This is a genomic window from Oribacterium sinus, from assembly GCF_014202695.1.
GTDB lineage: Bacteria > Bacillota > Clostridia > Lachnospirales > Lachnospiraceae > Oribacterium > Oribacterium sinus.
Window position 1 is genome coordinate 57,672 of sequence record NZ_JACHHH010000011.1, and the last position, 50,596, is coordinate 108,267.

A 50,596-nucleotide genomic window follows, 5' to 3' on the forward strand; every position below is an offset into this window, starting at 1 on the left:
CAGAAAACCGCTTTAGATTCTCTTGCTTTCCTCGCAAAAGGCACGAATCTTCTCCGCCATTTCCTTGGTGAAATCTTCCTTTTGGAATCTATAGCTCCAGTTACAGCCTAGAACGGAGGGCTTATTCACTCTGGCTTCCTTCCCCTTGTGACAATAATCCTGATAGGGGATAATCGCGGTATTGGACTTGGAATTTAAAGTCAGTTTAATGAAAAAGTCCACATAATCCATAGCCAGGAGCTCTTCCACAGTTTTTCCCACATAGTCTGCCGCCATCTGTCGATCCGCATCTTCAATTTCCAAGAACCAGTCCTTTAAGACCTGATTATCATGGGTTCCCGTATAGCAAACCGTATTTTCCGTCCAAGTATTGGGCCGATAATCTCCACTTTCTCTGGAGTCAAAGGCAAATTCCAGAAGCTTCATCCCGGGGAAACCGCTGTCTTCTACCAGTTTTTTTACAGACTCTGTGACATAGCCCAAGTCTTCCGCAATCACCGCCTGCTCTCCCAAAGCTTTCCTTAAGGCATGGAACAGATCCATTCCCGGCCCCTTTTCCCAGTGGCCCCTTTTCGCATTTTCATCCCCGTAAGGAATAGAATAATACTCATCAAATCCCCGGAAATGGTCCACTCTTACCACATCATAAAGAGTAAAGCAGTGCTTCATTCTGGAAATCCACCAGGCATAGCCTGTTTCCTTATGCTTTTCCCAGTCATAGAGAGGATTTCCCCAAAGCTGTCCATTTTCCGCAAAGGCATCGGGAGGGCACCCTGCCACCGCCTTGGGTCTTCCCCCTTCCAGTTGGAACAGGGAGGGGTTGTCCAGCACATCAGAGGAATCCAGAGAAACATAGATGGGAATATCTCCAATCAGCTGAATCCCAAGGCTATTCACATAGGCCTTTAAGCTAAGCCACTGCTTTTGGAAAAAGTACTGGCAGGCTTCGTGAAACTCCTTAGGATAGGGAAGCTTTCCTTCCATAAAACGGGCATAGGAAGAAAGCCAGAAGGAATTCTTCTCACAAAAGTCCTGAAATGCCTTCTTTTCTTCCTGTCCTGCCGGAGTATTCAGCTTTTCGAAAAAGCGGTCCATAGCTTTCTTCAGTACAGGATAACGCTTTTCGTAAAGCATACCGTAGTCAATTTGACTTTCGGATGCCTCCAAAAGCTCTGCACAATCCCCTTCTGAAAGATAGCCCTCCTCCTGTAACTGCTCCAAGTCAATAAAATAGGGGTTTCCGGCGAAGGTAGAGAAGCTTTGGTAGGGGGAATCTCCATAGCCCGTGGGGCCTAAGGGAAGAATCTGCCAATAGCTCTGCCCCGCCTCTTTTAAAAAGTCTGCAAAGGCTCTGGCCTCCTTGGAAAAAGAACCGATACCGTATTTTCCCGGCAAGGAAAATATAGGCATCAAAAGCCCCGCTCTTCTTCTGTCTAAAATTTTCTTCTCCATCCTACTCTCCTATTCTCATTGAATGAAATATCTCGCTTTCGGTTTTTTCTGCGATTTGAAATTTTTTTCTTCGCCCAAAAAAGCTTTACGCTATTATCATCTCTTATTCAAAATCGTCATTTTTCGCAATTGTATCACAGTAAATGCAACGATACTGTCTTTTTTGTCCCTGAATTCGCTTAAAGATGTGCGGCAATTCCTGCTCTGTAGAGGTAATGCAACGGGGATTCTTGCAATGCAAAACATTCTTTAAGGTGTCCGGTAAAGACAGAGTAGCCTTGTTCACCCGTTTTCCATCCTGGATATAGTTTACCGTAATGCCCGGTCCGATATAGCCTAAGACATTTAGATCCAAGTCAATGTTTTCCGCAATCTTTACTATATCTTTCTGTCCCATCTTCTGAGAATGGCAGTTTTGAATCAAAGCCACCGGGCTCTTTACACTGTCCAGTCCCAGATATTTGTATACCAGCATACTTTTTCCGGCCTTAATATGATCCAGTACAATTCCGTTTTCGATTCCGTCAATCTTCATCTTTTATCCTTTCTCTATGCTAAATTCTCTTTCCATACAAAATGGCTTAATGATTTTCAATACCTTCTGATAAAACTCTTCGGCATGCTTTTCCAGAAACTTCTCACTTATAGTCTTGCTTCAAGTTATGCTTTAAGCTGTTGTTCAGGCTATCATTTTTGGATCCAAATTTTTTTACTGATCCAATCCTAATAGATACAGAATCAATGCCATACGCATCTGCTTTCCACAGAGAGTCTGGTAGAAATACTTGGCTCTTTCATCCTGATCAATCGCCACGGAAATCTCATTTACACGGGGAAGGGGGTGAAGAATCGCCATATCCTCCTTGGCATTTTCCAGCTTTTCCTTGGTCAGGATGTAAATGTCCTTCAAACGAAGATAATCTTCCTCGTTAAAGAAACGCTCCTTCTGCACTCTGGTCATGTAAAGAATATCCAGCTCAGGAATGGAGCCCTCTAAGTCAGTGGTTTGAATGAATTCCGCTCCTTCTTCCTTCAGCTTTTCAATTTCGTACTCCGGCAGCTGCAACTCCTCCGGAGAAATCAGAATATAGCGATTATTGGGGTAACGGAGCATGGCGTCAATCAGGGAATGTACGGTACGACCAAATTTCAAGTCTCCACAAAGACCGATGGTTAAACCGGAAAGCTCTCCTTTACATCTTCGAATGGTTAAAAGGTCAGCCAAGGTCTGGGTGGGGTGAAAATGTCCGCCGTCTCCCGCATTGATAAAGGGTACGGAGGTATGATTAGCCGCCACCACCGGCGCTCCCTCCTTGGGATGCCGCATGGTAATAATGTCCGCATAGTTGGATACGGTCTCAATGGTATCCGCCACACTTTCGCCTTTGGCTGCAGAGGAACTGCTGGCTCCGGCAAAGCCCAGAACGGATCCGCCTAATTCCAACATAGCCGCCTCAAAGGAAAGTCTGGTTCTTGTGGAAGGCTCGAAAAAGAGAGTCGCCAGCTTCTTATGCTTACATCTTTCCCAGTACTCTTCTTTGTTTTTCTCAATCTTATCCGCCAGATCCATCAAATGATCCAGCTCTTCAATGCTCAAATCCAAGATGTTAATGATACTACGATTTTCCTTTGCCATTTTCTTTCCTTTCCTATTTTTGCCTACAAACCATTGCGAAATCCACTTTTTCTATCTTCTCTGCCTCATCTTCTCTGCCTCATGTCTTCCTTGAGCCTAACTCCAACATCGAAGACTAGCTCTATGCCTGTCTCCAGGACTCATCGGAGGGGTTATCTCTGAAGCGAAGCAGCTTTTCCTGCTCTTCTTTCTCAATGTAGCCCTGCTCCACCGCCACAGGAAGAAGGGCGTCCAGGTCGCAAAGGGAGTGGTTTACTACCTTGGCTTCTGCCAGTCTGTCTTTTCCCTTCTGCATGCCATAGGTGAAAATGCTGACAATCCCCAGAACTTCCGCTCCATTTTCCTGTAAAACCTTTACGCAGTCCAGTACGGAGCCTCCGGTGGAAATCAAATCCTCTACCACCACAACCTTGTCTCCCTTACTAAGCTTTCCTTCCACCTGATTCTGTCTTCCGTGATCCTTTGCGGAGCCACGAACATAACCCATGGGAAGGCCAAGAATCTCTGCGGTAATAGCCGCATGGGCGATTCCTGCGGTAGATGTTCCGAAAAGTGCCTCCGCCTGGGGAAACTCTTCCTTTACAAGCTCAGCCAAGCCCTCTTCAATCTGTCTTCTCACCTTAGGGAAAGACAGGGTCAGACGATTGTCACAGTAAATCGGGGAATGAATCCCTGATGCCCAGGTAAAAGGATCCTTCGGCCGTAAAAATACCGCCTGAATGGATAAAAGTCCCTTTGCAATCTCTTCTTTTCTTCCCATAATATCTCCTTTTCTATCTTATACGCTTTTCTATAATTTATTACGATGGTATCACTAAACCGTCGGACGTTTCTCGATTAGCTCTCACGAAGCTTTGCACATTCCGGTGCTTAGGCATCACAAAACTGACGTACTGCCTCCCGATAAGCTTCCACCGGATTCTCCGCCTTGGTAATGGGCCGTCCCATGACAATATAGTCGGAGCCAACCTTCTTGGCCTCCTCCGGTGTCATGACACGCTTTTGGTCTCCCACCTCTCCTCCGGCAAAACGCACTCCGGGGGTAACCGTTAAGAAGTCTGCACCGATTCTTTCATGGATTTCCTTGGCTTCATGGGGGGAGCAAACCACGCCGTGAAGCCCTGCTGCCTTGGCATTTTCCCCGTAATGAAGTACCACTTCCTTCACGGTTTTCGGAATCAAAAGTTCCTCCTCCATCATCCTCTGGTCGGTGGAGGTAAGCTGGGTTACGGCAATCAGGATGGGTAAATGCTCTCCCCCGGAAAGCCCTTCCAATCCCGCCTTCATCATTTGGATGCCTCCGGAAGCATGCACGTTGGTCATATCCACGCCTAAAGCTTTCAGGGAAGCCATGCCTCCCTTTACAGTGTTGGGAATGTCATGAAGCTTTAAATCCAGGAAGATAGAATGTCCCCGCTTTTTTATCTGCCGCACAATCTCCGGTCCCTCGCTATAGAACAGTTCCATTCCTACCTTTACATAGGGCTTCCGCTCTTCCTCCTGAAAGAGGTCTAAAAAGTCCAGTGCCTCCTTTCCTGTCGGAAAGTCTAAAGCTACAATCACATCTTTTCCCATGATATATCCTTTCTGCTGGCATGTGCAAATTCCACTATATGTCTTATTTCCTGTCAAAATCTCGAATTCACCCTGACTGAGCGGGAATTCTATTCCAATTCCTTCTCTTTTCAGCCTTAATCAATAATCCCGATAATCTCCTGTAAAGAGGAAATCCCCAGTTCTTCGCAAAGAATGGGAAGATTCTCCAAAATATCCCGGCAAATGTAAGGGTGTACCAGATTCTCCGCCCCGATTTCCACCGCACTGGCTCCCGCCATCATCATTTCTATTACATCCTCGGCAGAGGCGATGCCTCCCATTCCGATAATGGGAATCTGCACAGCCTTTCGTACCTGATACACCATTCTAAGGGCAATAGGAAAGACCCCGGGGCCGGAGTAACCTCCCACCTTATTGGCTAAAACCGGTCTTCTTCTTTTTATATCAATCCGCATTCCCAAAAGAGTGTTGATTAGGGAAATGCCGTCGGCTCCTGCTGCTTCCGCCGCCTTTGCCATTTCCGTTATATCCGTTACATTGGGGCTTAGTTTCATATAGACAGGCTTCTTGGTTTTTTCCTTTACCCGCTTACAAACCTCCGCCACATTTTTGGCATCGGTTCCAAATGCCATACCGCCGTTATGCACATTGGGACAGGAGATATTTACCTCTAAAAGCCCTACATTTTCCACCTTGTCCATCTCCTCCGCAAGGATAGAAAACTCATCGAAGGAAAAGCCCGAAATGTTTGCTACCAAGGGCTTATGGAAAATCTTCTTTAAGGCAGGGAGTTCTTCTTCCACTACCACCTTGACCCCTGGATTTTGCAGGCCAACGGAGTTCAACATCCCCATGGGGCACTCTGCAATACGAGGCAGGGCATTTCCTTCTCTTGGCTCCACCGTAGTTCCCTTAAAGGAGATGGAGCCCAAAATATTTAAGTCATAGAGCGGCGCAAAGTCCTGTCCGAAGCCGTAACAGCCGGAGGCAGGAATCAAAGGGTTGTCCAAGTCCAATGAAGAGAGTTTTGTTCTTAAATCCACCATTTTTTCCACTCCTTACCATACAATCTCATCATAGGAAAATACCGGTCCGTCCTTGCAAATCCGCTTCATGCCGGTCTTCATTTTCCTGCTGCAACCCATACAAGCGCCAAAACCGCAACCCATTCTTTCCTCAAAGCTGAACTGCCCGTCCTTTACCCCTTGGTACACAGCCTTTAACATAGGCTCAGGACCACAGCAAAGAGCATAGTCATGCTGCCCCAAAATGCTTGTTACAAATCCCTTGGCACCGTAGGAGCCGTCTTCTGTGGTGATGTTAATAGGAACGGAAAGGGCACGAAACTCCTCCTCAAAAAAAACATCTTCCTTGGTTCTAAAGCCTAAAGCCACATAGGGATGCTTTTTCTCCTGCACCAGTTTTTTACAAAGATAGTAAAGGGGAGGCACGCCTACTCCGCCTCCGCAAAGCACCGGATGGTCCGGAACCTTGCGAAGATCATAGCCATTTCCTAAACCGGTTAGGAGGGAAAGATATTCCCCCTCTTCTTTATAAGAAAGAAGCTCTGTGCCCTGTCCCAGTACCTTGTAAATCAAAGTAAGCTGATCTCCCTCCACATCACAAACCGAAATGGGGCGGCGAAGATATTTTCCCGGAATCTCCACTTCCACAAACTGCCCGGGTCTCTGAATTGCCGAGCAATCCCCGTCCATTTTCATAAGATATACATCCTTAGCCAGGGGACGATTCTCTAAAATCTTAAACTCCCGTTCTTTCATCTTCCCTCTTCACTCCTTTACTCCCAAAACCTTGACTCAAGTTTTTCAATATTGAAAGGCTCCCGGTACTTTACCCCGGTCTTTCAAAACAAAGGTATACTTCCTGCATATCCTTCTTCTATACAAAAAACCGGATAAATCAAGAAGAATACTTTCAAAATAAGCACTTAATCCTCTAAGAAGCCTTTTTCTCTATCATAAATCTCTTTTCCCTCATAAAAGGTCTTCACTACCTCACCCTGAACCTCCATACCGGAAAAGAGAGTGCTCCTTCCCATGGAGTAAAACTTTGTGGGATCTACCCGATAGACTTTCTCACAGTCTAAAATGGCAAGATCCGCCTCTTCTCCCTCTGCAATATACTTAGGACCACAAATAGGGAAAAGCTCTCTTGGCTTGGTACACATGATTTCTAAAAGTCGGTATAAAGAAATTGCGCCGTAAGCCTTTTTCCCGCTATCTTTGAAAAGCTCTTCCGTACCGCACTTTGCCTTTCTAAGATCCACCCGCTCCGGATCCTGATCCAAAGGATTTCGAAGCACCATGTTATGTAGCATGGAGGCAAATGCTGTCTCCAAACCCACAATGCCGAAGGAAGAGCCGTCTAAGCCCTTGGACTTCTCCTCCGCACTATGGGGAGCATGGTCTGTAATCAGGCAGTCCAACACACCATCCTGAATGCCTTTAATCAATGCCGCCCTATCCTCCATACTGCGGATAGGAGGATTCATCTTCCAGGAGCCGTCCTCCTGTAAATCCTCATCGGTAAACATCAGATAATGGGGACCTGTCTCTCCGGATACGGGCAGTCCCTTTTCCTTAGCCTTCTGGATTAGCGCCACGGATTCCTTGGTGGAAACATGACAAACATGGTACTGGGCACCGCTTTCTTCTGCCAGATGAATATCTCTCTCCACCTGCTTCCACTCTGAAGCACTGTTGATGCCGATATAGCCGCGAGCCTCTGCAAACATGCCATCATGGATACAACCGCCGGATTTCAGTTCCCTTTCATCCTCACAATGGGCAATCACCGCTTTCCCCACCGCCTTCGCCTGCACCATGGCTTCCAGCATCAACCAGTCATCCTGCATGCCCTTTCCGTCATCGGTAAAACCGATGACATAGGGAGCCAACTCCGCAATATCGGATAACTCTCCTCTTCCGCTTTGATTTTTCGTTAAGCTTCCATAAGGATACACGGCAATGCAGGCATCCTCGTGAATTTTATCCATTTCCAAAGTCAAATTCTCTATATTTGAAGGAGGAGGATTTAAGTTCGGCATAGCGCAAACCGCCGTGTAGCCTCCATGGGCAGCCGCCTTGCATCCGCTCTTGATGGTCTCTTTATAAGAAAAACCGGGCTCCCGCAGATGTACATGTACATCCACGAAGCCCGGAACTATTAATTTTCCATCCACGTCATAAACAGTGGCACCTTCTTCGTCCATTTTAGAGAATTGAAGAAATAGTTTTCTCTCAGAAATCAAAAGATCAGCCTTTACGATTCCTTCCTTTTTGTAAACAAAGCCATTGCGAAGAACGATTTTATTCACCCTATCCTCCTTTTTCCTATCTCTACGTCCGACAGAGTATAGCAAAATTCCGAAGGTCTTGCAAGGGGAGATTCCGAGTTCCCGGTCTTCCCCTTAAAGGGCTAACAGCTTCTTATCTTCAACAAGTTAAGTAGACTTCTACTCGTCCCAGCCTTCCTTCGGCATAAGAAAAGCCAGCATGGTCTTCTCTTCTCCTTCTCCCAAAACAATGTCATCCAAATGGGTCTGTCTCGGGAAATCCATAGACTCCTCAGACTCCACCAACAGCCAGTTCACACCGGCATAGCGAGCATCCTCCAAGGCCTCTTCCTTTGTTTTTCCCTCGCCGTAGCAATCCTCCAAGTCAATTACGTCCACTCTGTAGCCATCTTCTTTCTTCCGAATTACTGCAGGATAATAATATGTCATTCTAACCTCTTTCTATACTGGTGGGGCGTCTCTCCCATAATGCTCTTGAAAATCTTGATAAAATTCCCCTGATTGTGGAAGCCGGTGGCTTTGGCCACATCCAAAACCTTATCCTCTCCCTTGGAAAGTAACTCCACCGCCTTTTCTACTCTGTAACGATTTATATATTCCAGTGGGGAAATCCCCACATTGTTTCCAAAAAAACGGGTAAAATACTGCTCATTTAACTGACAAAGATTTGCTAAATCCCGAATATAAATTTTCTCCGCATAATGCTCACGAATATATTCAATACTGTTTTTAATAAACAGTACCTGCTTTTCCTCTTCCACCAAACGCCTTTCCGAAATCATCCCCATACCTTCCATAATGGCAAAGAGCTGCAACAAGCCCCCCTTAACCATCATGTGGTCCGCCAGTCTCTCCAGACGATAGGAATTGCTGGAGGAAACAGAACTTTCTTTCTTCCCGTGCTGGTGAAACAACTTGTAAATTTCCGAAAAGCCCTGTACCATCTCCAAAAATCCCAAATGAGACAGGCTGATTTCTTTAGGAAAAAAGTGTTCTTCTTTTCTTAATTCCCTGAAAAATCCCTGCTCCAAAATATCCTCCTCCGAAAAGCAGAAGTCCTCTAAGCAAAAACACAGGGAATGCTCCACCGCCTTCTCTGAAGTAGCATACAAGCGATGGACACAGCCCTTGGGAATCAAAAACAAACATTCCTCTTCGATATTGATTTCTTTCAAATTGAGATAGAGCTGAAAGCTGCCTTCCTGAAAATAAATCAGCTCATAATAGTCATGCCAATCCGCCTCAACTTTAAGGCTTTCTTCTTTAGTGCTGACACTGGTATAGAGCCTTGGCAGCGGATACTCCCTGGGAATGGAGCTGTGTTTTTTTGTTCTTTGCATAGCACCTCTCCTCTTTTGGAATATCGCAGTTTGCAAGCCGGTAGAATAAAAAAATAAGCAGTTACATTCTACCATAGGGGAAAACTTTCCGCCATAGAAAAGCAGAGTTCTCCATAGGTAAAAAACGAATTCTATAAGCCAAACTCGGACAGCAAGCTTTCTAAATATAACTTGTCCCCTGCAGCTTTTTTGATGTCCTCCACCCTGCCCTTCTCGGCAAGAATTCCCATAAGAAGAGCCATCCTTTGTTTTCCACTCTCAACGCCCTTTTCCATGCCTTCTTCAATACCTTCCCGAAATGCTTTTTGTCTGTACTGCTCTAACACTAAATTCATTTTTTGCTCTCCTTTCTTATCCAAACGCCTTGATTTCAGCAAAGCTACTCTTTTCGATAAAATTTTAGATTGCATTTCCTCAGGGTTCTCTCGATGAAAGTCTTTGGCGAGATTTCCTAAGGCATTATCCTGTTTGCAATCTGTATTAAAATATAGGATATGGGAGCCATCCTGAAAACCAGCTCCTATTTCCTCTATCTTCCTTTCAATATGATAAAGCTGTTTCTTTGCTTTGAAAATATCCTTATCTGTAATGAATATAATATAGCTTTCGGGTAAATGCGTAAAGTCCTCCCCTTTTCCCAGATAATGAATATCCAATAGCGCGGCATGATATCTGGCTCTTTTAGGTCCGGCATCTTGGGACGAATTTTGAATTTCTATATTATACAAATTCCCCTGATCATCTTCACAAAAGCAATCCAGGAGCAAAGAATGACCGTACAAATTAGGAAGATCTTTTTGTACATACTGCTTTTTCACTTTTAAACTCTTTTTATTCATTAGAACTTGTAAAACATATTCCGTGCAAGACTTTTCCTCAAATACAAGTCTCATGAAAATATCATCCATTAAGGTGAAGGATTCTATGGTTTTGCGTTTTTCCAAGTCCTCCATATCTTTCTTGTCTGTATGATGAAAGTTTGAATTTTTAGCTGATTGAGTCATAAAGGGAAACTCCTTTCTGTGATAGATTTTCAGAAGTTGAAAAGAATAAAAAGTAAATGATTTTAGATAAATAAATCGTTTAATATAAGATTATCAGAATAAAAATAAGATGGATAAAATGATGAGAAAAGCTTCTTTCCCTATTATAAAACAAGTATGATAAAATACCTATTATCCACATTCGGATATTATCCATTAACGGATATGAGAGCTGCAATCCAAGCTCGATTTATTCAATAAATCCTTAACTTTTTATATATTCAAGGAGACCATTATGCCCATCGGAAAAATCAGTTTATGTGCTACCCCCATCGGCAATCTGGAGGACATCAGCTTTCGAGTGCTTCGCACCCTGAAAGAAGCGGACCTTATCGCCGCTGAGGATACCAGAAACTCCATCAAGCTTTTAAATCATTTTGAGATTAAAACTCCCATGACCGCCTACCATGAGTTTAATAAGGTGGAAAAGGCAAGGGAACTAATTGCACAATGCTTGGAGGGAAAACATATTGCCCTAATTACCGATGCGGGAACCCCCTGTATCTCCGACCCGGGAGAAGAACTGGTAAAACAGGCAGTTGAGCAAGGAATCCCTGTAGAAAGTCTTCCGGGAGCTGCTGCCTTCGTGCTGACCTTAAGCCTTTCCGCCCTCTCTACCAGACGCTTTTGCTTCGAAGCCTTTCTTCCCACAGAAAAGGCCAACAAAAAAGAGCGGCAACGACTACTCTCCCAATTAAAGGACGAGGAACGAACAATCCTTCTCTATGAGGCTCCCCATCATTTGCGAAAAACCTTGGAAGACCTTAGAGAAGCCTTCGGGGAAAATAGAAAAATTACCCTAGCAAGAGAGCTAACCAAAAAGTATGAAGAACTTCTTTATCTTGACTTAGACCGAGCAATAGAGAGATATCAGGAAGAAGAACCCAGAGGAGAATTTGCTCTTGCTATAGAAGGAAAGTCTTTAGAAAAGAAAAAGGAAGAGGCTAAGGCCCAATGGGAAGAGCTGTCCATGGAAGAACACTTGCAGGAATACCTGGATAAGGGACTGTCAGAAAAGGAAGCTATGAAAATGGTGGCGAAGGATAGGGGCATCGGAAAAAGAGAGGTGTACCAATATTTAAAGGCCGGTGACTAGAATTTCTAAAAATCATCTAAAAAACAGATAGCTCACTGGCAATTTATTCTTTTTCCCTGTAGACTGGGCTGTGCAACATAATGAGACTAGAAAGGAAAGAAAAATGATTAGTGCAAGAAACCATTTTCATGGAATTGTAAAGGAAATTCGTAAGGGTGCCGTAAACGGTATCGTAAAGCTGGAAACTCCCGGAGGAAACCGTGTCAGCTCCACCATCTCTATGGAAGCTATCGAGGATTTAAAGCTTGCCGAAGGCAAGAAGGCTTGTATCTTCGTAAAGGCTACCGAAGTAATGCTGGCTAACGACAATCTGAAAATCTCCGCAAGAAACCAATGGAAGGGAACTGTTAAGGAGATTAAAGACGGCGCAGTGAACGCCATTGTAAAGCTGGAGATTGAGGAAGGCGTAACCATCACTTCCACCATCTCTTTAGAGGCTGTTAAAGATCTTGGCTTAACAGTAGGTGCCAAGGCCGTTGCCATTGTGAAGTCTACCTCAGTAATGTTGGGAGAAGAATAAAACGAGGCTATAAAAAACGAATATTAAAAACTATTTTTTATGCAGTATAGGTCTGAAAAAGGGGTAGTCTGAGCCCGCCGGTACTTGCGAAAAACAAAGGTACTGCAGTTTTTCGCTTAGTACCGATGTGTGGCGAAGCTAGCGAGAGCGTGCCCCGACTTCAGACCTATACTGCATAGTTAACTTTTCAATATTTTTTATAGTCTCGTTTTATATCATCCAGAGGTAGAGGTAGACAAACAAGGGCATGGTCACAATCGCTACCAGTGTGGTAAAGATATTAATACAGCTGGCATATTCCGCATCCTGCTCATAGATGATAGCAAACTGATTCACACTGGTTCCGCTGGGGGCAATGGCGCTGAGATAAGTCACCAGAAAAATCTCCTTTCCCATGGGAAGAAGACTTGCTATATGGCCAAGCTTAAAAAAGAGCAATAAGCAGATTGGAAAGAAAACCATACGCAAAAAAGTCACAAAAAACAATCTCTTGTTCTGAAAAAATCGAGCAACAGGCATTTTTGCCAAAACCATACCGGTGACCATCATGCTGACCGGGCCAATCATTCCTCCTATATCTTTAATAGCCTGCCCCAAAGGTCTGGGAACAGAAATCCGAAAACTGAAGCAAAGAAAGCCAAAAATGATTGCTAAAATATTGGGATTTTTTAAAAATCCGGAAAGCTTTTTTAAAACAGAAGCTTCTCCAACATTTTCCGTAACCGTATCTGCAAAGTCCCCTTTCTTTCCCTCCTTCTTTAGCTGTCTTTGAAACATGGATATTCCGTGAGTCCAAAGCAGAATATTATATACGCCGATATAAGCGGTAATATAAATCAAATAATCTTCTCCCAAAGCATAGGCCACAATCGGGATAATGATATTACCGCAGTTACTGTAAATCACCGCGGTTTTCTCCACTACAGTCATGGGAAATATCTTATCCAAGAAAAAGATAAAAAGGGTAAAAAAGCCCTGTATTCCCAGCGCCAATATCCCGCAGAGAAAAAAAGCTTTTTGCCGTTCCGGAGTAACCTCTACCGTAAAGGCATGGAAAAGCACACAGGGAGAAATCAAATACAAACATAGCTTGGACAGGGTTTGGCTGTCTTCCTTCTTTAAAATATCTTTTTTTACCAAAGCAAAGCCCGCAAAGAGCATCAAAAACAAGGCGATGATTTTTTCAATTAATGCCAATCCCATTCCGTCTACCTTCCTTCGCTATCTATCTTTTTTTATCGCTTTTCTTTTCTATTGTTTTTCTTCTATCTTTCTATCTTTTCTCTATCTTTTTTTCTATCTTTTTTTTCTATCTTTTTTTCTATCTTTTTTTCATCCTAGTCTGTCTCTTTACATTTTGATTTTTTTCTCTTCCACCATAAAACCCAAGCTTTCGAACGTCAAGTATAAAAAAAGTGTATCCGTGGAATCCTATCGATAATACAGGATTCCTCGAATACACGTTTTACTTTGCGCTATTTCCTTTCAGCCATTTACTTTCAGCTATCTTTTTTACATCTTTCGCTTTAAGCTTTTTTCTTTACGTTTTTGCTTTAAATAAAATGCTTCTCAGAATACTCTCTTCTTTTCTACGCTCTTACTCTTCTTCTCTTTCTCTCCATCTTCTTTCTTTCCCATAAGCTATAGGCACAAAGAAGCAAAAGGCTGGAGCCGAAGAGTCCGAAATTCAGAACCATAGTGGACATATCTCCGGTTGCTATCGCTCTTCCGTATTTGTCCACCCTTCCCTTTCGGATAGCAGCCAAATACTCTCCGATGATTTGTAATTCTTCCAAATCCTCCTGAGAGAGGTCACGGTTTTGTCCAAGAACTGCACCCAGTCTCTGGGCTAAATCGTCTCTACTGTAACCGCTTCCGATTTCTCCCTTTTTCTTTTTCTTCGGATTCAATCGAACAATACGATTCTTTAAGACTTGACTGTTTCCGCCTGAAGGAATGGGGATCCCGTATTTTTCGATATAACGACGAACCTCCCCCGGAAGGATATCCACCGGTACATAAATGGGATTTCCGTTAGCATCCAAGCCCACAAAGAGGAGCCTCTTTCCCGGATTTCCGGGAATGGGCTTATTGGGGTTTTGATTATAGGGATTTCGAGTATCATTAATAATCGTATCCCCCGGATGGACAGCAGGTTTAAAGCTATGCTTTCCGCCTCCGGCACCACCGATTCCTCCATGGTTCATTTCCTTCTCGTAAAGTAGCCATTGGAACGTAAGCTTTTCCATAAGAGGGATTCCCTCTCCCAAAATACCGTCTTTTCCCAAGTTATGGTAGAGTCCTTGCCTGTCTTTAAGATAAAGCGCCTCTCCTATACTGTAGAGTCCGGCAAACTTCGGTCTTGTGGGGATTCTATGGTTTCTTCCATAAGAGATAATTACCGCGCCCTCATCGGAAGGCTGGAAAACCAGGGCTTCCGTAGGATCCTGATAATTCTCTTCCTTGGTCACATTCAAAAGAGCATAACGCTTTGCACGAGTAAGGTTTTTAAAGCTAAGATTTCCTGACTCGTCATTTTCCTGTATAGAAAGCAAAACATACTTTCTGCCTTCAATAGTGATTTCCGGCTTAGCCTCTCTATCCTTGAAACTGTCTCGGCTAATGATGCTGTCTTCCTCTGAAAACTCTCCCTTCACAAGCTTCTCCATAGCCCAGTCCTTTTCCACATAGAGGGCATAAGTCTGCTTTGTGATGTCCTCTTTTCTTGTTTTAAAGTCTGTAGTATGGAAGGAGAAATCCGCCTTCTTCAGCCCGAACTGCAAATGATAGCCGTCCTCAGCCTTTGTTGCTTTTTCGATGTCGGAAGAGGATACCACTTCCAAACGACTTTCCGTGTCAGTAAGCGAAAGCTTGTAAAAAGCTGTTTTCTCTTCCTCAAAGTCCACATTTTCTTCTTTCGGAAGCCTTTCTCCAAGACTTACCGCCTTCAGATAATACTCTCCCTTAGGAAGACCGTGGAGGCGTAAAGTTCCCTCCTGATAGAGTCTATTCTTCTGCATCAGATATCCCTTTTTGGAAGAATCCAAGTTTTCAGGCTTTCCTAAAAGGGTCTTTACAATACCGTCTGTAATCTCCTCCTCTTTCCCGTTGACTACCAGCTTTCCGCTGAAGGCTTCCGTGCCCGCCGCATCTTTATAGAGCATAAATTCCACTCCCGGAAGGACAGCATTCTCCGATCTGCCGGCTTCTTCATGCTGCACTCTTGTGGAAAGCTGGAAAACGGTTCTCTCTCTGGGAAGTTCCAAAACATTGTCCTTCACAAAGAAAATCTGAGAATCTTCTCCCTTCTTCACCACAAAATTATCCTGGTTGTCAATTTGAAAATGCATGTCCTTCATGGGATGTAAAGACGCAGGAAGGTTTTCCGCCGGCAGGATGCTGTAATCCTCTCCTGCCACCAAATCTCCTGCAACGGTAAAGCCTCCGTTTTCATCGGTGGTATAGGTTTTTTCAGTAACTGCCGTTTCTCCCTTGAAAAGACCTTTTATTTTCACCCTAAGTCCCTTCAGCTTCTCTTCATTTTCCCAAAGCTCACGCTTTTTGTCCTTCTCTTGATAGCTGAGAAGAGGGTCAATGCCGTAGTGGTTGAAACGAACGCCGGTCACTCTATCCACCTGAGTAGTTTCCTTCTCCAGTTCCTTTGCTGAAAAACGGAAAGGTCCGTAGACCTTCTGATCCAGCCGATAGCCTCTTGGCTCCCTGACTTCTTTCACATAATAGTCTTGATACCATTCCAGGTTGGAAAAGCTTAGTCGACCTTCTTCATTACTTTCCTTTACCAAAGGCTTTCCGCTACTGTCCTTTGCAGGGCTTTCTCCCTTCGCATCCAAATAAAGTCCATACTGAGCCCCGGATAATTTCTCTCCGGTATGCTCCGCTTCCTTTACAAGATTTAAGGTTCCCGGAATTCTGGTATTTTTTGCAAATCCCGGTTTTTCCCTGTCGGCTGTCTCCGGAAGTCCTGCCTCTGTTTCCAAAACGCTTTCCAGAGAACGGGCAAGTACCGCTTTTCCATCCTCCTTCGGGCGAACCGCAAAGAAGTACTTTTTCTTCTCCTGTCCAGATTGCTCCGTTTCGATGCTGTAGCCTGTAGGCGCCTTGGTCTCCACAAAATAGTAGAGTCCGATGGGCAGCCCCTGAGAAAGAGGCTTATTTTCATAAGAAAGATTCGGCTTATTGCCCCCATCCTTCGTAGACAGCTTTCCGGATTCATCTGTCGTAAAATCTCCCAGATATAGGTCATTTTCCGGCTTTCTCAGTACAAGATCCGAGTACAAGACGGCAATTTTTCCTCCCTGCTCCAAAGCCTCCGCCTTGTCCGCCTTTCCGCTGTCCTTTACCTGATAGAGGGCAAATGTAGCCTTCTCCAAAGCCTTTTCATCGATTCTGTCAATCTTTGTTAAGCTTCCTTCTGCAAGAATTCGCTTTGCCTTCACCATCAGGCTTCTATCCGCCCGTTTTTCCAGTGTAATGCCGTGGCTTTCCACCGCATCGATGCTCTTTCCGTCCTTAGACAGACTAAAAAGCGCATAGTCCGTTGTTGCATTTTTTTGATAAAGAATGGACTGAGCCGTTCTTTCCAAACGGTAGTACTCTCCGGCCACCGGCTTCTCCAGGATTTTTTCCGTATTTTCCCCATTATCCCAGGAAAATGCAGGACTTTCTTCCTTTTTACTTCCATCTCTATTGGCAAGATAAAGCTTGTAAGAGGAATAAGCCACCGGGAAGAAGTTTTGATCCTCTTCCGAAATCAAGATTCGGGTAGGATTATCCTTCAAAATCAGCTTTGCGCCGTCAGAGCTATAAAATCCTGCCTCCGAAGAAGCATTGGCCGGCTGCTTCAATTCCAGATTTCCGCTATTGGCATTAATCGTAAATGGAATTGCAGGCCCCTTTTCATAGCCTCTTGGAGGAACTTCCTCGCTAAAGCGATACTCCACTCCTGTTTTTAAGACACCCAGTAAACCGCCGTCCTTCTTCATTTCCTCTTCTGTAAGAAGAATATAGGACTCGTTTCCTGCGCTGTGCAAGGTATAACGGGAAGAAGCATCCCTACTTTGCAGGAAATCCTCCGTCTTTCCTGTAATACGGAATTTTGCCCCCTTCAGAGCATCTCCCGTCAGAACGTTTCCTTCTCCATCCCTCTTTTCAAAGGAGAAGACTGTGGGGTAATTCCGAAGAACTACTCTTTCCCCGTCCTTTTCTCCCTGATAATTCAGGGTACTGCTGCTTACAGGAGTGCCGTTAGGGGTTTTCTCACGCTCTACATTAAAGACAATACGATCGCTGAGCAGATATCCTGTTTCCGTATCAATTTCTTCCAAAGCATACTGTCCCCAGGGTAGGCCGTTTAACTGAAGGCTTCCTTCATAAGTGAAACCTCCCTGTCCATCCGGTACTGCCACCGCAGGAGCAGTTTCCACCTCAGCGCTTTCTCCAAAGCCGATACCGGCAGGATACTCATATACGCCGGCTTCTCCGTCTACCTTCACCATAGGGAATTCCTTAAAGTAATCCCCCTTCATCTCCGGATCCGGATTAATATAGAACTTAAATTTTGTCTTATAACCGGTCTTATCTCCCTTTCCTTTAGCCACATAGGAAACCTTAGGAAGACGAGGATTTTCTTCCTCGTAAATCTTCTTAATCTCTGCGGAACCGGTTTTATACTCCTCCCTTTCTCTAAAGTTATAGAATGCATCGGAAATTTCTTTTCCTCCGTAAATCGGTTTGATTTCCCGCCTTCCCGCATCCTCCTTATAGGGTCCGAAGACTCTTCTATCCTTTTTATAACCTGTAGGAGCTTCCATCTCCATGACGTAATAGATATTTTCCGTGGGTTGGGTATTGTCGTAAGCCTCACCGGAAAAACGCACCTGTCCTTTGGCATCGGTAACCCCGTAGTCATGGGCCATACCCAAAAGAGCATCCTTACTTGCCGTTTTCAAAAAGGGTAAGTATTTTTCTTCAAAAAGGCCAAACTCCGCTCCTGCCAAGGGAAGACTTACCTTATTGTCTGCAAGGGAATCCTTCTTGTTAATGACATAGCGTACCTTCTTGGAGCCGGTGGAATAGTCAAAGGACTGAGCCTTTACCGACTTTTTCGCGATAGAATCCGGTTCTCCGGAAGCCTTTTTTACATACACCACATTTTCAAAGGGAGGGGTTGTATTCTCAATATCCGCTGTAATATCCGTAGAATAAGCCAGAACATAGGTATCCGTAGTGGAATTTTTCAAAATAACTTCCAACTCTGTTACCAGATCATGCTGATCATCAAAATGACGAAGTCGCTTGGCCTCCCACTCCGTATCCGGCACTAGCGTGGCATTATTGGGATCATTTACATCTCCGTTAATCTCTATAGAATGCTCCTGATGCTTGACTCTATAGAGCTTAATGGACTTCATATCCAGGAATAGGCCCTTGGGAATCTTATCCATCAGAACGGTTCCTCCGGTAATATTTCCACCCAAAGGATTAATCAAAACTTTCCAGTTTATAACGCCCTGATAGCGGGATCCTGCCTTTCCCTGGTCTCCCTCCTTGACCAAGATCTTATTGGGAATCACCTGGGTTTTTCCGGTTCCGGAAGCCGTGGCTTCATGAACAATCGGATTTCCGCCATTTAGGTAGGTGGGAAAGCTGGTAGAGCTGATGGTCGCTCTATTGTTGGCACTGATGATTGCTTCCTGTAAATTAAGCCCTGCTGCATTGGTATTTTCAAAAAGAACATCCTGCCCTTCCTGATTCAGATAAACATAAATATCCATGTACAGGGTATCACTTAAAGGATTTTGTAAGTTCAATTCTACCCTCTTCGCTACATTATCTACCGTCAGCTCACTGCCGGATACAATCTGTTCCGCAGTTCCGCTTCCGATTCTTGCCAGTGTGGGATATTTGCTGTCTGCTGCCGTGGTAATGGTAAAATACTTGGAATCCAATGGCTGCGTCTGCCCGTTGGGTTTCCGGTATTGGAAAATGTTTTGAAGGTCATCCTGTAATACAAAGTTCTTCAAATCCTCCATACGACTGGCATTTGCCGTAATTTGGAAACGGAAATAAGCACGCTTCTGCTCATCATCATAAAAGCTCTGCACCGTCTTTCTCAGCATATCCTGACTCATCATCTGGGGATCCGCCACGGACCTCACCATCTTAAGGGGGTTAGTATCCTCCTTATGGGTGTAGAGAGACAGGGTGGCATTACTACCAAAGTAATGATTTCCATCCTTTCTCGTCATATAGTACAGTGCCTTGGAGTTGTGATTCCAGGACAGCAGTCCAATATCAAAACGCTCTTCCGCCGGAACACCGTTGTTTCGTATTACGGTTAATTCCACATTTCCCCCTGCCGGAGCTCCCGCGCTGGGAATATAAGTCAGATTCAAGGTAGCAATAGGGGTAACCCCGTCGCTTGCCATAATGGTTTCCGTCTGTGTTTGATTTACAAGCTTGTCTCTGCTTGCCTTATCCACAAATAGATTAGAGGCGGAAGCCCCTTCTCCATAGCGCAGATTTAAGCTGTTAAACTCATGGTATTGTCCATTGTTGATCACCAGCTTTAATTTTTCATAATTTTCCTTGGTGGTGGCCTTTACTCTCCAGTTTAAAAGTGCCTTCCTGGAATCCGTTCCTGTTCCCTTGATTTCCAGGAAAATGGACTTAAAAGCAGCAGAAACAATCGGAGTTTGGTTGCTTAACTCATCTGAAATACCTCCCGCGACATCTCCGGTAGGATAGGTAGCTATCACCTGAGCTTGATTGCCGATAGTCGTATCCGTCCCGCTTCCCTGTAAAGGAAAGTCCTCCGCCACAAGCGTATCAAATTCGATACTGTAGGGTTCCTTAAAGCGAGTACCGAAGGCAAGGGTCAGGGTATCTCCACCATTGGGACCTGTGCCCTTATTATAGGTATAGGATACATCGTTAACGTCTCCAAAGCCTCTTCCCGCCAGATTCACATGATTGTTATTGGGCTTTAAAACGGTGGCCTCTCTACCCCCATAGCGAATGGTGATTCCCTTACTCTCATCCAGAGTAAGACCTTTCTTCAAATTATCCAGCACTCTGGCTTGAACAGCTGCCGCTCGGTCATTATTAAAGTCTATTTTCCAACGGACACGATTTCCGCTGACCTGTGTTCCACTCTTAACTAAACTTATCTTCGGAATCGTGGTTAGAGCAGAGGTAGATCTTTTATTCGTATCCTTAGGAAGACGGGCTTCGTTTTTATGACTTAAGCTCACGTTGTTTCTAAGGGTAGTGGCATTTTTATCCTTATACACCTCTCTCCGAATACCGGTAACGATCCGAATCGTCTGGGGAGCACGAATCACTTCTCCTCCCTCCGGAAAGGTATAGCTGTAGGTATTCATACCATTTCCGCCTCCCGCAGCTTCCGTCATATGGAGAGTCATATCCTGACCGGTTAAGGGATCTTTCTTTCCCAGCCAGGTAGCCGATAAAAAGACCTGATGATTGTTTTGAAAGCTGTCGGTAACGGTTAAACCGTTTAAGGCAACACCGGGAGAATTCTCTCCCAGGGTAATATTCCACGCCACCTGTCCCTTGGCAGGCTGGGCATCCGCCACCTTCTTTACCCCGGAAATCACGGATGGCAGGGGTGGAAGAATGATTTTATAATTTTGCTCCGGTAAGGAAATCTCCACCGGATTATCCTTCGTTTCCGTAAGCTTGGAAGAATCCAGACCAAAATCCAAGGTGATGATTCCTCTAATCTCCCCATAAGCAGAAAGCTCAAAATCCTCTAAGAATTCCACTTCCAGCTCCCAATTCTTGCTGGCAGGATTCTCCCGGATTGTAAATTTGTAGAATTTTTTAGCGGGATAGCCGGTATTGTAATAAGTGCCTGCTCCTTTTGCCCGTAAAATAGAAGGGAAGCTGAAGCGAATCTTTTCTCCATTTTTTACGGTAAAACTGTCTCCAGACCTTACAAAACGGATATCCATATGTAAGTTTTCCACTTCATAGGGAGAATAGTTCTCATTTAATTTCCAGCTAACGGTATTGCCCTCCTTAGCGACTTGCTGAAAATCCTTTTGTCCCCCCTTGTTCTTCAGCTGAACATTGATGTTATTTAAAGTAAATTTTACATCATTTAAAATATGCTCTGTAGCATTTACCTCTCCTTTATAAATTCCAATGGTGGAGAAACTATCCAGACTAAACTGAATTCTTTCTTTCTTACTGAAGAAGGCCTTGTTTTCCTTAATCTCCAGATCCTCCACAAGAATATCTTCCTTCTGCAGGTTAGGAATCTCTAAGCTGTTGATTCCCTCCTGCTTTTTTTCCTGCTTAATAGGAAGGTGGGTCACCTGTAGCTTCCCCTCTCCTTCCAAACTATTCTTTAAGGTAAAGTCGATTTTCACCCTTCCCTTTTCCGGCTGAACCTCTTCCCAATCTCCCGTTTTTTCTTCCTTAAGAAAGAAGCCTACATCATAGAGTCTAAGGTCATGGAGTACATAGCTCTCTTCTCCGGTACTTTCCATATTCTCTATGTCTTTTTTCTCTTCGTTTTTAGCTTCCAGTAAAGCCGCCTTATAGGCCTGATACTGCTCTTTTCTTTCCTCTTCTAAAATCGGGCGAACCAAAAACACAACACCCTTAGGCAGACTTTCCGGATATTCCAGCTCGGCATTTACGGTAATCTCCTCATCCTTATATTGAAAATGCTTTTTCTCATTTCTTTCGATGGTAGAGTAAGACAAAGTAGGAAGTGCTTCCACTTCCGTCTCTTCGCCTTCCGCTTCCTTAACACTTTCTTTTACCGAAAGCCCTTCCTGTTCTTTCACTTCCCTGCTTTGAGCCTCAAGAGTTTCCTGAGATTCTCCTGTTTCTCCCGGGGCACTTGCCTCTGTTTCGGAACTTGCTTCTTGGCTTTCCTCCGCTTTAGACTCCTCCCCATTGTCCTCTCCGCTTTCCCGGGTCAATGCAGTGGCCTCCCCGGAAGAAATTCCTTTCTCCCCGGCTTGTTCGTTCAGAACGGCACTATCCCCTACAAGACTTGAGCTTTCTCCTACAGCAGTAAAACTCTGTAAGCCGATAGATACGGCCAAAAATAGTGCTAAAAAGCGCTTCATAATTACTCCCTTCAACAGACATTCCACCGTATTGCTTTCCGTCTTTTCCTTCGGAAAGCCTTCCGCATTACATTTTTACCGAATGTCCTTTCTAAATCGCCTAATTTGGTTCTTAATATTTAATTTTTACACAATATGTCTATCTATTATCGTCATTTTCTTTGAATTTATAACAAAGGGATGGGACTTTCTTTGCTCTAATTTTTACAAGAAAATATATCCTCCCCTGCCTGCAATACTTCTTTAGAACGAAAAAAGCAGAAGGTGAGCGCCTTCTGCTTTTTTCCCGTCTTGTGGACGGACACTTAAGTTGAGTCTATTTATTTCAGGAGATTTCCCTTGTGTCGTGCTTATGGTCAGGAGGACACGAACACAGGGCAGTTATGAAGTTTACAAACCAGGTATTTGCAAATTCACAACAGTTAGTTTTATCTAACTGACGTAATAATACACTTTGAATTCCTAGTTGTCAACAGGAAATTTGATTTTTTTCAAAAAATTTGTTCATCAGGGTATTTCAAGCTTTTTTCCGGATAAAAACTCTGAAATCTGATTTTACAGACTAAGCCCCAATTCCATAGAAAAAAAGCAGCCCGGCAAATCCTGCCAAACTGCTCCTCTTTTCTTCTTAAAAATTCCTATCCGTTCTGTGATGCTTCCTGTGTCTCCAAATACTCTCTTAAAACATCGTTTAAATCTTCCGTCAAATCTTCCACGTTAATGCCATGGAGTTCGCAAGCTTCTTCCAAAGACTCTGCGCTGGATGCGGAACAGGATACACAGCCTAAGCCGTTTTGCATGAGAAACGGTGCAATCAGCTCATTTAAAGCCAGAATATCACCGATTTTCATATCCTTGGTAATTTCGTCCATAGCCTTCCTCCTTCTTTTCTTAAGAATTGGCAGCTACCAGTATATCACATCTGCTTTACTTTGTAAGGGATTTAAACTGTCTGTAGTTTCTCCAATGCAGAATTGGGAATCAAACATTCCATATGCTCCTGATAATAGGCCTCGCTAGCCATATTACCGTGTAATCTCTCTCCGTATTCCAGCAAAAGATTTGCCACGCGATTTAGCGTTTCCATATCTTCATTCTTACTATGTATAGAAAGGTAAAATTCCTTCTTATCCACGTCTTTATAAAGGCTATTGTTTCCTAAATCCATGCCATGAACTGCTTTCGCCGCATCAATCACTCTGTCTAAGCTCTGAAAACGGTATAAGCGAAGCCCTTCTTCTTTCTTTTCCTGCTGTCTAGTCTCCGTCTGAGAAGCATCTAACTCCTCATCACTGTTGTCTTCTGTCTCCTTCAACTGTTTCATCAGTCCGTGAGCGCCTTCAAGAATCTGGGTGGCCAGTTCTGAAATCCAGCCGTTTTGTCCGTTGCTTGCGGTGGAAAACTTCGAAAAACGTGTATCTAATTCTTCCGGATCATCCACCTTAGAAATAATGAGTTGAACCGCACCACCCTGTAAAGGAATAGCCTCTATCATCAAAGGGGTGTTGTCCATTGCAAATCCCACTTCTTCCTTTGCCTTCAACATCATTTCATTAAAGAGCTGCTTAGCAGCCTGCGAGCCATAGGTCATATCCCTTAGATTTATATTTCTTGAAGATAAATCCAAACTGGATAAAGTACATTTGATGGAGTTGTCATCAATTTTCTCGATTTTCATGGCTCCTCCTTCCCCAAAATAAACTTCTTTTACCCTTACTGAAAAAAAGTTTATCGGTGCATTCATCATACTATTTTATCGGTACTTTTGCAATTTGAATTACCCATTTTCAGAAATATTTAAGATGATAACATGTATAAAAATCATTTATAAAATAGTGAAATAAATATTTTTTATTGTATAGAAAAAGTTATAAATATTTTTTTAATTCACTGTATAGATGATTTATAAGCCCAAAATCGGTATTCAGTATACAAGCGTCGAAAGGAATTTCTATCGGAAAACAATCTATAAAAAAACTATTCAGATACAAAATTCTCCTTTCTTTGTAACCTGAAGAGGAAAACTACAGTCTTCCATAATGAGCAAACTTTCTCCGGCAAAGACTTGCCTGAGAGTATTATAGTACATTTTCAGAAAGTAGGTCTTCTATGATAAAAAAGCAATTTGGAATTTTTCTGCTTGGCTTAAGCCTTCTTGCCGTAGCCTGCGGAAATAAAGGGACTTCCCCAAAAAAGGAAAGTACTGCTGCAGTCGCAGAGACTAAGCAAGGCAATGAGGTTTCCGTAGCGGAGACAAAACAAGGCAATGAGATTTCCGTAGCAGAGACTAAACAAGGCAATGACGTCTCCGACAGTCTTACACCTGTAAGTAAGGCAAAGCTCTCCCTAAAATATTCCAATCTGGTGGATCAGGAAAGTAGAGACCGGGTTTCCAATGCTTTAAAAAATGCAGGTCTGAAAGATGAGAAAATCAAAGCATTTTTTGCCGCTGTGGATGAATATAACAATGCTGTCGGGAAGGACAATCTTGTACAAAAGATGACCACCATTGACAAGGCATTTCCAAGCTTGGATACAGATAAGCTGGTGGATGCATGGTTAGATAAAGGGGGATATGTAGGTAGAAACTGTAGAATTACCGCCTACTCTTTGATGGGAGATTTTATCTCTGTAGGAAACCAGACTCCGGGGGATACCACTATGCTCTTTTCGGATTTTGATGCAATTTCCGCAAAAAACATTTTCACCGGAGAAGATAAGAAGAAATTCGATACCCTCTTCTCCTACATTGATGTAACAAATACGAAGGACAGCAAGGTTTTGGCCGAAGAAATTCAAAAATCCTGGAAGGAGAAAGAAATCTCTTTCCAAAACGACAAAATGCATATGATTTCCGTCTTTATGACCATGGATGACGGCAAGAATAAAGTGCAGGAATTCGTCGGGCATGTGGGGGTTCTGGTACAGGACGGCGACAAATATCTCTTTATTGAAAAGCTGGCCTTTGAGCTTCCCTATCAGGTTGATGAATTTTCCAATCTCCAAGAGGTCAATGACTATTTAATGGGCTACTATGATCAGGATGCCGACGGTTTAAGTGCCAAACCCCTGATTTTTGAAGATGACCATGTACTAAAGGAATATCGAGTAGTAGAATAAGATGGAAGCTACAGAAAGATGCATGAGAAATAAGGAGAACCCATGAAAATAAAGAAAACACAAATCAGCTTTTTCCCCGCCCTGCTGCTTTGTGTTTTCTTTTTGCTTACGCTCAGCTTCTGTACCAAGGCTGAAAGCCCCAAAAAGGACTATGGGGTGTTTCTTGGAATTAGCGGAAATACCGGAATAGAGAGAAAGGATAAGGAAGCTCTCCAAAAGCTGAAAAACTACCGCATGGTGGTTCTGGAGCCTTCTAACTTTAGTCCTGAGCAGATTCGGGAAATCAAGGCGGAAGGTACAAAGGTTTACGGCTATCTGAACATCGGTGCCTTGGAAAATTTCCGCCCCTATTATGAAGATTTTAAAAAGGATAGTCTGGCGCCCTATGAAAACTGGGAGGAAGAATACTGGATGGATGTCAGTAATCCACAGTGGCAGGATTTTCTAATCAACAGTTTAGGAAAACAATATGCCGCCATGGGTTTAGACGGTTTTTTTCTGGATAACACAGACATTTACTATCAATATCCCAAAGTGGATATCTATCAAGGGCTGAAAACAATTTTAACAGGGCTGAAGCAATACTCTCTCCCTCTAATTTTAAATGGAGGTGATACTTTCGTACAAAAAAGCATAGAGGATGGTAGCGCTTTAAGCCTCTTTGACGGGGTGAACCAGGAATGCGTCTTCACCAAAATCGATTTTTCCAAGCCCTCCTATCTTTCTCAGGATAAAGAAACTAAAGCTTATTATGAAGAATATTTGGAAAAAGCAAAAACTGCCGGTCTTTCAGTCTATCTCACAGAATATCATGCGAATTCCGAATTAAGCCAAGAGATTGAGCAGTACTGTAAAGAGAATGGCTTTCTTTGGTACAATGCGGAGAGCTTAGAGCTTAGATAGAGCGATTTCTTTTTCTCTATTTCTTTTGTTCTATTTCTTTTGCTCTATTTCTTTCGTTCTATTTCTTTTGCTCTATTTTTTTTGCTGTTTTATGATTTTTCCCCGGTTCCTTCCCTAGTAAGGAGTTTATTTTCCCCTTTTATTTACTTCGTATATAAAAATCTAAGTGCGGATTTCTTTGCCTTTTCTATTTTTTCAAGCTCTATATTTTCTATGGCAGAGCTTGTAATCCATTTTTTCCCAAATATAGTTTGTGCGGATTCCAAGATCAGCCCACAGGCATAGGCATCCTTTTCTTCTAAGATAGCTCTTGCAAATTCTGCTCGTATTTTTTCCTGTAAAACCGCCTTATTCACCCGATGAAAAGACATTTGCATAAGACTTGTGGCAGACCAAGCCCTGCAAAGAGCATCTTCATCGCTATGCATTTGTTTTATGAGAACTTCGATTTCCTTGGATGAGCCCACCCATCCAAGGGCAATAATTAGCTTAGAACGAAGAAAGGCTTCTCCTTCTTTTTCCAAAAGCTCAGTCAAAAAAACTGCCAAGCAATCACAATAGGAAGTATAAAACGTTCTATGCTTTAACTTGGAAAGACATACTGCCATCAAATAGGCAGTAAATGCTCTCTTCCTTTTTTCCTGCTCTTCCATCTTGCGAAGCTTTTCCCATAAAAACTTCAGCCCTTCTTCTCCATGACAATCAAAACTGTTCTCTAAGAAAAGCTGCGTCTCTTCTTCCCAGTCCTTACAGATTAGCTGGTAATGATAAGCTATCTCACCACTATTTCCAAGAGCAGAAATAAAACGAATCCTATCCCCATCAGGGAAACCCTCCGCTTCCAGCTTACGATATTCTTCCCCCAAAGCTTCTTTTGAAAACTCCGGCTTCTGCACCATTGCCTCTACAGCTTCTCTTGCATTTTTATTGAATAAATCCGCCATAAGCTTTTCCCTATTATATCTATCTAGTGCTTCTCTCTTGTTGCATTCACAAACCTTGTATACTGTGGTTGCCATCCCAGAGTAACCGTTCCGATGGGACCGTTTCTTTGCTTGGCAATGATAACCTCCGCCACATTGGGGGTCTCCGAATCCTTGTGGTAATAATCATCACGATATAAGAACATTACAATGTCCGCGTCCTGCTCGATGGCTCCCGACTCTCTTAAGTCGGAAAGCATAGGACGATGATCAGGTCTTTGTTCTACAGCTCTGGACAGCTGAGAAAGGGCAATCACCGGACAATCCATTTCTCTGGCAATGGCCTTTAAGGAGCGGGATATTTCGGAGATTTCCTGCTGTCTGTTTTCCGAAGAACGTTTTCCTCTTTCTCCGCTCATCAGCTGTAAATAGTCAATCATAATCAGAGAAATGCCCTTTTCCAGCTTCATCTTCCGGCATTTGCCCCGAAGTTCGGAAACCGTGATTCCGGGCGTATCATCAATCACCATATTGGCATGGGAAATACGGTCAATTCCCTCAATCAGATTTCCCCAATCCTCATCGGTAAGGTTTCCCTTTCGCAGTTTATCCGCGTCAATGGAGGTTTCCAAAGAGAGCAGACGGTTTACCAGCTGCTCCTTGGACATTTCCAAAGAGAATACCATGGCAGGCTCCCGTTTCTTTACCGCCACATGGTCCAGGATATTGAGTACAAAGGCGGTTTTTCCCATGGAAGGACGAGCGGCAATCAGAATCAAGTCCGATTTTTGCAGCCCGGCGGTTCGATAATCCAGGTCAATAAAGCCGGTAGGCACACCGGTGATGGATTCCTTTTGCTTGGAAGCGGCTTCAATGCGTCGAAGCACATTCATCGCCACCTCATCAATGGGAACAAACTGCCGGTTATTTTTCTGCATCAGCAGCTGGAAAATCCGTTTCTCCGTACTTTCCAGTATGGTCTCCAAATCTTCTTTCCCGCTATAGCAAAGCTCTGCAATCTCCTCATTGGTTTTAATCAAAGCCCGCAGGGTAGACTTTTCCTTTACCATCTCCGCATAGAGACGAACATTTCCCACACTGGGAACGGAAATCGCCAAATTTCTAAGGGTTTCCAGAGAAAAAAACTCCGGCGGAACATCCTTTTTTCTTCGAAGACGCTCTTGAAGACTGACAAAGTCAATGCTCACGCCCTCGGAAGACATTTCCCGCATGGCATCAAACAAAATATGATATTGTCTATTGTAAAAATCCTCCGGTACCAGAATTTCCAAAGCAGTCATCACCGCATCCTGGTCTCGAATCATGGCACCGATGACACTTTCTTCCGCTTCCTTGGCATGGGGAACGGTTCTTAGTACCAGGCGCTCTTCCTGTTCAGCCATTTTTCTTCCCTCTCTACTTTCGGTCTAAAAAACTTCTCTCCTTTTCTTTAGCATTTTTCGAAAAAGAGAGAAGTCTTGAAATTTCTTTAGGCCTGTGGCTGAACGCTTACATGGAGGGTTGCTTCCACATCCTTATGCAGCTTCACCTTGATGTCATAGCCTCCGAAATTCTTCATAGGTACATCCAGCTCCATTTTCTTCTTGTCCACAGTAAGCTTGTGCTGCTTCTTCAGTTCCTCCTGTACTTCCTTAGTGGAAATGGAACCGAAGGCTCTTCCGTCTTTTCCGGCCTTCATGGTAAACACCAGCTTGATAGCCTCCAGCTTTTCCTTTAATTCCTTAGCCTCTGCCAGTCTTTCCTCTGCCAGTTTTTCCGCATTCTGCAGCTGTAACTTCAAGGTATTTAAGTTCTTCGCATCCGCCGGTACACCGGTTTTGGTGGGTAAAATGAAGTTTCTTCCATAACCTTCACTAACCTCTACGATTTCTCCCTTTTTTCCTAATGCTTTTACGTCCTTTAATAAAATTACCTTCATTACTCTACTTCTCCTTCCTCAATCATCTCATCGATGGCCTTTTTGACCTGCACAATGCAGTCTGCCACTTCACCCTCTTTAATCTGGGCTCCTGCCACGGTGCGGTGTCCTCCGCCCCCCAGCTTTTCCATTAAAACCTGCACATTCATCTCATCGATGGAACGGGCAGAAATGAACACTACGTCATTTACCTTGGTTAAGACCACGCTGGCCTTAATTCCCCGAATGTTTAACAGCTCGTTGGCGGTCTTGGCACCAAGTACCGTGGGGCTTTCCGTGCCTTCACAGGAAACACTGCTGATGGCGAAGAAATCCCGGTAAATATCCGCCCGACTGATAGCCTCCGCCTTGGCCTGATAATCGCTGAAATCTTCTCTGAATACCTTTCGGATTCTGGTGATATCCGCGCCGCAACGTCTCAGATAAGCCGCCGCCTCAAAGGTTCTTACACCGGTCTGGTTGGTAAACTCTCTGGTATCAATCACGATACCGCCATACATACAGTCCGCCTCAATAGGCTTTGCCTTGATGCCGTCCCGAATATACTGCATCATTTCCGCAATCAACTCGGAAGCGGAGGAGGCATAGGGCTCGCAATAGCTTAATACCGCCCCTTGAATCGTTTCGGAGCTTTGTCTATGATGGTCAAAAACCACCTTGGTCTTCACCATGGTAAGAAGTTCCGGTTCATCAATAATGGAAGGTCTGTCACAGTCTACCACCACCAACATGGTGTTGTTATCCACCAAATCCTTCGCAGTTTCTCCGTCAATAAACATATCCTTCGGATAATCTTCATTTTCCAGAAAACGCTCTTTTAAGGGTAAAATGGTGGAGGTTACCCCGTTCTGAACAATATAGGCTCTCTTATCCAAGGCGGTAACCATACGATACACACCCACGGAGGAACCCAGACAGTCCATATCACTGTTGATATGTCCCATAATGAGTACCTTGTCCTTGGACTCGATTAACTCCTGGAAGGCCTGAGCCTTCACTCTGGCCTTTACTCTGGTAACACGTTCCGTGCTCTGGCTCTTTCCGCCGAAGAAGTTTAACTTCTCAGGGGTCTTTACGATAGCCTGGTCGCCTCCACGGCCCAGCGCCATATCCATACTGGTTCTGGCATATTCATAGTTCTGGGCATAATCCCCCGCACCGAAACCGATACCCAAGCTGAGGGTTACGGAGAGGTCATTTCCCACATCTACCTTCTTCACCTCTTCCAGAATGGAGAAGCGGTCATCCATCATTTTTTCCAAAGCGGATTGCTTAAGAATGAAAAAATATTTATCCTTTTCGATTTTCTTTACTACGCCGTTGGCAGAATCGATATAACGGTTAATCTTTCGATCCACTAAAGCAGTAAGCAGGGATCTTCTCACCTCCTCAATCTGCTCCATAACTTCTTCGTAGTTGTCTACATAGGCAAGACCTACTACGATTCTCTCCTCATCCAGCTTCTGCTGTAATTCCAATTCTTCCGTTTCATCCCGAAGGTAAACCGCAATTAAACGAGTCTCCTCCGATAAGGTAAGGGATTCCGGCTCCGCATCCTGCAAGGAATCCACACGAATCAGGTCAATACAGTACTTTCTGTCCTTAAAGGAAGAATGTACTTCCAAGACCGCTCCGCTTTCCGTCAATATCTCTTTCTGAATATTGGGGAAAAGGGAAAGTAAATTCTTCTTTACCCCGCTGTCTTTTTGTAAGATGTGATGGAAGGCTTTGTTTTCCCAAAGAATTCCTCCCTCTTCATTGACGATACAATAGGCTGTAGGCATCTCTTCAAAAAGTCTGGCGTTGCTATCATTTGCCTTTAAGGAGAATTCCAAAAGGGAGGACATCAGCTTGGACTTTCTGCTCTGATAGAGATACAGTACAAAACAGACATATACTACAGCAAAAAAGAGAAGGACAAAAAACGCCTTCCAATCGATAAAGCTTACCGAAATTAAAATAGGAATCCACAGGAGAGAAAGCCAAATGGGCCACCGAAGATACTGGTCTATCGTCCCTGGTATTGATTTTCTTTTCTTCATCTTTCCTCTTTCTAAAAAAATACGCTGTGCCCTATTATACCCTTTCTTTTCTCATAGGTAAAGATAGAGAAAAAAACGAAAAAATCTTTTCTCTACTTAATAAAAAACATTTTATCCTTAAGATTTTCTTTATTGTCTTTCTCTTTTCCAGTCGTTACAATGATGCAGAGTTTAAGGGATTCTATAATGATCCCAAGTCCATTTTAATGAGGTGAAATATGAGAAAAATGAAAATAGCGGTAGCAATGATGGCATTAAGCCTTCTTTCCAGCATTCCCGCCCTGGCAAACTGGAATAAGGGTGCGGGGGCGAACAGCAACCGTTGGTGGTATGAAAATGAAGATCATTCCTATGCACATTCCGGTTGGTTCTGGTTAGACGGAAACAATGACGGTGTAGCAGAGTGCTATTATTTCGACCAGGAAGGTTGGGCATTACTTTCCACCACCACTCCTGACGGCTACACCGTAGATGAGAACGGTGCTTGGGTTGTGGACGGCGAAGTACAGACCAAAGACGTGGAAGTAAAGGCTAGTCCTAAAACCACCACGGTAAAAAAGAAGCAGAGAAAGAACGGTGTAATCAAGGAGTATAAGGTACATGCTTCCGGCTCTTCCACCGGTGTTGCGCCAAAGCAGGGTGAAGTCAACGGAGCAGACTTTAATACCGAGCATCCGGCGGACAATAGTAAAAACTAAAGTCCTAAGTGTAATTTTATATAAAAAGGGAATGTAAAAAATCAATAAATAGAATTTTATGCAGTATAGGTCTGAAACTCGGGGTACGCTCTCGCTAGCTTCGCCACGCAGCAGTACTAACTTCAAGCATCGCTTCACTCGCTTTCAGTAAGTACCGGCGGGCTCAGACTACCCCCCATTTCAGACCTATACTGCATAAAAAATTACTCTATAATCCTGATTTTACATTCCCTTTTTTTAATATAAAATTACACCAAGGACTTCTTTCCCCAATGCTTCACATTTCTTCTTTGTCTTTAAGAAGCTTAAGAAGTCACTTTGTGCCGGATAGGCTAAAACCAGATATTTGTGCTCAGATAGGGCCTGTATTCCTTCCGGACTTTGCAAAATGTCCTCTGCAGCTCTTGCAGAAAGGGGATTTCCTTCTCCTACATTCTGTACAAGCTTTTCTCTCATTTCTTCTTTTGCACCGATAAAGAGGATCTCTTCCTGAATTTCCTTTTCCTTCACCAGCAAAGTAAGATTTGCCTTGGAAAGGCGGAACAGTTCTTCCTCCGTTTCACATCGCTCATTTTCCCCGGCAAGATTTTCGGACCATTTCTTAAAGAGCCCCTGCTTTTTATAACGCTTCTTACTGCCTAAAACCATAAGGCCATAGGACATTTCCAAATCTTCCTCTCTGGGAAGCTCCTTAGTGAAAAGATAAGGTACGGTAATCACAGCTACAGACAAAAAGCCTCCCAGGAAAATTCCCAAAATAGCATATTTGACTAAGGTTTTCTTGGAAATTCCTTGGGTTCCCAGAACTTCCTCTCCCTTTGCATCCTTCTCCTTTTTCTTCCAGTCGGCAAGGAGTGTGGAAAGCTTTTCCACCCTGTCTATTTTTTGCTGCTGCCTTTGCAAAAGAGGAAAGTTCTGCACATCCTGAAGCTGGCTGTTGTCCGGACTATAGTTTCCACTGTTTTTAGCTGTGTAAACGTTATCCGAAAGAATTTCCAGCTTATGTGCAGGAAGATTTTCATCCAATTCCGCCTTTTTTTCTTCTACATACGAAAGAACCGCATCTCCCATTTCCTTGGCAAGCTTCTCCGTACTTCCCACAAGATAGACAGAAACAATAGCACTTTTCTCATTTCCCTCTACATAGATGAGATCCGATAAATCTTTCTCTGCTACCTTTCCCCCCAGGCGCTTTGCGATATCGCTGTAAAATGTACCGCTTTGTAAAGCATCACTGTAGGCCTGACTTACCGCAGAAAGCCTTGCTGCAATTTCCTGATTGCTGAGAGTCTGTCCTCCCTCCTCTAAAGGAAGATAAAGATTGATATCTCTTTCCCCATAGGAAGTCGGGTCAATTTTCATCAAAGCGGAATCCGCCAAGCTTTCTCTCTCTGAAGAAAGCAAAGCTTCCAGTCTTTTCCGCTCATTTCCGGCATACTCCAAGGACTGTTCTTTTTCCTTCGCCTTCTTCTCCGCACTCTCCTCCGTGCTTTCAGTTTGACTTTCCGCCTTCTGGCTTTTCAAGGCCTTATAAAGCTTAAAAGAAGGTAGGGCTAAACCGCAAAGCACCGTAACAAGAAGAATCCATATCCCTTTCCGTAAACATAAAGCCAGTAATCCGGGTAAATCCAAAACCACCTCTTCTTGCAGTTCTCTTTCCATAAAATATAGTTCTCCTTTTTATTCATAACGAGTATCGTGCGCAAAGCGTGCGATATCTCGTTTGTTTATCTTAAATCCTGTAATTCCTTATCTCTACAGCATTTTACTCTTTACAAAGCTCCCAAGGCAGAAAATGCAGTAGAGCCTCCAGTACGCCGCCTCCGATAGCTCTTGCCTTGTCGGAAACATTCCGATACTCCACCGCTGCACCTCTGGGATCCACATCTCCCGCCTTCATACCGGGAAATACGGAAATGCCTTCCTGTAACATTCCTCGAATAATTCCGGAGATTTCCGTCCGCATAGGAATACCGTTTACTACTCCGCAAATATCTCCGGCCTCCACCAAAGTACCGATGGGAAGGGTTTGTTCCAAGATTCCTTCTGCCGGTGCCCGAAGCACCCTTTCTTTCCCATATCCGCCAATGATTCCGGGAATGCCGGTATTGGGAATGGCGGATCCCTTAAGGATCACTCTTCCCAAATCATGACCTCTTTTGCTTTCTATGACTGCATGGCAATCTACGCCGGCAGTAAATCCGGGGCCTATGCCGATAACAAGTCTTGCATCCTCCATACCGGTTCCCAGATTCTTCTTGGCAAGAATAGCATCCACCACAGCATCCGCTTGTAAGCTGTGCAGAAAGCTCTTTCCTTCATCCACAACCACAGGAACCTTTTTTTGGGAAATTGCTTCATGTATTTCCTCCAAGCTCTCCGCCCGAACCGCCGTAACACCTTCCACACTGCACTCCCCCAAGCGAATCGCTTCCGAAAAAGCAACATTTCTCCGAACTGCTGTGGGAATCGCCAAATCACTGTGGCAAACGGATATCCCCGCACGATACAACCTAATGGAAATTCCCGTTGCCAAATCTCCTGCTCCCCGGATAAATACGAGCATAAAACCTTCCTTTCAGAAAAACAAATCTTCTGGCAAAAAAGAAAATATCACCTATAATGTCATCAGACAAGAACTTATAGAGCTATAAAAACTCCTGTAAGAGCTTTCATAACAAAAACCCTCACGCTATCAGACTTTGATTTTTGATTCTACCATAAGTCTTAAAAAGAACATAGTTTTTTTGAAAAACCGTAAGCAAAAGGATAGAAAGCCGATTGGATAAAACAGGTTTTCATAAGAAAGGAGACACTTTGACGAAACAGCAAGGACAAATCGGTGACAATCCGCAAAGTAAACTTATTCGAATTCCTCTTTCGGAAGCTCTCGGCATTAAAAAAGGAGTCAACGCCATTATTGGAAGCGGAGGAAAAAGTAGCCTATTAAAGTCTCTTTCCCTTGAGCTGTCTCAAAAAGGCTCCGTGCTTCTCACTACCTCCACCCATATCCTCCCCTTTTCTCATTGTGAAAATATCTGTTTCTCAGATGAAAATGTTTCCATCTCCGATGAGAATATTTCAATTCTCAATGAAAATGCTTTAATTTCCAATGAGAATGTTTCAATTCTTAATGGAAATGCTTTAATTTCCAATGAGAATGTTTCAAGCCTCAATAAAAATATTTTAACTCTCAATGAAAAAATTTTACTTCTCGGTAAAGATACTCACTCCGAAGAAGCTTTGGAAAATTCGAATACTCTCCTTCAAAGCAAAGTTCTATCCTTATGGGATAAGTCCCAAAATCCCATTTTATGTTTGGGAACTCTGGAAACAAATGGCAAGCTTTCTCCTTTTCCCCTACCCTTCTCTGCCATTGAGCAAATGGCAGACTTTGTCTTGGTGGAGGCGGACGGCTCTAAACGATTACCTGGAAAAGCCCATGGCCGGAATGAGCCGGAGATTCCTAAGGAGAGCCAAAGAACTGTACTTGTGTTCGGAGCTTCCGCCCTTCATAAACCTATTTCTGAAGTCATTCATAGAGTGGAAATTTTCCAAAACTTTTTCACTCCATCCTTAGCCCCCGACACTCTAATGACTAAGGAGCTTCTCTTGCAGGCTTTCCGTAAAGAAAATCTGGGGGACTGCCTTTTTGTGAATCAGTTAGATTGTCTCACAAAAAAAGAAGCAGAAGAACTGCTTCTTTTCTTACAAAAGGGCTTAGGGAAAATGGTTTGTGGCGGATCTTTAAAAGAAGGATCCGCTCATCCCGAAGTACTTCTTTTGTGAAGATATATTTTTTGAAATATGGGTTTCGTTTAAAGCCGCCTTTTATAAATTTTATAATCGCATCCGAAGAAGCTGTTCCATCTTTAGAATAGCTTCTTCCGTGTCCACATCCCAAAGCTCAAATTCTCTTTCCACCGGAATCTTATGAATTTCTTCCACCGAAATCATGCCGGATTTTAAAAGCACGCCTCCGCCATGATCTCCGGTTAAATTCCGCAGATTTTCAAAGTACTTCTTTGGAAAAATTACCGGATTCCCCCCTTCCCCCTGATAGCTCAAACGGTAAATCTCCTCCGAATTCTCTGAAAAAGCATCCACAAGATTTCTTAGGCTTTCCTCAGAAAGCAAGGGCTGATCCCCTGTTAAAAACATGCAGGCATCCCAGGACTTGGCTTGTTCCGAGGAAAGAGCTACACGAATGGTATCACTCTGTTCACTCTCTTCATGCATCAAAACGGAAAAATGCATTTCTTTGGCCAGCTGTTCCACCTCTTTAAAACGAGTCACTACCAAAGGCGTATCCAGAACAGTCTTCCCGCCCTTTCCACGTTTCTTTTTTTCCTGTACTGTAGCATCACTGTCCTGAATTCGTTCAGAAAGAGACCCCACCGCCTGATAATTATAGAAAAAATGGGATAAGGTATGAAAGGTATAGGAAATCATGGGCTTTCCCGCTATTCTTTCCAATAATTTATTTTTTCCGAAGCGTCTGCTCCAGCCTGAGGCCATCACCACAAAGCCCAAATGTTTCATTATCTCTTCCTTCCCTATACCTACGCAAAACTATCTTCTTTTCCCAAAAACTCTTATTCCGCAAAAGAAGCTCTTATCCTTTAAAAAAGCTGTCTGCCCTGTACGAATTTTGCCTGCAGGCGGGCACTTTCTTCTCCGGTATACAAAAGCACTTCCAAGCGTTCCTTCACCGTTTGCTTTCGAACACTTCTTCTTTTTTCATGGAAGACTAAAGCATCCGCTTCGTAGCCGGGGAGAAAAGATCCCACCTTTCCAAAAAAGCTTCCCCCTGAGAGAGTTGCCAAGCAAAAGGCTTCTTCCAAAGTAAGGGGGGCAAGGCTTTGATCCATGAGGCGGAAACGAAGCTTTGATACGGAAATGGCATCGGTGATGGCTCTTAGCATGGAGAGGTTTGCTCCTCCGGCCACATCCGTTCCCAAGCCGACCTTCACATTTTCCTCTAAGAAATAGCGAATAGGAGCCGCTCCGGAACAAAGGTTCGTGTTGGACTGGGGACAATGGCAAATCATCGTTCCCCTCGCCTTTAAGGCGGATAGCTCTTCTCCCTCCGTATATACGCAATGAGCCATGATGCTGTTTTCCAAAAGACCGTAGCGGTCATAGGTATCTCCGTAATGCTTTGCGTCGGGACAAAGCCCCTTTACCCAGGCAATCTCTCCCGGATTTTCCGACAAATGGGATTGCACCGGAAGCTTGTATTCCTTCGCCAGCTTTCCTAAACCCTCCATCAAAGCATCCGAACAGGTAGGGGTAAATCTCGGCGTAAGAATCGGCTTACAGTTCTGCCATTCCTTAGGAATCTCCGAAAGCCATTCCTTGGTGTTTTTAAGGGATTCCTCCGCAGTATGCTCCGTTAAATACTCCGGAGAATTTCGATCCATATTGACCTTTCCCACATAGGAAACTAAACCGCTCTCTTCCAAAAGCTTCATAAGAAGCAAGGTAGCATTCTTGTGAAGAGTAGCAAAGATTACCGCTCTGGTGGTGGCACTTCCCCGTAAGTCCTCCACAAAATCCCGATAGCCTCTTTCAGCATAGTCCAAGTTCTGATATTTGGCTTCCTCCGGAAAGGTGTTGACATTCAACCAATCCAAAAGCTCCAAGTCCATCTTGGTCCCTCGGAAACCATACTGAGGAGCATGTAAGTGGAGATCCACCATTCCAGGAAGAATTAAATCTCCGGAATAATCCTTGATTTCCACAGAAGACAGTTCCTTAGGAAGACTGTCATAAACCCCTTGGCATAACCCATCCTTTATGTGCAGATAGGCATTTTCCTTACAAACCAGGGTCTTTAAATTCTCACTGTAACAAATATCTCCTCGAAGCAAATACTCCATGGGTTCCTCCTTATATGAAGCTTACAACATGATGTACTTCAAAATAAAGATGAGCGACAGTACATACATCAGCGGTGTCAACTCCTTGGACTTCCCTGTGAAAAGATGAAGCACGGTGTAGCTGATGATACCGAAAGCAATTCCCTCGGAAATGGAATAGGTAAAGCCCATAGCACAGATACAGATAAATGCTGGAATAGCCTTTACCATGTCGTCCCAATCAATCTTCGTTACCTGCTGCATCATGAAAAATCCTACAACAATCAAAGCCGGTGCTGTAGCAAAGGATGGAATAGCAAGGAAAATCGGAGAAAGGAATAGAGATACCAGGAAGAGTCCCGCCGTCACCAATGCTGTCAAACCGGATCTTCCTCCCTCTGCAATACCGGATGCGGATTCCGCAAAGGTCGTAATAGTAGAGGTTCCCAAAACAGCGCCTGCTGTAGTTCCTAAGGCATCCGCCAAAAGAGCGCCCTTAATAGCAGGCAGCTTTCCCTCTTCATCCAGCATATTCGCCTTGGATGCGCAACCGATTAAGGTTCCCAGGGTATCAAAAACATCCACAAAAAGGAAAGCAAAAACAACTACCAGGAAATTCAAAGAAAACACATTGCTTAAATCCATCTTAAAGAAGGTGGGCGCAATAGAGCTGGGTACAGAAATCAGGGAGCTTGGAATCAAGCTGTAAAAGCCTGCCTCAGGATTAGGAACATAAAGGCCTGTCAACTGACAAAAAATACCCAAAACCCAAGTAACAATAATACCGATTAGGATGTGGCCTTTAATATTCTTTACTACCAAAATAGAAGTTACCAGTACACCGATTAACGCCAGAACCACGGTAATTCCTTCAGAAGCAAAACTTCCCGCTTCAATAGACTTCTTAAAAGAGAAAAGAGTTACCAGTGTAGCTCCGTCCACAACAATGTGAGCGTTCTGAAAACCGATAAAGGTAATAAAAAAGCCGATTCCCACAGCTACCGCCACTTTCAAGCTCTTAGGAATCGCATTGAACATTGCCTCTCGTACATTGGTCAAAGATAGAAGGATAAAAATAATGCCTTCTACAAAAACCGCTGCCAACGCCGTTTCCCAGTTATAGCCCATCCCCAATACCACCGTATAGGAAAAATAAGCATTCAATCCCATACCTGCGGAAAGCACGAAGGGAAGGTTTGCCAGAATTGCCATAAAGAAGCTGGCCAGGGCAGAGGCTAAGGCTGTTGCGGTAAAAACAGATCCCGCATCCATTCCGGAAGCCCCAAGAATTCTGGGATTCACCGCCAAGATGTAAGCCATGGTCATAAAGCTGGTGACTCCCGCAATGACCTCCGTCTTTACATCCGTGTTCTTTTCTTTCAGTTTGAAAAATTTCTCCATCTGTCGTCCCCCTATGAAAAAAAATAGACTGTATATGAAAACGGGTAGTGACTTCACGACATGTTCCTACTCGTCCTCAAGCATGTTTTGCCTCCCTAGCCCTCTATTTTACTCCATTTGCTGCTTTTGTAATGTCTCCTTCCTTCGAAAACACCCCTTACTAAACTTACTCGCTATACAGGAGATTGTACATCAAGTCTCGTAAAAGAACACCAAATATTTTCATTTCTACACTTTTTCTCAATAAACACATTTCGTCTTGGATATTTTGCATAGTAACACTCTGTCAAAATGAGAGAGTTTTTTATTGTTTTGGTAAATATCTTATGGCACAAAAGGCAAATTTATGCAATAATCAGTATAACACTCTTCAAATAAGCTAATTTATTAGTTATTTTTTATAGGGGGCATAAATATGAATAATCGATTACAAGCAATTCTCTCGAAAGTTTGTTTAAAGGAAAAGGAAGCCGATCTGGTTATGAAAAATGCCCGCATTCTGGATGTTTTTACCGGCAGTATTTATTCCGGGGATGTGGCTGTTTCCCGGGGCTATATCGCCGGAATCGGGGAATATCGGGGCAAGAAGGAAATCGATGCCAAGGGACAATTTCTGGTTCCCGGTTTTATAGATGCCCATTTGCATCCGGAATCCACCATGGTGACTCCCCATGAATTAATCACTCTGGCAGCTTTAAAGGGAACCACCTGCTTTATTGTGGACCCCCATGAAGCCTGCAATGTTTCCGGTAAAGAGGGTATCGATTACATTTTACAACAAAGCGAGAAAAGTCCCGCCAATGCCTTTGTGATGCTTCCTTCCTGTGTCCCCTCCACGGAGATTGACGACAACGGCGCTGTCTTTTCCGCAGAGGATATGAAGGAATATCTGGAGAATCCCCGCATCTTAGGGCTTGGAGAGGTAATGGATGATTATAGCGTGATTCATCGGGAAAAGAAAATGATGGAAAAGCTCTCGCTGTTTTCCCGGCATGTTTTAGACGGTCATGCCCCCTTTCTTCCAAAAGAAGACTTACAGGCCTATGCCTTAAACGGCATTCAAACAGATCATGAGGCGGTGGATTTTGACTATGCCCTGGAGCAGATTCGTGCGGGAATGCACATCCATATCCGGGAAGGCTCCGCTGCAAGAAATTTGGAGGCTTTGGTTAAGGGAATACTGGCTCACAAAATCGATACCAGAGCATTTTCCTTCTGTACCGATGATAAGCACATTGAAGATATCATAAGAGAGGGGCATATCTCCCACGCCGTTCGAAAGGCTATTGCACTGGGGCTCCCCACCTGCTCCGCCTACCAAATGGCCACCATTAATACCGCGGAATGTTACGGCCTATCTCATCTGGGGGCTATCGCTGTGGGCAGACAGGCGGATTTTCTTCTGATTTCCGATCTGGAAAAGGTCGAAATCACCGCTGTATATTATAAAGGAAAGAAAGTGGTGGAAGACGAGCATTTACGCATTCCCCGCTGTCCCTCAAAGCTGAAGAAAACCGTTCACCTCTCTCCTCTTAAAGAAAAGGCTTTTCGTTTACCCATTTCCAAGCAGGAAGTAAATGTCATTGCCATGGAAGAAGGGCAGATTACCACCAAACGTTTACAGGTGATGCTGAAACGATGCGGCAATTTTACCGGAGAAGAATATCCGGAATATCAGAAAATCGCCGTAATAGAACGGCATAAGGGAAGCGGAAAAATCGGATTGGGCATCTGCCAGGGCTACGGCATCCATGGGGGAGCCATTGCCAGCTCCGTCAGTCATGATTCCCACAACCTGATTGTGATTGGGGACAATGACCGGGATATGTGCTTAGCCGTCAATGAACTCATCCGCCTGCAGGGTGGATTTGTGCTGGTGCAGGGAGGAAAGGTTTACGATTCTCTGGCCCTTCCTATTATGGGGCTGATGTGTGATTGCGGTTTTGTGGAAGCGAACGCGCATCTGGAAAACATGAAGCAAAAAGCCCACGAAATGGGAGTCCCCAGGGGAATGGATCCCTTTATCAGTATGTCCTTCCTGGCTTTACCGGTAATACCGGAGATTCGCATCACCCCAAGAGGGCTTTGTCTGGTGCAGAACGGGAAGCCGAGGTTGATTCAGTAAGAAAGAGTACCATACTGCATAAAATTCCCATTTGGCATCCGCCCGAGCTTCCCCCTCTTTAGATATAACCATTTTCTATATCCAGTTCAAAGAAATCTATTCTTTACAATACCGCCTCTTTTCTTTAGGATAGAAACATTACAAAGGACGTTTTTTTCTATAGAAATAAGAACTTTTGAAAACCGTAAATCTTGACCTGAAATACTTTACTCGATTTTTATAGAAAGAAGGATTCCAAATATATTTTCTGAAATGAGGGAGTTAGTATGGGAAAGAAAAAATGGCTGAGTATTCAGCAGACGGTTTGGATTGCTTTAGGGCTTTGTTTGGGTTTAATCTTTGGACTCATTATGCCTGAATTTTTCTACACCCCTCTGAATCTGATTGCCACTATTTATATGTCTTCCTTGAAAATGATGATTTTCCCCCTGGTATTTTGTAGCTTACTGACCGGCATTATGGGTATCGGCTCCATTGCCAAAACCGGAAAAATCGGCCTCTATTCTCTTTTGTGGTTTACGGCAACCACCCTTTTCGCCAGCACTCTGGGACTTTTCCTCCCCGGGCTTCTCCATCTTGGCGTGGGAGCCCGGATTGTCGCTACGGACGTGAAAGTGGATGCAGTAGAGTTTAAAAGTCTTCTGGGAACTTTAGAAAATATCATCCCCTCCAATCCCATTGCAGCATTCTCCGAGGGAAATATGCTGCAGGTGCTTTCCTTTGCCATCATTATGGGACTTGCCTGCCTCTCCCTAAAGGAAAAGGCGGAGCCCTTTGTGAAGCTTTGTACCTCTATTCATGATATTTCCATTTTTATCGTTTCGAAGATTATGCTTTTCACTCCCATCGGCGTTTTTGCCTGTATGGCTACGGTAATGTACAGTAACGGTATCAAGACGGTTCTGCAGCTGGGACAGGTTATGCTGGCCTTATACATTACCTTTGCCCTTTATGCTTTGATCGTGTATGGAGGAATTGTGAGAGTAATCGGAAAGATCCCTATAGGCAGGTTCTTCACCTCCATTGCTCCGGCTAGCTTGAATGCATTTTCCACCTGTTCTTCCAACGCTACTCTCCCCCTATCTATTGAATGTGCGGTGGAGTCCTTGGAGGTTCCGGAGGAAGTAGCCTCTTTAACACTTCCCTTAGGAGCTACCATTAACATGGATGCGGTGAGTATTCTCATGTCCTTTATGATCAGCTTCTTCGCTTCCGCCCTGGGTATTCCGCTAACCCTGGATACCATGATTACGGTTTTGGCCGCAAATACCTTGCTCAGCATCGGAACTCCGGGAGTGCCCGGCGGGGCTATTGCCGCCTTTGCCGCCCTGGCTCCCATGGCAGGACTTCCCATCAACCAAATCCTGGGAGTGTATATTTCCGTAAATACTCTGGCGGATATGGGTGCCACCACCGTCAATGTGATTGGAGATATTGCCTGTGCCACTGCCATCAGTAAGCAGTTGGAGAAAAATAATGGATAAAGAACCCGCCTAAAAGGGAGTCTTTAAGAATAAGAACCTTTAAGAATAAGATACTTTAAGAATAAGACAGTTCAAAAAGCAAGTTCCCGAGTGTACAATCTGTGCATAAAATCCGGAACTTGCTTTTTTTACTTATTTTCTTTATAATTTACGAGAATTTTACGTTTTTAAAGAAAAGGAGTATTTATGGGAGAATCTTATTTTGACGGCGGTTTATTGCAGCTTATCGGATGGTCACTTTTAGGAAGCCTTATCACGGTATGTACCTTTGGAATCTGCTTTCCCTGGGCTATCTGCATGATTTATAACTGGGAAATATCCCACACCGTCATTAACGGGCATCGCCTTCGTTTTACCGGCAAAGCCACTAACCTCTTTCTGCAGTGGATTAAGTGGTTCCTGCTTTGCATTATCACCTTGGGAATTTACAGCTTTTGGCTCAGTATTGCCATCAGAAAATGGAAGGTAGCCCACACCGAGTTTGCAGACTAAGCTTTGCAGGGATAAGTATTGGTACTATATTTTTAGGAAGGAAAATCGTTATAAGCCCTTTAGCCTTCCCTTCTATACCACCCGGGAACTGCCGACAGCAGAGTCCGGGTGTATTCTTTTTGAGGATTTTGAAAAATACTTTCACAATCCCCTTCTTCCACAATTCTTCCTGCCTGCATTACGCCAATCCTATCGCTGATATAGCGAACCATCGCCAAGTCATGAGCCGTAAAAATGTAGCTAAGCCCCAGCTCCTTCTGTAAATCCTTTAGCAGATTCACAATCTGAGCCTGTATGGACACATCCAAGGCGGAAATCGGTTCGTCGCAAAGGATAATTTCCGGTTCTACTATCAAGGCTCTGGCTATTCCGATTCTTTGTCTCTGTCCGCCGGAAAAGGCATAGGGCATTTTTCTTCTATCCGCTTCAGCTAAAGAAACCATTTCCAAAGCCTTTTTTATCTTTGTCTCTTCTTCTGCACGGGAGAGCTTTAGACGCCGTAAAGGCTCTTTTAAAATTTCCTCTACGTTCCAATGAGGATTTAAAGAAGAATAGGGATCCTGAAAGATAATCTGCATCTTATCCTGCATTTTCCGCATAGCCCTTTGGTCATCCTTTCTAACTTCCTTTCCATGAAAATAAACTTCTCCCTCAGTTCTCTTTAAAAGGCCCAAGAGGCAACGACCAAGGGTACTTTTGCCACAGCCTGATTCCCCCACCAAACCGTAGCATTCTCCCTTATACAGGTCCAGGTCCACCTCCTGTACCGCATGGGTAGCAATCTTTTTTCTTCCCCAAAAATCCCTTTGATAAAATATCTTTTCTATTCCTCTGGCAGAAAGAATCCGCTCCTTTTCTTTCATTTTTTCACCCTAATCTTCACAACATAATAAAATTATTTTACGCTTTCTCTCCGGAAGAAAGCTTGTGACAGAATACCCTATGCGTTTCGGAAATCCTTGCTTCCTTCGGCAGGGCTGCCTGACAGGCGTCCACTCTTTCCTTGCACCTTTCATAAAAAGGGCAAAGGGTAAATTCCTTTAAAATCGAAGGGGGATTTCCCTCGATAGCTACCAGTGCTTCCTCCTTATCTTTTTCCATACTGGGGATGGCCGCTAAAAGGGCTTTGGTATAGGGATGTTTAGGACTTTGGAAAATCTCTTCCACCCTTCCCTCCTCCATCACCTTCCCTCCATATAAAATCAGAATGCGTTTGCAGCGTTCCTTCACCAAAGAAAGATCATGACTAATCAAAATCAAGCTTGTGCTTCTCGCTTTTACCCCTTCCAAAAGAAGGTCTAAAATCTGGGCCTGCAAGGTAACATCCAAAGCAGTGGTGGGTTCATCCGCAATCAGCAGGGCCGGAGAGCAGGATAAGGCCATGGCAATCAAAACCCTTTGCCGCATACCGCCGGAAAACTCATGGGGATATTGCTTATACTTTTCCTCCGGATTGGGAATCCCTACGGAAGCAAGTAAAGCAATTGCTCTTTCTTTAGAATCCTTTTTTGAATCCTTGATTCCTAAAAATGCCCCGGCAGAATTGCCAGCTGTCAAAGGCTGTATCGGGGCATTTATGCCGGAAAAGGCTTCCTTATCTTTAGTCCTGACAGGGCTTCCATTTTTCTTCCTTTGTCTTTCAAAAATCTCTCTCAGCTGTTCTCCGATGGGAATCAAGGGGTTCAGCGCAGTCATGGGATCCTGAAAAATCATCGCTATTTGGCTTCCTCTAAGGGAAAGGTACTCCTTTTCCGTCAAATTTCGTAAATCCAATTCTTGAAAAAGAAGCTTCCGGGCAGAAACTTTTGCTTTTTCCGGCAGTAATCCCATAATCGCCTTCATGGCCATAGATTTTCCGCTTCCGGACTCCCCGATGATTCCCAAAACTTCTCCCTCCTCCAGAGAAAAGCTGACGCCGGAAACCGGATAGACATTCATTTTTCCATAGGGTATTTCCACCTGCAAATCTTCAATTTCCAAAAGCATCTTCTACTCCCTTTCTAAGAGAAGCGATTCCCTAAGAGCCTCTCCCCATTGATGGAAAGACAAAACCGTTATAATGATCAAAATTCCCGGAAGAATAGCCATGTGGGGAGCCTTTTGCAGGAATTTCTGGGCATTCTGTAAGAGACTTCCCCAGCTGGACATAGGAGCAGTTACCCCTCGTCCCAGAAAGCTTAATGCACTCTCCACCATGATTGAGGAGGCTATAGCCGCCGTGGAAGCTGTGATAATAGTGGGAAGTATCCCCGGAAAAATATGGCTAAAAAGTATTCGCAAGGGAAAAATTCCTAAAAATCGGGCATATAGGACATATTCCCGCTCTTTTAGGCTTAAGACCTCTCCTCGAATGATTCTTGCTGTTTCCATCCAGCTTAATAGCCCGATGACCATAACAAGAGAAAACAGACCTCTTCCAAAAACCATACCGAAAACCATCACCAATATCATCCAGGGAATAGAGGAAAGAACGTCTACAAGTCGCATAAAGAAGAAGTCCGCCACTCCTCCGAAATAGCCGGAAAGGAGTCCAATCATGACACCCAGTCCGATACTCATCGCCATAGACAAAAAACCGACCATAAGTGAAACTCTTCCCCCGTAAAGAACTCTGGCAAAATAGTCTCTGCCCACCTCATCCGTTCCGAAAAAGTGTTGTATAGAGGGCTTTGCCAGACTATGAATCACATCCAATCCCTCCGGATCCAAGGGCAGAAGGGGTAAGATCAAGGCTAAAATACTGAAGCCTATTAAAAAGATACTGGCTAAAACTCTATGGGGATGACTTAGAATTCTGTTGATAAACGCTTTACCTCTGCTAGCTTGCATTTTTTTATCCTTCCTTCTTCCAAAGTGAAATTCTCGGGTCTATCAAACAATACAAAATATCCGAGAGCAAATTACCTAGAATTACCAAGGTACCGGATAAAAGCAAAATCGCCATAACGATAGGATAATCCAGTGCATCTACCGCTTTCACAAAATAAAGGCCTATCCCCGGCCAGGAAAAAACGGATTCCGTAATTACCGCCCCCGTCACCAGTAGGGGCAGAGACATTCCCAGCTTACTAATCATAGGCAGACAAACATTTCTTGCTACATGATGAAAAAGTATCTCCCTTTTACTTGCGCCAAAAGCTCTTTGCACCAAAACATAGTCCTGCCTTAATTCCGACAATGCGGAAGAACGAACATAGCGCATTAAATCCGGAAAAAAAGCAAGCACCAATACACAGTAAGGAAGAAAAAGATGATGCAGGAAATCCAAAATATCCCATTCCTTCCCAATGGTATGCATTCCCAGTAACGGAAAAAGCTTCCAATGATAGCCAAAAAAATAAATCAGCACCAATGCAATCCAGAAGCTGGGTACCGCAAGACCTATGGTGGAAAGGCTGTCCAAAAGCTTGTCCTGCCATTTTCCCTTTTGGCTTGCACTGTATAGCCCCACTGCCATAGCCAAAAAGTAGGCGGTAAGGTAGGAGGGAAGAACCAAAAGGATAGTGTTTGGAATTCGTATCCGTAGATCATCCATAATCCGGGTATGACTAAGGAGAGAGTTACCGAACTCTCCCCTTAGAATATTTTTTAGCCATCGAAAATACTGCACTGGCATGGGATCATTTAAGCCGTATTCTTCTCTTTTTTCCTCCCTTTGCGCCTCCGTCATCTTGGAATTGGCTATGGAATCCACCGCATCATAGGGAACCAGATTCATAAGTCCAAAGGACAAAAGGGTAATGAGTAGGAGCAGGGGAATACTTTGCAAAATTCTTCTCCCGATATAGAATGCCATTTTCTTGCCTCTTTTCTACTTGTTCTATTCTTTTGAAAAATAAAGCACTTGCTTACTTGCTAAAATACTCACAGCTTTGCTACAGCACTTACTTTCCTGCTTTTAAACTTATTTAAACTTTAGCTTGGATAAATCTCCAAAGGTGTAGATAGGCACAAGCTGAGCTTCTTCCGGATCCACATCCTTCTTGGTAACCAGTGTTCTTAAATTGGTACCCAAAGGATAGTAAATTGCCTCTTCCGTTACCAATCGCTGTACCTTATTATAGATTTCTTTACGTTTCTCCAGATCCAAAGTACTATTTCCCTCTCTAAACAACTTGTCGATTTCCGTATTGTGGTAATTCATGTTGTTGTCCTTCTCGGAGGAGAAAAGAATGGCGAAGGTATCCGGATCGGAGCCCATCACATAGCCTCCCAGGAAAATGTCATAGTCTTTATTCTCCAAGTCCTTGGTAGCTTTGTAGTAAGCCGCATCTGCCAGGCTCGCCAATTCCACCTCCACGCCTACAGCCTTACATTCTGCCTGAATCGCCAGAGCTTCTCTTTCTAAAATAGGAGTATTAGCAGGATAGAGTAAAGTCAACTTCTTAGGACCATTCTTTACCTCTTCCTTGGCTTTCTCCAAGTCCTGATCCCACTTCTCCACATCCTCGCTGTAGAACTGGTTATCATAGGGCAGGAAGGAGTAGCCTAAATGATAGTAATCCGGATCTCCGTAAGCCGCCTTCATAATTTCCTCTCTGTTTAAGGCATGGAAAATGCCGGAACGGAAGGTCTTATCCTGCATATTGTCGGAAGCGGTATTCAAACGAATATAGGGCACACGACCTTCACTATAATTGTATAGGGTGAAGGCATCATTTTCCCGATAAGGCTCAATCATATCCGGAGACAATACCATGGCTTCCGCCTCTCCGTTCTGCATAGCCAAAGTAGCGGTATCTCCCTTGTCAATTACCCGATAAATCAAGGTATCAATATAAGGCTTACCCTTGGCATAGTTGAGGTTGGCTTTAAACTTCAAATATTCTCCGGTCTTATACTCCTCCAGCACATAGGGACCTGCACCCACCACCTTATCTTCTAATAAGGAAACATCCGTATTTTCCTTACCTTCAAAGATATGCTTAGGAATAATGCTGACCTCATCGGAAAGCATCTCCATAGCACTGGCGGAAACAGAGGGGAGCTTAAAAAGAACGCTTAAATCATCCTGCTTTTCCACCTTTATGGGCTGATCCCCGATATAAAGATTCTTTGACAAGCTGTTGATGGTGTCATAAGTAAAAACAATATCATCCGCTGTTAATGCTTCCCCATCACTCCATTTTAAATCCGGCTTCAACTTCATCGTCAAAGTAAGACCGTCTTCAGAAGCAGTCATGCTCTCCGCCAGAATATAATCCACCGTTCCGTCTCCGTAAATATGATAAGCAGGGGCATAGGCTGCATGGCAGGTCATAAGACCGTAGCGGTCATCTGCTGTTAAAGGATTCAGGGTATTTCCCGGGTCACCGTCAATGATGTAGGTGAAGCTGTCTTTCTGTCCGGAAGCATTTGCCTCTACCTTCTTCTCTCCATCAGAAGAAGCATTCTGCTCTTGTGCCTTTTCTGTAGATGCTCCTGTTCCCTTATCTTCCGCCTTGCTTCCTCCGCAGGCTACCAGGGCTGCGGACAAGAGTAGCAAGGGAAGTAGCTTAGCCAAGTTTTTTTTCACTTTTCTCCTCCTTCTGTACTGTTTCTCTTTCTTCCGAGATTTTTCTATATAATTAGGAAAAATGTCGGTTTTTCGAAATCAAAACGGTATTTTATGATAATTTTTATTTTGCCTTCTTTATTATTATACTTTTTCGCTAAATTTATCAATAGTATAAATCACTTTTTTGTTAGATATTTATAATCTCGATAAATGTATAGACTTATTGGATTTATAAATAGTGTATAAATCAGCCCTTCATATTCAAAAATACAGGCATATTTTTTACAGACTGTTCTAAGATCTTCCACGATAATCATGAAAACAAACTCTCCCGTGCTTCATCCAACATAAACATTCAAAACAAAAAAGATGTAAAAAACCATGGAAGCTATAGCTTCCTGCAACAATCCGAACTCCCTAAGGGTAGATTCGCAATGTTACACTCCCGGTTTTTTACATCTTTAATTTCTTTTTTGGGTTTAGATTAATTGGTCTTTAAAGCAATTTTAGCTTTTAAGCAATTTGGCTTTTAATACTATTCTCTTATGCAGTAGGAACGATAATCTCTACACGTCTGTTTTGCTGTCTTCCCTCTGCGGTATCATTGGTAGCAACAGGACGGCTTTCTCCGTAACCGTGGGTGGTGATTTCCGCCGTCACTCCTTGAGAAGCCAGATAAGTCTTTACAGCGTTGGCACGATTCTCGGAAAGAACCTGGTTATGCTCATCCGTATCCATGGAGTCGGTATGTCCGTCAATCTGGAATGCGGTAATTCCCGCTTCCTTTAATACCGTTGCCAAATCATTTAAAATCTTCTCCGCATCCGGACGAATATCATATTTATCCACATCGAAAAGCACGCCGGAATCCAAGGTAATCAAAAGGCTGTTAGCCTCCAGACTTGGGACTGCGGGAACCATGGAAAGCTTTGGCAGCTTGGTAGGCTTCTCCAAAGGCTTGGCATCTACAGTCTTTTCGTCATAGCCAAGGGAAATCACTGCCTTTCCCTGTCCATCGTTTTTAATGGTCAAACCGGTCTCGCTGTTATAGTAGCTTCCGCTTCCATCCGGCTTTACATCAATGTCAATAGATCCCTGGGTATAGCTGGTGGAATAATCGCTGACCATCATGGTAATGTCCTTCTTCGTGTCGGTGAAGATTCCATTGCCACCTTCGCTAACCTGGAGCGTAATATCCTGTCCATCATCGGAATACTGTCCGGTACCGTCAGAATTCACCTGTAAGGTGATTCCCTTCTGCTCATCCACATATTGTCCGGAACCATCGGTATTTCTCTGGATGGTAAGACCTCTCTCCGCATCCACATACTGTCCTGCACCGTTTCCGTCAGTCTGCACGGTAAGACCGTCGGCGCTCATCTGACCGGCTCCTCCTTCTCCCAACTGCATCACACTGTTTCCACGGAAAATCTGATCATTCTCCAGCTTTACAGGGGTAACGGTGATACCGGGAACGGAACTTAAGGCTTCTGTCTTGTCCATAGTAATCTTCGCTGCAGGATTTTCAAAAATGCCAAGGCCGTTAATCTCCACTGCCGGAATCGCGGGAATCTCTCCCAAAGCATACCCGGGAACAATGAGATCCTTTGCATCGGAAGCTTCTTCCTTTTCGGTTTCCTCTTCCGTTTCCTTTTCCGTTTCTTCTTTTGTTTCCTTTTCTGTCTCTTCCTTTTCTACACTGCTGGGCTCTGCTGCTTTCTTACCGCCACAGGCACTCATCATGATAGCAAATGACAAAGCGATAATAGGATAAATCTTTTTCTTCATACTCTTCCTTTCCTCCAAAAGCTTTTACAAAGCGGAACTCGGCACTATAACATTCTTTTCCTACCGAAAACCGACAAGTTGCCCCAGTAGTGTATCAAAAATACGCGAAAAAGTATATTTATTTAATATTTTTATAAAATTTTCCAAAAATGAAAAAGTAAATTCCACTCATCTGTCTCCCGGTAGATTTTACTTCTGCACAGTTGATATTTTCTCTTTCACATTTCTCATGGTAT

General features: G+C 43.8%; 39 protein-coding genes. 9 read left to right on the plus strand and 30 right to left on the minus strand.

The annotated features are described in order from the left end of the window. Positions 1 to 12 precede the first annotated feature (12 nt). From HNQ46_RS09955 to HNQ46_RS10005, 11 genes are all read right to left on the minus strand, one after another. Positions 13 to 1,452, minus strand: a complete 1,440-nt coding sequence (locus HNQ46_RS09955) for a 4-alpha-glucanotransferase (protein WP_183684549.1) — start codon at positions 1,450 to 1,452, stop codon at positions 13 to 15. Between the two features lie 103 nt (positions 1,453 to 1,555). Then, positions 1,556 to 1,987: an aspartate carbamoyltransferase regulatory subunit gene (locus HNQ46_RS09960; protein ID WP_007156785.1), complete on the minus strand. Its 432-nt coding sequence runs from the start codon at positions 1,985 to 1,987 to the stop codon at positions 1,556 to 1,558. A gap of 174 nt (positions 1,988 to 2,161) precedes the next feature. Continuing rightward, positions 2,162 to 3,088, minus strand: a complete 927-nt coding sequence (gene pyrB, locus HNQ46_RS09965) for an aspartate carbamoyltransferase (protein ID WP_183684550.1) — start codon at positions 3,086 to 3,088, stop codon at positions 2,162 to 2,164. 121 nt (positions 3,089 to 3,209) lie between these two features. Then, positions 3,210 to 3,848, minus strand: a complete 639-nt coding sequence (pyrE, locus tag HNQ46_RS09970) for an orotate phosphoribosyltransferase (protein ID WP_183684551.1) — start codon at positions 3,846 to 3,848, stop codon at positions 3,210 to 3,212. A 110-nt stretch (positions 3,849 to 3,958) separates the two neighbouring features. After that, a complete protein-coding gene (pyrF, locus tag HNQ46_RS09975; RefSeq protein WP_183684552.1) occupies positions 3,959 to 4,663 on the minus strand; it encodes an orotidine-5'-phosphate decarboxylase in 705 nt (234 codons plus the stop codon). 116 nt (positions 4,664 to 4,779) lie between these two features. Then, positions 4,780 to 5,691 (minus strand): dihydroorotate dehydrogenase, encoded by a 912-nt coding sequence (locus tag HNQ46_RS09980; protein ID WP_183684553.1) that lies wholly within the window; start codon positions 5,689 to 5,691, stop codon positions 4,780 to 4,782. A gap of 12 nt (positions 5,692 to 5,703) precedes the next feature. After that, complete coding sequence (locus tag HNQ46_RS09985; protein ID WP_183684554.1) at positions 5,704 to 6,426, minus strand: dihydroorotate dehydrogenase electron transfer subunit; 723 nt, start codon at positions 6,424 to 6,426, stop codon at positions 5,704 to 5,706. Positions 6,427 to 6,593: 167 nt separating this feature from the next. Then, complete coding sequence (locus tag HNQ46_RS09990) at positions 6,594 to 7,982, minus strand: dihydroorotase (RefSeq protein ID WP_183684555.1); 1,389 nt, start codon at positions 7,980 to 7,982, stop codon at positions 6,594 to 6,596. Positions 7,983 to 8,120: 138 nt separating this feature from the next. After that, the gene (locus HNQ46_RS09995) at positions 8,121 to 8,390 is read right to left on the minus strand and encodes a type II toxin-antitoxin system HicB family antitoxin (RefSeq protein ID WP_007156792.1); all 270 of its coding nucleotides are present in this window, start codon (positions 8,388 to 8,390) and stop codon (positions 8,121 to 8,123) included. Next, the gene (locus HNQ46_RS10000; RefSeq protein WP_243155911.1) at positions 8,387 to 9,301 is read right to left on the minus strand and encodes an AraC family transcriptional regulator; all 915 of its coding nucleotides are present in this window, start codon (positions 9,299 to 9,301) and stop codon (positions 8,387 to 8,389) included. Before HNQ46_RS10000 ends, HNQ46_RS09995 begins: the two co-directional genes overlap by 4 nt. Positions 9,302 to 9,432: 131 nt before the next feature. Then, the gene (locus tag HNQ46_RS10005; RefSeq protein WP_183684557.1) at positions 9,433 to 10,305 is read right to left on the minus strand and encodes a PD-(D/E)XK nuclease family transposase; all 873 of its coding nucleotides are present in this window, start codon (positions 10,303 to 10,305) and stop codon (positions 9,433 to 9,435) included. A 274-nt stretch (positions 10,306 to 10,579) separates the two neighbouring features. Between HNQ46_RS10005 and rsmI the strand changes: the two genes are divergently transcribed. Then, entirely contained in the window at positions 10,580 to 11,440 is an 861-nt protein-coding gene (gene rsmI, locus HNQ46_RS10010; RefSeq protein ID WP_183684558.1) for a 16S rRNA (cytidine(1402)-2'-O)-methyltransferase, read from the plus strand. A 103-nt stretch (positions 11,441 to 11,543) separates the two neighbouring features. Further along, on the plus strand, positions 11,544 to 11,960 hold the full coding sequence (locus HNQ46_RS10015) for a TOBE domain-containing protein (protein WP_183684559.1): 417 nt from the start codon (positions 11,544 to 11,546) through the stop codon (positions 11,958 to 11,960). A 210-nt stretch (positions 11,961 to 12,170) separates the two neighbouring features. On the opposite strand, the gene HNQ46_RS10020 is transcribed toward HNQ46_RS10015, so the two are convergent. The 4 genes from HNQ46_RS10020 to HNQ46_RS10035 form a co-directional block, all read right to left on the minus strand. Next, a complete protein-coding gene (locus HNQ46_RS10020) occupies positions 12,171 to 13,163 on the minus strand; it encodes an AEC family transporter (RefSeq protein ID WP_183684560.1) in 993 nt (330 codons plus the stop codon). A gap of 386 nt (positions 13,164 to 13,549) precedes the next feature. Then, complete coding sequence (locus HNQ46_RS10025) at positions 13,550 to 22,087, minus strand: SpaA isopeptide-forming pilin-related protein (RefSeq protein WP_183684561.1); 8,538 nt, start codon at positions 22,085 to 22,087, stop codon at positions 13,550 to 13,552. A gap of 638 nt (positions 22,088 to 22,725) precedes the next feature. Beyond that, positions 22,726 to 22,959, minus strand: coding sequence for a DUF1858 domain-containing protein (locus tag HNQ46_RS10030; RefSeq protein WP_183684562.1), 234 nt, complete (start codon positions 22,957 to 22,959; stop codon positions 22,726 to 22,728). Positions 22,960 to 23,030: 71 nt separating this feature from the next. Then, the gene (locus tag HNQ46_RS10035; protein WP_183684563.1) at positions 23,031 to 23,765 is read right to left on the minus strand and encodes an adaptor protein MecA; all 735 of its coding nucleotides are present in this window, start codon (positions 23,763 to 23,765) and stop codon (positions 23,031 to 23,033) included. Between the two features lie 431 nt (positions 23,766 to 24,196). Here HNQ46_RS10035 and HNQ46_RS10040 point away from each other — a divergent pair, with 431 nt between their 5' ends. Together HNQ46_RS10040 and HNQ46_RS10045 are read left to right on the plus strand one after the other, a co-directional pair. Beyond that, positions 24,197 to 25,207 carry a DUF4300 family protein gene (locus tag HNQ46_RS10040; RefSeq protein ID WP_207720027.1) on the plus strand — a complete coding sequence of 337 codons (1,011 nt, stop codon included), beginning with the start codon at positions 24,197 to 24,199 and terminating at the stop codon, positions 25,205 to 25,207. A 42-nt stretch (positions 25,208 to 25,249) separates the two neighbouring features. Continuing rightward, on the plus strand, positions 25,250 to 26,110 hold the full coding sequence (locus tag HNQ46_RS10045; RefSeq protein WP_183684564.1) for an endo alpha-1,4 polygalactosaminidase: 861 nt from the start codon (positions 25,250 to 25,252) through the stop codon (positions 26,108 to 26,110). A gap of 143 nt (positions 26,111 to 26,253) precedes the next feature. Here the strand turns inward: HNQ46_RS10045 and HNQ46_RS10050 are convergent, their stop codons facing one another. The 4 genes from HNQ46_RS10050 to HNQ46_RS10065 all read right to left on the minus strand — a co-directional run bounded on the left by HNQ46_RS10050 (position 26,254) and on the right by HNQ46_RS10065 (position 31,014). Then, positions 26,254 to 27,054 carry a HEAT repeat domain-containing protein gene (locus HNQ46_RS10050; protein ID WP_183684565.1) on the minus strand — a complete coding sequence of 267 codons (801 nt, stop codon included), beginning with the start codon at positions 27,052 to 27,054 and terminating at the stop codon, positions 26,254 to 26,256. Positions 27,055 to 27,077: 23 nt separating this feature from the next. After that, positions 27,078 to 28,436 carry a replicative DNA helicase gene (gene dnaB, locus HNQ46_RS10055; RefSeq protein ID WP_183684566.1) on the minus strand — a complete coding sequence of 453 codons (1,359 nt, stop codon included), beginning with the start codon at positions 28,434 to 28,436 and terminating at the stop codon, positions 27,078 to 27,080. A gap of 86 nt (positions 28,437 to 28,522) precedes the next feature. Then, positions 28,523 to 28,972 (minus strand): 50S ribosomal protein L9, encoded by a 450-nt coding sequence (gene rplI, locus HNQ46_RS10060; RefSeq protein WP_007156809.1) that lies wholly within the window; start codon positions 28,970 to 28,972, stop codon positions 28,523 to 28,525. Beyond that, a complete protein-coding gene (locus HNQ46_RS10065) occupies positions 28,972 to 31,014 on the minus strand; it encodes a DHH family phosphoesterase (protein ID WP_183684567.1) in 2,043 nt (680 codons plus the stop codon). The genes rplI and HNQ46_RS10065 overlap by 1 nt, the downstream gene beginning before the upstream one ends. Before the next feature lie 218 nt (positions 31,015 to 31,232). On the opposite strand from HNQ46_RS10065, the gene HNQ46_RS10070 reads away from it, so the two are divergent. Then, complete coding sequence (locus HNQ46_RS10070) at positions 31,233 to 31,712, plus strand: choline-binding protein (protein ID WP_183684568.1); 480 nt, start codon at positions 31,233 to 31,235, stop codon at positions 31,710 to 31,712. 237 nt (positions 31,713 to 31,949) lie between these two features. On the opposite strand, the gene HNQ46_RS10075 is transcribed toward HNQ46_RS10070, so the two are convergent. Beyond that, positions 31,950 to 33,374 carry a hypothetical protein gene (locus HNQ46_RS10075; RefSeq protein WP_183684569.1) on the minus strand — a complete coding sequence of 475 codons (1,425 nt, stop codon included), beginning with the start codon at positions 33,372 to 33,374 and terminating at the stop codon, positions 31,950 to 31,952. 103 nt (positions 33,375 to 33,477) lie between these two features. Further along, positions 33,478 to 34,278: a selenium-dependent molybdenum cofactor biosynthesis protein YqeB gene (gene yqeB / locus HNQ46_RS10080; RefSeq protein WP_183684570.1), complete on the minus strand. Its 801-nt coding sequence runs from the start codon at positions 34,276 to 34,278 to the stop codon at positions 33,478 to 33,480. A 251-nt stretch (positions 34,279 to 34,529) separates the two neighbouring features. Here yqeB and yqeC point away from each other — a divergent pair, with 251 nt between their 5' ends. After that, complete coding sequence (yqeC, locus tag HNQ46_RS10085; protein ID WP_183684571.1) at positions 34,530 to 35,501, plus strand: selenium cofactor biosynthesis protein YqeC; 972 nt, start codon at positions 34,530 to 34,532, stop codon at positions 35,499 to 35,501. Between the two features lie 51 nt (positions 35,502 to 35,552). Here yqeC and HNQ46_RS10090 read toward each other — a convergent pair whose 3' ends face one another. From HNQ46_RS10090 to HNQ46_RS10100, 3 genes are all read right to left on the minus strand, one after another. After that, entirely contained in the window at positions 35,553 to 36,254 is a 702-nt protein-coding gene (locus HNQ46_RS10090; RefSeq protein ID WP_183684572.1) for a nucleotidyltransferase family protein, read from the minus strand. Positions 36,255 to 36,334: 80 nt separating this feature from the next. Then, a complete protein-coding gene (locus HNQ46_RS10095) occupies positions 36,335 to 37,594 on the minus strand; it encodes an amidohydrolase family protein (RefSeq protein ID WP_183684573.1) in 1,260 nt (419 codons plus the stop codon). A 21-nt stretch (positions 37,595 to 37,615) separates the two neighbouring features. Next, complete coding sequence (locus HNQ46_RS10100) at positions 37,616 to 38,974, minus strand: NCS2 family permease (protein ID WP_183684574.1); 1,359 nt, start codon at positions 38,972 to 38,974, stop codon at positions 37,616 to 37,618. Positions 38,975 to 39,389: 415 nt separating this feature from the next. Here HNQ46_RS10100 and ade point away from each other — a divergent pair, with 415 nt between their 5' ends. The 3 genes from ade to HNQ46_RS10115 all read left to right on the plus strand — a co-directional run bounded on the left by ade (position 39,390) and on the right by HNQ46_RS10115 (position 43,075). Beyond that, the gene (gene ade / locus HNQ46_RS10105) at positions 39,390 to 41,099 is read left to right on the plus strand and encodes an adenine deaminase (protein ID WP_183684575.1); all 1,710 of its coding nucleotides are present in this window, start codon (positions 39,390 to 39,392) and stop codon (positions 41,097 to 41,099) included. 266 nt (positions 41,100 to 41,365) lie between these two features. Continuing rightward, a complete protein-coding gene (locus tag HNQ46_RS10110; RefSeq protein WP_183684576.1) occupies positions 41,366 to 42,583 on the plus strand; it encodes a dicarboxylate/amino acid:cation symporter in 1,218 nt (405 codons plus the stop codon). 186 nt (positions 42,584 to 42,769) lie between these two features. Continuing rightward, positions 42,770 to 43,075: a DUF898 family protein gene (locus HNQ46_RS10115; protein WP_183684577.1), complete on the plus strand. Its 306-nt coding sequence runs from the start codon at positions 42,770 to 42,772 to the stop codon at positions 43,073 to 43,075. Between the two features lie 59 nt (positions 43,076 to 43,134). Here HNQ46_RS10115 and HNQ46_RS10120 read toward each other — a convergent pair whose 3' ends face one another. The 6 genes from HNQ46_RS10120 to HNQ46_RS10145 form a co-directional block, all read right to left on the minus strand. Next, positions 43,135 to 43,938: an ATP-binding cassette domain-containing protein gene (locus HNQ46_RS10120; protein ID WP_183684578.1), complete on the minus strand. Its 804-nt coding sequence runs from the start codon at positions 43,936 to 43,938 to the stop codon at positions 43,135 to 43,137. 37 nt (positions 43,939 to 43,975) lie between these two features. Next, positions 43,976 to 45,061, minus strand: coding sequence for an ABC transporter ATP-binding protein (locus HNQ46_RS10125; RefSeq protein WP_183684579.1), 1,086 nt, complete (start codon positions 45,059 to 45,061; stop codon positions 43,976 to 43,978). A gap of 3 nt (positions 45,062 to 45,064) precedes the next feature. Further along, entirely contained in the window at positions 45,065 to 45,904 is an 840-nt protein-coding gene (locus tag HNQ46_RS10130; RefSeq protein WP_183684580.1) for an ABC transporter permease, read from the minus strand. Between the two features lie 4 nt (positions 45,905 to 45,908). After that, positions 45,909 to 46,871: an ABC transporter permease gene (locus tag HNQ46_RS10135; protein ID WP_183684581.1), complete on the minus strand. Its 963-nt coding sequence runs from the start codon at positions 46,869 to 46,871 to the stop codon at positions 45,909 to 45,911. A gap of 108 nt (positions 46,872 to 46,979) precedes the next feature. Beyond that, complete coding sequence (locus tag HNQ46_RS10140; protein ID WP_183684582.1) at positions 46,980 to 48,590, minus strand: ABC transporter substrate-binding protein; 1,611 nt, start codon at positions 48,588 to 48,590, stop codon at positions 46,980 to 46,982. Between the two features lie 525 nt (positions 48,591 to 49,115). Then, positions 49,116 to 50,360: an OmpA family protein gene (locus tag HNQ46_RS10145; protein WP_183684583.1), complete on the minus strand. Its 1,245-nt coding sequence runs from the start codon at positions 50,358 to 50,360 to the stop codon at positions 49,116 to 49,118. Between the last annotated feature and the right edge of the window lie 236 nt (positions 50,361 to 50,596).

What these genes read in the sequence shown, in the direction of transcription:
- HNQ46_RS10115 (WP_183684577.1), top strand. Translation starts at nt 42,770, where the DNA reads ATGGGAGAATCTTATTTTGACGGCGGTTTATTGCAGCTTATCGGATGG.
- HNQ46_RS10130 (WP_183684580.1), bottom strand. Translation starts at nt 45,904, where the DNA reads ATGCAAGCTAGCAGAGGTAAAGCGTTTATCAACAGAATTCTAAGTCAT.
- HNQ46_RS10095 (WP_183684573.1), bottom strand. Translation starts at nt 37,594, where the DNA reads ATGGAGTATTTGCTTCGAGGAGATATTTGTTACAGTGAGAATTTAAAG.
- HNQ46_RS10040 (WP_207720027.1), top strand. Translation starts at nt 24,197, where the DNA reads ATGATAAAAAAGCAATTTGGAATTTTTCTGCTTGGCTTAAGCCTTCTT.
- HNQ46_RS10065 (WP_183684567.1), bottom strand. Translation starts at nt 31,014, where the DNA reads ATGAAGAAAAGAAAATCAATACCAGGGACGATAGACCAGTATCTTCGG.
- HNQ46_RS10025 (WP_183684561.1), bottom strand. Translation starts at nt 22,087, where the DNA reads ATGAAGCGCTTTTTAGCACTATTTTTGGCCGTATCTATCGGCTTACAG.
- HNQ46_RS10050 (WP_183684565.1), bottom strand. Translation starts at nt 27,054, where the DNA reads ATGGCGGATTTATTCAATAAAAATGCAAGAGAAGCTGTAGAGGCAATG.
- HNQ46_RS09980 (WP_183684553.1), bottom strand. Translation starts at nt 5,691, where the DNA reads ATGGTGGATTTAAGAACAAAACTCTCTTCATTGGACTTGGACAACCCT.
- HNQ46_RS09985 (WP_183684554.1), bottom strand. Translation starts at nt 6,426, where the DNA reads ATGAAAGAACGGGAGTTTAAGATTTTAGAGAATCGTCCCCTGGCTAAG.
- HNQ46_RS09995 (WP_007156792.1), bottom strand. Translation starts at nt 8,390, where the DNA reads ATGACATATTATTATCCTGCAGTAATTCGGAAGAAAGAAGATGGCTAC.
- pyrB (WP_183684550.1), bottom strand. Translation starts at nt 3,088, where the DNA reads ATGGCAAAGGAAAATCGTAGTATCATTAACATCTTGGATTTGAGCATT.
- HNQ46_RS10110 (WP_183684576.1), top strand. Translation starts at nt 41,366, where the DNA reads ATGGGAAAGAAAAAATGGCTGAGTATTCAGCAGACGGTTTGGATTGCT.
- HNQ46_RS10075 (WP_183684569.1), bottom strand. Translation starts at nt 33,374, where the DNA reads ATGGAAAGAGAACTGCAAGAAGAGGTGGTTTTGGATTTACCCGGATTA.
- HNQ46_RS10145 (WP_183684583.1), bottom strand. Translation starts at nt 50,360, where the DNA reads ATGAAGAAAAAGATTTATCCTATTATCGCTTTGTCATTTGCTATCATG.
- yqeB (WP_183684570.1), bottom strand. Translation starts at nt 34,278, where the DNA reads ATGCTCGTATTTATCCGGGGAGCAGGAGATTTGGCAACGGGAATTTCC.
- pyrE (WP_183684551.1), bottom strand. Translation starts at nt 3,848, where the DNA reads ATGGGAAGAAAAGAAGAGATTGCAAAGGGACTTTTATCCATTCAGGCG.
- HNQ46_RS09955 (WP_183684549.1), bottom strand. Translation starts at nt 1,452, where the DNA reads ATGGAGAAGAAAATTTTAGACAGAAGAAGAGCGGGGCTTTTGATGCCT.
- HNQ46_RS10070 (WP_183684568.1), top strand. Translation starts at nt 31,233, where the DNA reads ATGAGAAAAATGAAAATAGCGGTAGCAATGATGGCATTAAGCCTTCTT.
- HNQ46_RS10000 (WP_243155911.1), bottom strand. Translation starts at nt 9,301, where the DNA reads ATGCAAAGAACAAAAAAACACAGCTCCATTCCCAGGGAGTATCCGCTG.
- rsmI (WP_183684558.1), top strand. Translation starts at nt 10,580, where the DNA reads ATGCCCATCGGAAAAATCAGTTTATGTGCTACCCCCATCGGCAATCTG.
- HNQ46_RS10020 (WP_183684560.1), bottom strand. Translation starts at nt 13,163, where the DNA reads ATGGGATTGGCATTAATTGAAAAAATCATCGCCTTGTTTTTGATGCTC.
- ade (WP_183684575.1), top strand. Translation starts at nt 39,390, where the DNA reads ATGAATAATCGATTACAAGCAATTCTCTCGAAAGTTTGTTTAAAGGAA.
- HNQ46_RS10005 (WP_183684557.1), bottom strand. Translation starts at nt 10,305, where the DNA reads ATGACTCAATCAGCTAAAAATTCAAACTTTCATCATACAGACAAGAAA.
- HNQ46_RS10015 (WP_183684559.1), top strand. Translation starts at nt 11,544, where the DNA reads ATGATTAGTGCAAGAAACCATTTTCATGGAATTGTAAAGGAAATTCGT.
- pyrF (WP_183684552.1), bottom strand. Translation starts at nt 4,663, where the DNA reads ATGGGAAAAGATGTGATTGTAGCTTTAGACTTTCCGACAGGAAAGGAG.
- HNQ46_RS10135 (WP_183684581.1), bottom strand. Translation starts at nt 46,871, where the DNA reads ATGGCATTCTATATCGGGAGAAGAATTTTGCAAAGTATTCCCCTGCTC.
- HNQ46_RS10045 (WP_183684564.1), top strand. Translation starts at nt 25,250, where the DNA reads ATGAAAATAAAGAAAACACAAATCAGCTTTTTCCCCGCCCTGCTGCTT.
- rplI (WP_007156809.1), bottom strand. Translation starts at nt 28,972, where the DNA reads ATGAAGGTAATTTTATTAAAGGACGTAAAAGCATTAGGAAAAAAGGGA.
- HNQ46_RS10090 (WP_183684572.1), bottom strand. Translation starts at nt 36,254, where the DNA reads ATGAAACATTTGGGCTTTGTGGTGATGGCCTCAGGCTGGAGCAGACGC.
- HNQ46_RS10030 (WP_183684562.1), bottom strand. Translation starts at nt 22,959, where the DNA reads ATGGACGAAATTACCAAGGATATGAAAATCGGTGATATTCTGGCTTTA.
- HNQ46_RS10120 (WP_183684578.1), bottom strand. Translation starts at nt 43,938, where the DNA reads ATGAAAGAAAAGGAGCGGATTCTTTCTGCCAGAGGAATAGAAAAGATA.
- HNQ46_RS10035 (WP_183684563.1), bottom strand. Translation starts at nt 23,765, where the DNA reads ATGAAAATCGAGAAAATTGATGACAACTCCATCAAATGTACTTTATCC.
- HNQ46_RS10125 (WP_183684579.1), bottom strand. Translation starts at nt 45,061, where the DNA reads ATGCTTTTGGAAATTGAAGATTTGCAGGTGGAAATACCCTATGGAAAA.
- dnaB (WP_183684566.1), bottom strand. Translation starts at nt 28,436, where the DNA reads ATGGCTGAACAGGAAGAGCGCCTGGTACTAAGAACCGTTCCCCATGCC.
- HNQ46_RS09960 (WP_007156785.1), bottom strand. Translation starts at nt 1,987, where the DNA reads ATGAAGATTGACGGAATCGAAAACGGAATTGTACTGGATCATATTAAG.
- HNQ46_RS10100 (WP_183684574.1), bottom strand. Translation starts at nt 38,974, where the DNA reads ATGGAGAAATTTTTCAAACTGAAAGAAAAGAACACGGATGTAAAGACG.